The organism is Haloarcula salinisoli, from assembly GCF_019599405.1.
GTDB classification, from domain to species: Archaea; Halobacteriota; Halobacteria; order Halobacteriales; family Haloarculaceae; genus Haloarcula; species Haloarcula salinisoli.
In genome coordinates this window covers 1-57,671 of sequence record NZ_RKLQ01000004.1, presented here as the reverse complement: position 1 = coordinate 57,671, position 57,671 = coordinate 1, and the positions used below count along the sequence as shown (strand labels likewise).

Annotated in this window: 44 protein-coding genes and 1 pseudogene; 20 read left to right on the top strand and 25 right to left on the bottom strand. The window is 55.1% G+C overall.

Going from position 1 to position 57,671, the window contains the following annotated elements; translation table 11 throughout:
* Nucleotides 1-22 precede the first annotated feature (22 nt).
* From EGD98_RS17520 to EGD98_RS17480, 9 genes are all read right to left on the bottom strand, one after another.
* Nucleotides 23-451, bottom strand: coding sequence for a toxin-antitoxin system TumE family protein (locus tag EGD98_RS17520; protein WP_220589696.1), 429 nt, complete (start codon nt 449-451; stop codon nt 23-25).
* Complete coding sequence (locus EGD98_RS17515; protein ID WP_220589695.1) at nt 444-1,010, bottom strand: DUF7342 family protein; 567 nt, start codon at nt 1,008-1,010, stop codon at nt 444-446. The genes EGD98_RS17520 and EGD98_RS17515 overlap by 8 nt, the downstream gene beginning before the upstream one ends.
* A 444-nt stretch (nt 1,011-1,454) precedes the next feature.
* A complete protein-coding gene (locus EGD98_RS17510; RefSeq protein WP_220589694.1) occupies nt 1,455-3,554 on the bottom strand; it encodes a phage NrS-1 polymerase family protein in 2,100 nt (699 codons plus the stop codon).
* Between the two features lie 531 nt (nt 3,555-4,085).
* Complete coding sequence (locus EGD98_RS17505; RefSeq protein ID WP_220589693.1) at nt 4,086-8,297, bottom strand: ATP-binding protein; 4,212 nt, start codon at nt 8,295-8,297, stop codon at nt 4,086-4,088.
* A gap of 269 nt (nt 8,298-8,566) precedes the next feature.
* Nucleotides 8,567-8,947 (bottom strand): hypothetical protein, encoded by a 381-nt coding sequence (locus EGD98_RS17500; RefSeq protein WP_220589692.1) that lies wholly within the window; start codon nt 8,945-8,947, stop codon nt 8,567-8,569.
* Between the two features lie 672 nt (nt 8,948-9,619).
* Nucleotides 9,620-10,414 (bottom strand): CPBP family intramembrane glutamic endopeptidase, encoded by a 795-nt coding sequence (locus EGD98_RS17495; RefSeq protein WP_236039596.1) that lies wholly within the window; start codon nt 10,412-10,414, stop codon nt 9,620-9,622.
* A gap of 751 nt (nt 10,415-11,165) precedes the next feature.
* The gene (locus tag EGD98_RS17490) at nt 11,166-11,672 is read right to left on the bottom strand and encodes a hypothetical protein (RefSeq protein ID WP_220589690.1); all 507 of its coding nucleotides are present in this window, start codon (nt 11,670-11,672) and stop codon (nt 11,166-11,168) included.
* Between the two features lie 48 nt (nt 11,673-11,720).
* Nucleotides 11,721-14,018, bottom strand: a complete 2,298-nt coding sequence (locus tag EGD98_RS17485; RefSeq protein WP_220589689.1) for an Ig-like domain-containing protein — start codon at nt 14,016-14,018, stop codon at nt 11,721-11,723.
* Between the two features lie 58 nt (nt 14,019-14,076).
* Nucleotides 14,077-14,544, bottom strand: a complete 468-nt coding sequence (locus EGD98_RS17480) for a hypothetical protein (protein WP_220589688.1) — start codon at nt 14,542-14,544, stop codon at nt 14,077-14,079.
* A gap of 274 nt (nt 14,545-14,818) precedes the next feature.
* Between EGD98_RS17480 and EGD98_RS17475 the strand changes: the two genes are divergently transcribed.
* The 7 genes from EGD98_RS17475 to EGD98_RS21390 all read left to right on the top strand — a co-directional run bounded on the left by EGD98_RS17475 (nt 14,819) and on the right by EGD98_RS21390 (nt 23,959).
* Nucleotides 14,819-15,394, top strand: a complete 576-nt coding sequence (locus EGD98_RS17475; RefSeq protein ID WP_220589687.1) for a hypothetical protein — start codon at nt 14,819-14,821, stop codon at nt 15,392-15,394.
* Nucleotides 15,394-15,603 (top strand): hypothetical protein, encoded by a 210-nt coding sequence (locus tag EGD98_RS17470; protein WP_220589686.1) that lies wholly within the window; start codon nt 15,394-15,396, stop codon nt 15,601-15,603. The genes EGD98_RS17475 and EGD98_RS17470 overlap by 1 nt, the downstream gene beginning before the upstream one ends.
* Nucleotides 15,604-16,036: 433 nt before the next feature.
* Complete coding sequence (locus tag EGD98_RS17465; RefSeq protein ID WP_220589685.1) at nt 16,037-17,707, top strand: cell division protein CdpA domain-containing protein; 1,671 nt, start codon at nt 16,037-16,039, stop codon at nt 17,705-17,707.
* Nucleotides 17,704-19,989, top strand: coding sequence for a VirB4 family type IV secretion system protein (locus EGD98_RS17460; RefSeq protein WP_220589684.1), 2,286 nt, complete (start codon nt 17,704-17,706; stop codon nt 19,987-19,989). Before EGD98_RS17465 ends, EGD98_RS17460 begins: the two co-directional genes overlap by 4 nt.
* Nucleotides 19,990-19,991: 2 nt before the next feature.
* Nucleotides 19,992-21,845: a hypothetical protein gene (locus EGD98_RS17455; RefSeq protein WP_220589683.1), complete on the top strand. Its 1,854-nt coding sequence runs from the start codon at nt 19,992-19,994 to the stop codon at nt 21,843-21,845.
* A gap of 108 nt (nt 21,846-21,953) precedes the next feature.
* A complete protein-coding gene (locus tag EGD98_RS17450) occupies nt 21,954-23,495 on the top strand; it encodes an ATP-binding protein (RefSeq protein ID WP_220589682.1) in 1,542 nt (513 codons plus the stop codon).
* A 239-nt stretch (nt 23,496-23,734) separates the two neighbouring features.
* Entirely contained in the window at nt 23,735-23,959 is a 225-nt protein-coding gene (locus EGD98_RS21390) for a DUF8139 family protein (protein WP_483867032.1), read from the top strand.
* Here the strand turns inward: EGD98_RS21390 and EGD98_RS17445 are convergent.
* Nucleotides 23,881-24,651, bottom strand: a complete 771-nt coding sequence (locus EGD98_RS17445; RefSeq protein ID WP_220589681.1) for a hypothetical protein — start codon at nt 24,649-24,651, stop codon at nt 23,881-23,883. The genes EGD98_RS21390 and EGD98_RS17445 overlap by 79 nt on opposite strands.
* A 277-nt stretch (nt 24,652-24,928) precedes the next feature.
* Here EGD98_RS17445 and EGD98_RS17440 point away from each other — a divergent pair, with 277 nt between their 5' ends.
* On the top strand, nt 24,929-28,639 hold the full coding sequence (locus EGD98_RS17440) for an NACHT domain-containing protein (RefSeq protein WP_220589680.1): 3,711 nt from the start codon (nt 24,929-24,931) through the stop codon (nt 28,637-28,639).
* A 218-nt stretch (nt 28,640-28,857) separates the two neighbouring features.
* Complete coding sequence (locus EGD98_RS17435; RefSeq protein ID WP_220589679.1) at nt 28,858-29,391, top strand: type 1 glutamine amidotransferase domain-containing protein; 534 nt, start codon at nt 28,858-28,860, stop codon at nt 29,389-29,391.
* Between the two features lie 561 nt (nt 29,392-29,952).
* Here EGD98_RS17435 and EGD98_RS21325 read toward each other — a convergent pair.
* From EGD98_RS21325 to EGD98_RS17425, 3 genes are all read right to left on the bottom strand, one after another.
* Nucleotides 29,953-30,399: a toxin-antitoxin system TumE family protein gene (locus tag EGD98_RS21325; protein WP_425433355.1), complete on the bottom strand. Its 447-nt coding sequence runs from the start codon at nt 30,397-30,399 to the stop codon at nt 29,953-29,955.
* Complete coding sequence (locus EGD98_RS17430; RefSeq protein WP_220589678.1) at nt 30,400-30,927, bottom strand: winged helix-turn-helix domain-containing protein; 528 nt, start codon at nt 30,925-30,927, stop codon at nt 30,400-30,402.
* A 91-nt stretch (nt 30,928-31,018) separates the two neighbouring features.
* Nucleotides 31,019-31,738: a hypothetical protein gene (locus EGD98_RS17425; RefSeq protein ID WP_220589677.1), complete on the bottom strand. Its 720-nt coding sequence runs from the start codon at nt 31,736-31,738 to the stop codon at nt 31,019-31,021.
* Between the two features lie 204 nt (nt 31,739-31,942).
* Here EGD98_RS17425 and EGD98_RS17420 point away from each other — a divergent pair, with 204 nt between their 5' ends.
* Nucleotides 31,943-32,314 carry a hypothetical protein gene (locus EGD98_RS17420; protein WP_220589676.1) on the top strand — a complete coding sequence of 124 codons (372 nt, stop codon included), beginning with the start codon at nt 31,943-31,945 and terminating at the stop codon, nt 32,312-32,314.
* 694 nt (nt 32,315-33,008) lie between these two features.
* Here the strand turns inward: EGD98_RS17420 and EGD98_RS17415 are convergent.
* From EGD98_RS17415 to EGD98_RS17395, 5 genes are all read right to left on the bottom strand, one after another.
* A complete protein-coding gene (locus EGD98_RS17415) occupies nt 33,009-34,298 on the bottom strand; it encodes an orc1/cdc6 family replication initiation protein (protein WP_220589807.1) in 1,290 nt (429 codons plus the stop codon).
* 633 nt (nt 34,299-34,931) lie between these two features.
* Nucleotides 34,932-37,082, bottom strand: a complete 2,151-nt coding sequence (locus EGD98_RS17410; RefSeq protein ID WP_220589806.1) for a type B DNA-directed DNA polymerase — start codon at nt 37,080-37,082, stop codon at nt 34,932-34,934.
* Nucleotides 37,083-37,084: 2 nt separating this feature from the next.
* Nucleotides 37,085-37,390 (bottom strand): DUF8156 family protein, encoded by a 306-nt coding sequence (locus EGD98_RS17405; RefSeq protein WP_121578193.1) that lies wholly within the window; start codon nt 37,388-37,390, stop codon nt 37,085-37,087.
* A 2-nt stretch (nt 37,391-37,392) separates the two neighbouring features.
* Complete coding sequence (locus tag EGD98_RS17400) at nt 37,393-38,331, bottom strand: hypothetical protein (RefSeq protein WP_236039595.1); 939 nt, start codon at nt 38,329-38,331, stop codon at nt 37,393-37,395.
* Between the two features lie 230 nt (nt 38,332-38,561).
* Nucleotides 38,562-39,590: a Cdc6/Cdc18 family protein gene (locus tag EGD98_RS17395; RefSeq protein WP_220589675.1), complete on the bottom strand. Its 1,029-nt coding sequence runs from the start codon at nt 39,588-39,590 to the stop codon at nt 38,562-38,564.
* A 294-nt stretch (nt 39,591-39,884) separates the two neighbouring features.
* Between EGD98_RS17395 and EGD98_RS17390 the strand changes: the two genes are divergently transcribed.
* Entirely contained in the window at nt 39,885-40,460 is a 576-nt protein-coding gene (locus EGD98_RS17390; RefSeq protein WP_220589674.1) for a TBP family protein, read from the top strand.
* A gap of 69 nt (nt 40,461-40,529) precedes the next feature.
* Here EGD98_RS17390 and EGD98_RS17385 read toward each other — a convergent pair whose 3' ends face one another.
* On the bottom strand, nt 40,530-43,454 hold the full coding sequence (locus EGD98_RS17385; RefSeq protein WP_220589673.1) for an N-6 DNA methylase: 2,925 nt from the start codon (nt 43,452-43,454) through the stop codon (nt 40,530-40,532).
* Between the two features lie 123 nt (nt 43,455-43,577).
* On the opposite strand from EGD98_RS17385, the gene EGD98_RS17380 reads away from it, so the two are divergent.
* Nucleotides 43,578-44,162 carry a TATA-box-binding protein gene (locus EGD98_RS17380; protein WP_220589672.1) on the top strand — a complete coding sequence of 195 codons (585 nt, stop codon included), beginning with the start codon at nt 43,578-43,580 and terminating at the stop codon, nt 44,160-44,162.
* Between the two features lie 5 nt (nt 44,163-44,167).
* Here the strand turns inward: EGD98_RS17380 and EGD98_RS17375 are convergent, their stop codons facing one another.
* Nucleotides 44,168-44,569 carry a hypothetical protein gene (locus tag EGD98_RS17375; RefSeq protein ID WP_328763249.1) on the bottom strand — a complete coding sequence of 134 codons (402 nt, stop codon included), beginning with the start codon at nt 44,567-44,569 and terminating at the stop codon, nt 44,168-44,170.
* Nucleotides 44,570-44,991: 422 nt separating this feature from the next.
* Between EGD98_RS17375 and EGD98_RS17370 the strand changes: the two genes are divergently transcribed.
* The 4 genes and pseudogenes from EGD98_RS17370 to EGD98_RS17360 all read left to right on the top strand — a co-directional run bounded on the left by EGD98_RS17370 (nt 44,992) and on the right by EGD98_RS17360 (nt 46,593).
* Nucleotides 44,992-45,291 (top strand): toxin-antitoxin system TumE family protein, encoded by a 300-nt coding sequence (locus EGD98_RS17370; protein ID WP_220589670.1) that lies wholly within the window; start codon nt 44,992-44,994, stop codon nt 45,289-45,291.
* Nucleotides 45,292-45,320: 29 nt separating this feature from the next.
* The gene (locus EGD98_RS17365; RefSeq protein ID WP_220589669.1) at nt 45,321-45,725 is read left to right on the top strand and encodes an HVO_A0114 family putative DNA-binding protein; all 405 of its coding nucleotides are present in this window, start codon (nt 45,321-45,323) and stop codon (nt 45,723-45,725) included.
* 60 nt (nt 45,726-45,785) lie between these two features.
* A pseudogene (locus tag EGD98_RS21200) lies at nt 45,786-45,917 on the top strand (recombinase family protein); the annotation flags it as partial.
* Between the two features lie 49 nt (nt 45,918-45,966).
* Complete coding sequence (locus tag EGD98_RS17360; protein WP_328763298.1) at nt 45,967-46,593, top strand: recombinase family protein; 627 nt, start codon at nt 45,967-45,969, stop codon at nt 46,591-46,593.
* 197 nt (nt 46,594-46,790) lie between these two features.
* On the opposite strand, the gene EGD98_RS17355 is transcribed toward EGD98_RS17360, so the two are convergent.
* Together EGD98_RS17355 and EGD98_RS17350 are read right to left on the bottom strand one after the other, a co-directional pair.
* On the bottom strand, nt 46,791-47,648 hold the full coding sequence (locus EGD98_RS17355) for a CPBP family glutamic-type intramembrane protease (protein ID WP_220589668.1): 858 nt from the start codon (nt 47,646-47,648) through the stop codon (nt 46,791-46,793).
* 135 nt (nt 47,649-47,783) lie between these two features.
* Nucleotides 47,784-48,179: a CopG family ribbon-helix-helix protein gene (locus EGD98_RS17350; RefSeq protein ID WP_220589667.1), complete on the bottom strand. Its 396-nt coding sequence runs from the start codon at nt 48,177-48,179 to the stop codon at nt 47,784-47,786.
* Between the two features lie 106 nt (nt 48,180-48,285).
* Between EGD98_RS17350 and EGD98_RS17345 the strand changes: the two genes are divergently transcribed.
* Nucleotides 48,286-49,092 carry a HoxN/HupN/NixA family nickel/cobalt transporter gene (locus EGD98_RS17345; RefSeq protein WP_220589666.1) on the top strand — a complete coding sequence of 269 codons (807 nt, stop codon included), beginning with the start codon at nt 48,286-48,288 and terminating at the stop codon, nt 49,090-49,092.
* Nucleotides 49,093-49,129: 37 nt separating this feature from the next.
* Here the strand turns inward: EGD98_RS17345 and EGD98_RS17340 are convergent, their stop codons facing one another.
* From EGD98_RS17340 to EGD98_RS17330, 3 genes are all read right to left on the bottom strand, one after another.
* The gene (locus tag EGD98_RS17340) at nt 49,130-49,810 is read right to left on the bottom strand and encodes a class I SAM-dependent methyltransferase (protein ID WP_220589665.1); all 681 of its coding nucleotides are present in this window, start codon (nt 49,808-49,810) and stop codon (nt 49,130-49,132) included.
* Nucleotides 49,807-51,753, bottom strand: coding sequence for a copper-translocating P-type ATPase (locus EGD98_RS17335; RefSeq protein ID WP_413229590.1), 1,947 nt, complete (start codon nt 51,751-51,753; stop codon nt 49,807-49,809). Before EGD98_RS17335 ends, EGD98_RS17340 begins: the two co-directional genes overlap by 4 nt.
* 472 nt (nt 51,754-52,225) lie before the next feature.
* Nucleotides 52,226-52,423: a heavy-metal-associated domain-containing protein gene (locus EGD98_RS17330; RefSeq protein ID WP_220589664.1), complete on the bottom strand. Its 198-nt coding sequence runs from the start codon at nt 52,421-52,423 to the stop codon at nt 52,226-52,228.
* 131 nt (nt 52,424-52,554) lie between these two features.
* Between EGD98_RS17330 and EGD98_RS17325 the strand changes: the two genes are divergently transcribed.
* From EGD98_RS17325 to EGD98_RS17315, 3 genes are all read left to right on the top strand, one after another.
* A complete protein-coding gene (locus EGD98_RS17325) occupies nt 52,555-53,154 on the top strand; it encodes an AsnC family transcriptional regulator (RefSeq protein ID WP_220589663.1) in 600 nt (199 codons plus the stop codon).
* A 106-nt stretch (nt 53,155-53,260) separates the two neighbouring features.
* Nucleotides 53,261-55,864, top strand: a complete 2,604-nt coding sequence (locus tag EGD98_RS17320) for a heavy metal translocating P-type ATPase (protein WP_220589662.1) — start codon at nt 53,261-53,263, stop codon at nt 55,862-55,864.
* Between the two features lie 172 nt (nt 55,865-56,036).
* Nucleotides 56,037-57,437: a permease gene (locus EGD98_RS17315; RefSeq protein ID WP_220589661.1), complete on the top strand. Its 1,401-nt coding sequence runs from the start codon at nt 56,037-56,039 to the stop codon at nt 57,435-57,437.
* Nucleotides 57,438-57,671 lie beyond the last annotated feature (234 nt).

Below are 57,671 nucleotides of genomic sequence, written 5' to 3'. Positions count from 1 at the left end.
GTCGTATCAGAGGGTACTACGGTCACTCCCAGAACGACTGAATACGCTCATCCAACTCCGACAGAATCTCCGAAATCACTGCTCGCCAATCACTTTCGAACTCCATGTCCTGGCCAGGCGTAATTGCGTCGGGCGGTGGGTGAAAATGCTCCCGGTCGTTGTGGCTGTTCGGATGACAATCCCATCTGCACTCCCACGAGTTTCCGTCCCGATACTGCTCCGTGTAGTGAACGTTGAAATCATCCGTTTTGAACCACCGAATACGAAGATATGCACGCTCTATGGCGGCGGGGAAATATCCGAGATCGTACTCGGCGACGACTGCGTTCGGGGCATACTCAGGGCGGTACTCGACAGTTGCAAAACGAGCACTCCCACGAAGACGTCGTCCGATCCGTTCTAAGACATCGCTATCGAGGCCACCAACACCGTCTGTGGCCCCCTCAGGCATCGATTGTCTCAGTATGCCCGCCAGACGTATCCTCGCGGCGAGCAGCATCCAACAACGCTGCTCTCTCTTCGAGGGTCTTCCAGTTTGATACCGCTTCCCAGATGTCCTCTACTGACTCATCATAGCTCTCCTCAACAAGAGAGACATCGTCTGGAGAGTCAACTTCGAAGCGTTCTCGATACTCCGTGGCCGCATCAAGCGTCTCTTTCAGACGTGCCACAATCTCTGTTTCTGAGTACTGTTGGCGAATCTGCTCGATTCTGCGCCACTGCAGATAGGAGTTGTTCCGCTCATATCGTACAGGCCGTCCGGACAGCTCACGCACCATCCCCATCTCAGCAAACCACTGGAGATAGTCGCGAGCAGTCTCTGTATCACAGTTTGCTCGCGTCGCGATAGTCGACACCTTCGTTGGCTCTCGCAGCTGCATGATGACGTCCAGCATCCGCTCTCTGGTCGGTCCTTCCTTCAGTACATCGTCGGGAGACTCCCACGCATCGAAGTCAGGGGCTTCTTCATCGTCTCCCAGTATATCCTGAGGGGTATCGGTCAGATCCATATTCGAGGTCACTTACAAGGACTAACGCATTTCTCTGTGAAATAACTACTGTTAACTGGATTATTTCAGTTTAGGTCTCAAGGCTCTGTCCACACGCGACAAGACAAATCGCACGTTGCTGGATTCCTGACAATGACCTATTCGCGGTTTTCAATCTGTCAGTACAGTCCTTCTACTGTCTGATGGCGAGAAAATAGGGGAACTGCTATATTATATTATAGCTTAAGACTCGTATGAGCAACAACCCCATTAAAGAATGCGTTGCTTGCGGCCGAATTTATAATTCGAAAGTCACAGAGCAGCACTGCCCGTATTGCCGGACATCAAATTAAGATATTGAGCCTTTGAGGGATTTCTTGAGAGGCGCCTTCCTACGACTGACTCAACGACAATAAAGCGAGAACAGATTCTCGAGACATTGGTCACACGGCTGCTCAAGAAACGCTACCCGAACAGCCGAGACAACCGGTCACGGACACCTGTACTGGTCTTTCGGTCCGCCCCTCTGATTTGTTCGTTGGCCTCGGTGTATTGCTGAAGGACCGCGTCGATGCCGGTGAGCGTTTCCTTGGCCGTCGGCGTGTCTTCGCGTCGGATCATCGGCCGGATGATAGCCTTGAGATGCTTCGTTGGATGATCGGGAAGACGAGCATCTTCCTCTGACAGGAGGCCTTCCTTCCGAAGCAGTTCCCGGTAGCGATGACGTTCGCTCATCAGCTCGTCGATGGCTTGGAGGTATACCCGGTTACTGAGCTTTACACGCTCGTTCTCCTCCTCGAGTGCGTGATAGTCAGCATACTGCTGGCTTTCCCGACGAAGTTTCCGGGCCAATATCCGGTTATCCTCACGGGCCATGTCCAGGGCCTGCTGTGTCGGCGTCCGGCCTTCGCGAGGCACACTCCAGTCGTTCGCGTGCTTTTCGTCATCGGTCAGATGTGGGTCTGTACGCTCCCAGTCTTTACCGGCTGCCGCAGCCGTGAGTTCCATAGCCTCCTGTGTACTCTCACGGAGCGTATCGTCGGTGTCGAGACCACGGGGAGAAGCAGGAATGCGTCCGTGTTCGTCCTGTTCTGCGACGTACCCATTTTCGACGGAGTCGCCGGACGCTGAATCGGGAGTTCGGACAGGTGGGTCAGTGTCGACTGTCGGCGAGGGCGGCTCTGGTGCCGGCTTCGCATCGCCACCAAAGGCGCTGGATGGCTCCGTGTCGGCTTTACTGCCGGCGGTTGGGGAATCAGTCGCCACGCCATCTGAAGTATCGCCAGACCCGCCAGCGTTGCTCAGACCAGTTCCCGGGTCAGCCGCAGCGGCGTGGCCCGAAAATTTCGATGAATCGTCGAAAGAAGTCGATGCATCAGTTGCCTCGCGTGTCCCGTTCGAAGATGACCCGCCGAATTTCTTCCCATTGGCGGAGGGCAATTCGTAGTAGTCGTCCACGCGGAGTAGAGCCCGGGCAATAGTGACATCTCCGTACGTTGACCCCGAGCTGTAGTGACGCCGGTCCCATTTCTCTCGATACAGACCGGAATCGCGAAAGAGGGCGTCCATCTGAGCAGGGTCTTTACCCGTCCAGAAAGCCAGGTAGTGAGCCATCGCCATGTCGGCTTCAGATTGAGAGGGGTACTCGGCTTGTGGTGAGCCCCACATCGAGTTGTCGCCATCGTAGAGGCGACGTCGACGACTACCACCCTTGGCGTCGAACATCTTGGAGAGTAGCTCCTCGTCCGATAGCGCAACGCCCGGCCCGGCAAGGTCGTCGAACGTTTTCGGCATGACTTCCGGAAGATACCGAGCATCGACTCGCGCCAGTGCGTCTCTCACAGCCGAGGCTTCGATGGTGTCGAGGTCATCACCGTATCTATCTCGAAGCGATTCTGACTGGTGCTGCCCGCTAGACGAGGAGGTTGAATCGGCTTCGTTTCCACCGTTTTTTGATATATTCGACGCGGCTGCAGTATCTAGACTCGACTGTCCGTCAGAGTCGATACCGCCTCGGATGAAATCTCGGTGAATGGCTTCTATGTCATCTTGACAGGTCCGTATTTCTCGGGGCGTCCCATCGACATGCTCACCGGTCACAGTGAAGTAGCGGTCGGAGTCATACATTTCGACCCTGCCTTTCCGATTCCCACCATCGGGAAGCTCACCACCGACGAGGATATGCACACCAGTTCCGGAGGGAGAGACTTCGGTGTAGGAGTCCAATCGGTCGATGATATCTTCAGCCCATTCTTTGAGTTCGCCGGTGTCGGCATCACGGCATTTGTCGAGGTCGACGCCGGTGATGGAGACATCCTCGGTAAACACAAATCCGAGGCCGTCGGAGTTGACGCGACTGTCGCCGTGGGCTGCAACTGCTTGCTCGAAATCTCGACGCTGATTCGGGTCGGTGACATCCAGATTCGGGCTGCCACTGGTCCGATACGGTTTCGTCGGGATTTTGGTAGGTTTCCCGTCTCGCTCCCCCTCTCGCCAGCAGATCCAGTTCTCGATGGGGCGGATTTCTTCGGGAATTTCCTCGTCTCTAACGTCGATTATCGGCATGGTTTGAGTTGGTATTGTTCCGGCGCATACGCCTCCGTCACCGAGGCGTGACAAACCGGTTTCAGGGTGGATGGAACACTTCGAGACAAAACCGATAGACTGCACGCGATTTCACTGCTGTATCGACTCCGCCCCCACCCAACACTATGATAAATCAATTCGAGAATGGCTAATGGGGACAGGAGAGCGCTCGATAGCTCCTCTAGGTATGCTCTCGTCGACGGGCACCACCCTAACGCCCCCTCATTTCCAATATTGGCATCAGAGCGGATCAGACCCTGTATTTCTGCATCTGCCCACTTTTCAACCACCCTTACGCTTTGCGCGGATTTTGTCGCAAACCGATTTCCAGACGCAATCGATTTTGGAATCTGAGTGTTGAGAGAGGCCCAATTAGGCTCTAAGCCATTTTGCGCACTTTTTGTCTCCGTCAACAGTGGTCGGGTGTCTTCAGAGAGGTATTCCTGCGGTAGGAGCTCTCTATCTGCCGTGCGCGGAACGCGCACTTTCCGCGCGAATGTATCCACGCGGTTACTCGAGTTCACGGATCAATTCCCGTCCGCCGGCGAACTCCCAGTCACTGTTTTCGCCCCAGATTTCAGCGTTCAGATCTTCGTAGGTTAGCCCCTCTCGCTTGGCAGGGAGTTCACCAATTCGACCTGCATTCGATAGGGCTCGAACAATCTCCCAGGCGACCGAGATATTCGGCACTATCCAGACTTTGCGCTCGGCCGCAACCGCGTTGTAATCGTCGAAGTGTTTGACGATGAGATAGGGTGGACTGTTCGATATAGCCTCACCAATGAGAGCCAACCGTTCACCGTCATAGGCCGCGAGGTCAGGCTTGGCAGACCCATCGTCGATTAGCGAATATTTGCTGATGAAGTACTGGTTGGTTCGGTCGTTCGCGAGCGACCGTGCTAAGGCCTCTACCAGTACCTTGTGGACGGTCTTCTCATTCACATCTCCCTGGTTCTCTCCAGTAGCGACGGATGCACCACAGGCCATCTGCCCGTCACCAGTGACAGTGTAGTAAATCCGGCTCAGGTCTTCGTGCACCTCCAGATAGCCGAGGTCCTCCAGCTTCTCTAAATCTATATCAGAGAACTGATTTTTGATTGCTGCCATCGAATCGAGGATATCGAACGTAGGATGTCGACCGTTGACCGTGGTAACGACCTCGGTGAGGAACCTCCGTTCGTCAACTGACAGGGTCGTATCTATTTCTGAATCGGCATTGGGACCACCATCGGGAGATTCACCTTTGCCCCCCGAATCGGCCTTCTGCTGATTCGGAACCGGCTCTGAGTCTGGTTTGGTTCCTGCGGAATCGGCAGGTGGACGGGTGGCCCTGGTGGTGCTCGATTTGGTCGCGTCCAAGTCGTCGACGAGATCGTCTGTTGGTACCGGTCGAGGATGGGTGCCCCCATCGTCTTCGTCTCCGTCTTCTCGAGGTTTCGAGGCCGACCCCTTCTCGTCATGTTTAGCAGTAGGTGAGCGCCCACCGCCAAGTGAGGTGCCGAGATTGTTCGTCGCGCCGCTGTCGCCACTAGAACCGGAGGTGGCGGGGGACTGCGGAAGACCATCTGGCGTTACAGACGGACCGGATGGTTCTGCCTGCGCGTTCGAGACTTGCTGTGCCGATGGTTTCGTGTTGCTGCCCGGCAACAGACAGTAGTCATCACGAGTTCGTCGTGACATTTCATCGGCTGCATCGCTATACAGAATCCCATACGGCGAGACTGTCTCTTCCGTCACAGGGTCACCCGAAGCGGTGTGGCCGGCCGGAATGTCTACAGGGAGGAGCGTCACCAGCTCAGGAATATCGGTCATGAAGCCTGTATCGGGTAGTTGTGCGACCCACTCACCACGCGGAAGCGACGTGATTCGGTCCACGAGCTCTTCAGACTCAATCCCTTCGTGAAAGAGAGTCATGACAAGTTCGTCGTCGACAGCCAGTTTCCCGATGAGTTTGGTGTTGATATTGCGAAGAATCTCTTTGTAGCTCGCGACGTCCAGCGCGTCGGCTTTCACCTGCTCAGCGAAGTGGACGATAACCTCCAGTGCGAGTCCGAACTCTCGTCCGTCTGGAATCATATCGTCCCGGACCAGTTCCGACTGGAGGAGGGGTGCTGCCTCGTCGATGATCAGGTTGATTACGTAGTCGTCACGCACACTGGGCGTTTCACCGATTCGGTGGCGTAGCCGTGCCCCGCTCCAGATATAATCCAGCAGCATGAATGTGAAGAGGTTGCTCGAAGCTGGCCGCAGGTCACCAGTGTCGATGAGGACCACGCTCCGTGAGTCCAGCAGGTCCTGGATGTCGAACATTGGCGACTGGTCAGCGTAAGCCCCAGCCTCGTCGTCCCACTCGGGCACGAAATTCAGGATTCGCCAGATGAAACTCCTCTCAGCGAGCTTCGTAATCCGGTTCATTACGGCGTCGATAGACGTCTGGAAGCGCTGTTCATCGGCATGGAGATGACGGGACAGAGTGAGACGCAGTGTATCGTCGCTCACCTCCGGGATCTCTCCTTCCTGCATTTCGAACGCAGCCTTCAGAAGGTCCTCTATCGGCCAAGCATCGCGGCCGTATTCGGGGTCGAAGAGAGCTTTGATTAGGTTGTTGAGAATCTCTTGTGCCACGAACGCTTGCTGCGTCAGTTCGCTCCCGAGAACATACACCAGGAGCTCGTTGTAGCGGTCGATTTTCTCTTGGACTGCGACGGTTCGACTCACGCCTGCAGCCAGCTGGGGTCGAATATCGAAGTAGGGGAACGCGAGGACTTCTTCTTCAGGGCCGGGGACTGGGAGATGAATAACGTTGTCCAGCGAGCCGAATTTGTGGAAGTGGGCCCGTTTGTACTCCTCGCTCATTGAGCCACCTTTCTTGTCGAAGATGAACGTCGGCCCATCGAATGCTCCGTAGGCGCTGAGGGCATCGTTGATCATCGCGGTCGTCTTGCCGCCACCCGTCGTCGCTGCTCGGAGAATGTGATGGGTGAGTTGCTCTGCAGACAGTCGAATCGGGATGTCTGGCCGGTTTTCGACAGCCGTTTCTGCACTGCCGATGTGCATCCCAGTGTCGTATTTCGACAGCATATCCTCGTCAGTCGCTGTAAGCGGCGCTCGTGCATCCGGCGAGCCGCCAGATGACCCCCGACTCGCCCGAGGCAACGCATCCGTACTGGGAGCGACCACGAAGTTCGCTAACTCATCAGGAGAAACAACAATGATAGGGGACCGATTGCTCAAGAGCCCGCTCAGCGCGCTCTCTCTGTTCTGCCGTGCGTGGCACAGTTGCGAGAAGGGCTTGTCACTCTGATCGAGTATCTTGCCCTCAATCCCGTAATATGGGCCTGATAGGCTGGTGAACGCGTTCGAGATACTCTGGACGGTATCTGGGTCAGAGGCTGCCCGAAGCGTCAGGTCGAACGTCGTGGTCGGTTGCTTGTGGTCGATCTGTGCCATCCGAGAGCCCGTCGTTTTCTTGGAATCGCCATCGTTGAGCGTCCCACCGACTTGCTCAGGGATTTCTCCTCGGTGGAGATTCTGGCGTTCCTGGTCACTGCTTCCAAAGAGCTGGCGAGACATCTCGTTCGTCGCTGCAGAGAGTGCCCCATAGTTGCCCATCTTGAGGTCGCGTTTGTGTTCTTCGGCCTCGTCGGTCCAGTCCTTTCGTGGAGAGAAGACGGCCTGAAACACGAACGGGTCGTCAGTGTGAACTGCCTGCTCCAGCAAGACACTCAGAGGAGAGCGGTACTGGTCATTGACGTCCATGTCGATATCGCTGAACGGTTGAATGAGCGTCATCCAGTCGAGTCCCTTTCGGGGGACGCCCTCCCACTGTACGATAGCGGGGCGTTTCTCTGGTGGCACCTTTCGCGGTCGCAACGGGACGCCGTCCAAGTGCAGTGACTGCTCTGCCTCGTCAGGTGTTGGCTCGTTGCCCCCACCGATTTCGTGATGCTCGAAAACCGAAGGGTCAGCGAATCCATCGAGTCGTTCGAGATCTTCGATGTCGTCTAGGGCAGCGATTCGTCGACCGCCGACCTGGGCATTACCGTCGTTCGAAGCGAACGCCGCGACTTGGTTGAACGGGACAATCTCGAACTCGAAGCTTTCTGGGTACATCGCCCGCACGTTTGCGGCGAGATTCTTGAACGAGGTCGCATCGTACGGTGTCGCAGAAAGATAGAAGTCGAAACGCTTCGTCGCCCGGGGTTTGTGGATGATGAACTCGAACGTCTTATCGTAGTTCTTCAGTCCGAAGGTGGAGAGGAGATTGAAACGAGAGGTATTGGTGACACCAGCCCGGTACAATCCAAAGAGCCCACTCACCACGTTCCCGGGCGTCACTTGCTCACGGGCAGGGGAGATATGGATATACGGGCGTGCTTCGATTGGGTCCCCGAGGGCTTTTCCAGGGCCGATGTCATCCGTTGCTGGATCATACGGCTCGACTGTCTCCTCACTCTCCCTCTCCTCCTCAGAGAGGTCAACAGAGTCGTCACCATCTTCCTCATCAGCTGGCGCTGGTAGATTCCGTTCCTCGCTTCTATGTGCCTCAGTGAAACGCCCAGGAGACACGGATCCAGCGTTTGAGCTGTCCTGACCATCCGATACATGAGAGTCAAGCTTCTTCGCGCGGCGGACGTCAATGCCCTTGCCGCTGAATATGCCGTTGTACCCACTATTCGGATCGCCGCCGGCGCTCTCATCGTCGTCTGGCGAAGGCGTCACAGCACCCACCCTATTCTGTTGAGTGTGAACCAGCTTTCACTGGGCTGTGTAACGCTCGAATTCTTGCACCAGATGGTGTTCTGTCGGTGGATTTCGGTTTCAATCATTACTGTAGTATGTCAGTCACAGTGTGAGTGCTGAGACTGCTCGATAATGCCCACAGAAGTGCAAGGCCTCGGTGTCCGGACCTCGTGAGTGGGCTTCGTTGTGATTATACTCGGTACTGCACTCTGGATGATGGCTGAGTCCCAGCTCTCGGCTGGGGACGATTACGCCCCTCCAGCGATGTATTCGAGGAGGCCGATGACGGTGTTCATGCCGAAGTAGAACAGCGTGAGTGCAGCTCCACCGATACCGATTTTCATGCCGTTCTCAGCTCTGTCACTGTTCTTGCGGGCAGTGAAGTAGAGGACACCACCGGCAGCGAGCGCGATGAGACCCACATAGCGGAGGCCAGTCATCACGACATCGTACATGTTGTTCAGGATTCCTTCGAAGTTATCTGTGCCTGCATCGCCAGTGACGTCATCCGGGTCACCACCAACCTCCTGTGCGGCCACTGGGGCCACCATCAGGGGGACGAGTACTAGCAGTGCGATAAGCGCCGTGGAGATGCTCTTGACCGGTCGGGATGTTCGGAGGATGTTCATTTTCCCGTCCTTCTTTAGGAGAGTCGATATGATAAACAAAAGTAAGTTGCAACTATTGTAATATTACAAAATGGCACCCTTACCCCACTGATAGTGTTGATTTTGTGTGGAAATGTTTAATACATCATTGTGCCAAGGTAGTTGCCATACACTCGCACCCTCCTAAGCGCGATGTGTTACCCGGAGCGATAGATGTCAGCAAATACTCGAAAAGCAGACTCCAACGCTGAACAGAAGAAGACTCCACGCTATCAGAATATTCCACTGAAGCCGGACACGTACGCGAGAATGACGGCTTTCAAGCACCGGAACCCGCTCGTCAATCGGTCATACGACGAAGCGCTCAACGAAATTCTCGACTCGATGAAGTTCCCACAGAGTGAAGAGCTGCAAAGTCCTCATCTGCCGATTGGACTCTCGGAATTAGAGGAAGACAACGAATAGAGACAAATACTGTGGGATAGTGGCCCTTTTCGAATCCTCAGTCGTAGGCAACTCTCGACACTAGCGTGAATGTAGGGCGTGATTTCAGCGCGACAGATTCGCTTTCTTTCTGATGCAACCTGCAGAACCTACTAAGGGCGCGAACTAAGAGACCGAAGCTAACTGTGGATACCTTACCAACAACTGATTAAGAGCCCGAATGCATTCGAGTCCGAGCGGAGAAGGAAATCACTCAGGCCGGGAGACATTTCCCAATCGTCCTAATCGTTTCGGTCCCGTATATACCACTACGAGGATGGTCGCGGCGGCGAGGAATCCGACCATCGCGAGGCTCGCTGGATCCGACTCAAGAATGGGGAACATTCCCTGTGCCCAATTCCACGAGGTGTGCATGAGGAGTACCGGGAGAAGACTCCCGTTCGTGCTGTTGTACACCCACGTCATGAGCACTGAGAGTAAGGTGATGGAGACGGCGAACCCGAGGAACGGATTCTGGTAGTAGATAGTCGCGCTCTGGATGTAGAACAGTGGGAGATGCCAGATTGCCCAGATGAGTCCGACAGCGAGACCACCACCGAGTGGGGTGAGCCGCTCTTGGAGCGGGTCGAGGAGGTAGCCACGCCAGCCAAACTCTTCTTGAACCGGCCCACCCAGCAGAAGGATCCAGACGAAGGCGATGGCGAGAACTATCGGTTGGCCTGCCCAGGGAAACGTCGGAGTCGTGCCGGTGGCAACCGCGACCGCGAGCGCACCGCCGACTATCGCCGGTGGGAGCAGCAGGGCCACAAGCAGCCACCTCCGAGGGTAGTCGAACTGGATTGCTCGGGAAGCGAGCCGCCGTACTCCGTCGAATCCGTTTGCGTACGCAATGAGGAGAACGGCGGCGACGGTCGGACCGAATGCGCCCAGGTTCGGAAGGACCGGGACCCCCTCGACAACACCCATTTCGAGAAGGATTTTCGACCCCCAGAATCCCCACGACCAAGCGAACGTCAGAAAGAGGAAACTGACGATACCGACCATACTGACGCTTTTATCGCCCGATTTCGGAAAATCTGGAGTCATATCAGTATCACGGTTCTCTTATAGCTTTTAATGGTTAATACGCTGTCTCTTACTAATATCGACTTGCATGCAAGCAACAGTGCCGTTTTAAATTGCATAGTGCCGGTTAATATCCGTGTGCCCAATACAGAGCGTTAGTCGGCAATAAGCTTCTAAAACCGCCGAATAGTACCAGTATAGCCGATTAGACGGATTTTAGACTCTCTGTCTCATCCGTTTCACCAGCGTTTCCTCCCCGGGAAAATACGACACCCATCGCGGTTCCCATACTTGTTCCGAGCCCAATACCGAGACCCAACCAGAAGGGCATCTCGCCAGTGATAGCGCCGATAGCCACCCCGATACCGGCCCCGAGAGCGTTTCCAAGCCCAAGTCCGAGAGCAATGGTTCCGTGCGAGTTCGAATCCATGACTCCCTATCGTTTTCTATCAATATAGGTCTGTGTAGGGCGACCCGACGGGTAATTTATCTGGGGTAGCATCGACTATACAACGCAATATTCTATCTAAAGGGAGTTTCAGACCGTCAGTATCGAAGTCACTCACCTTGCTGACTACACCCTCTGGATCTCGCACGGTCTGACTGAAATGATCTCGATGGTTCGCATATTCCAGACATAGGTATGTCTCGTGTTTTCATCAGAAGACCGCTCACTAATTCTACAGAGAAAAATAAGATGAGTTCCTCGGGGCTCAACCTCCGAGGCGGTTCACAGCAGGATATAGGCAAATACACTGAACAGATTCCCGCCAATCGAGGTAGCAATCATCACCAGCCCAAGAGTCACCCCAGTGTTGCTCCTGAGCGATCCTTCGCGCCCGATATGTCCGAAGGCCCACGCAGTGATGCCAATGATGAATATCGCCAGGCCCAGGTGATACAGCAACCCACTGAGCGCTTCTGAAAGGAGTATCAGATCATTCTCTCCCGATGCAGAGAGAGATGCCCCATACGGCCAGCCATCGGGCAGGAACTCAGTCCCCATGATGAAGCGGATTGTCGCATAGAGCGCTTCAACGCCGATGATAACCAAGTGCCCCAGAGCACCAGCAATAGCCATCCCACGGAAGCGAACTTGTCTCTCGGGATCTCGGGTCGCACTCACCCATCCGACGAGACCGACGATGAGCGCGATAAGCGTCCCGTAGTACCCAAGCACATTAGCAATCGTCGCAAGCGCTTCAGCAGGTGCCACGAGGCCGTCGACGCTAGACATGGAGTTGCCTCACGACACTAGTCAAATCACAGCAACCGGATTCGCTCGTCATTGGGGGGCCTCTCTCCTGCTGATATATTTTCGCCACCAGAAGGCCAGGAGTCCGAGCGCAATCCATTCGACGAACATGAGCACGCTGCCGATAGCCGCCTCAAGATACCGTTCAACCGTCCCTGTTGCTCCCCAGCCATCGTACGAATAAGGCGCCATATAGGTCGTGAAATCGCCCTCGTAGTATCGCCCATCACTACCAGCCAGATCATCGCCAGAATACGAAGCGCGAAGATATGGCCCATCGAGCGTCGTCCACGCTTCACCGTCTCCATTCGTCGTAACGGTCTCGTCGACGGCACCGCTAAGTGAAATCTCGCGGTTCGGTACTGGATTTCCATCGGTATCAGTTAACCGGAGGAGAACACGCCCGTCGCTGGTATCGTCTCCCGGCACGGTATCGGCAACGACCAGTTCTGAAAGTTCAGACGTCACGATATGGGCGTCGATATTCGCATCCGGAACCTGGGTATCGAAGACCGTCGAGGCCCGAACATTCAGCGCTTCGTCGACTCTTGCATCTCGTGGCCTGAATTCCCCTTCGAGCCTCTCGAACAGATACGTCGGTGAACCGTTGGCTTCGTCGACGACACCCGCGGGTAGCTCTGTTCCCGGAATTTCCTCGTCAATCACGGTCTCCTCTTCAATCCATAAGCCACCGTACTCACCATCTGGCCCATAGGCCGCGGAGACGGACACGTTACCGACGCTCGTCACCGAATGGACGAGCGCAGGCCAGGCGTCACCCTGGGTGTGAGTAACGGGATATGTCTCGCTATCACTACCGCCCCGTTCCTCAACGTGCGTGGTCTGTGAGACCCCGTAGAATCGCCACGGTGAATCAACACTGAAAGTGGCGTCGCCAATTTCGAGTTCGATCGAGCTCCACGGAGCGCCAGTGAGGTCCTGGTCCCCATCCCATTGTACGATTGTCCGGTCCGATTCGACGCCGTCGAGGACGGTGACATCTATCTCAAGACCCGACGCGTCTGTGTCGACGATAGTCACCGGGACGGAGTGACTTCGAGTAAGCGTCCGGGTATAGCTCTGAGAGCGTTCATACTCACTACATCGGCTACTCCGTACACCCCACCGGGCTTCGACCTCGGACTCAACTTCTAGAGTCGCGGTGAGCGTGTATTCACCGGGGGCAAACTCAGCAGAGCGGTCTCTTTCTCCATCGGTCGCCATCCAGATGCCTTGCTCATGTTCGACGAGTGCGGAGTCAACATCGTAGGCGGGCCCGTCTAAGGAGACGGAAGTGACGGTCGCACTCGAATCCACGAGGTCGAACTCAGCCCATCGAGTCCGGGGATACCTGTGCGTATGCGTATCCGTGACAGTCTTTGTTTCGTTCCCAACTGTGACTGTTCGGGTGACGGTGTGAGTACGGGTACAGCTGGACCTTCTCGTGAAGTCATCGGGGGCATTGGCCCGATAGTCGTACAAAATGTACGCACCGAGGTCGGCGTTATCAGTGACGTAGGAGTCACGATACCACGCGCTCTCCCGAACATCGGAAATCCCAATCCAGGCATCCGATATTGTTTCAGAGCTACCGGGCCCGTGTGGGAGCGGAACGGACCCACCGCTTGCTGTGGGATATACCTCTTCCCCACCAAACATCGGGACGACTGCTCTGGAGGAATCAGCGCTGTATTGCAAATACTGGTCCCGAATGTGCAGATACCGCTCCTGAATGGTCGCACTGCGAGCGGTATAGACCAGTGCATCATCGGAGTTCAGTATCTCAAGCTCGTCGGTGAGAGGATTCCTGTAGACTTGCGCGTTGTAGACCGTCCGGGGCTCTAGGTTCCGGTTTCGAGTGACGACTTGCCACTGCCCAGAGGCGTCTGTTGGGACCGTCGAATCAGAGCTAACTGGGTAAAATCTGGCTGGTGTTCCACCCGAGCGTTTCCATTCGGTAAACGTGATCCACTCATCCTGATATGGGATAGGCACAGAATCAGAGAGATGCGTCCGGTAAACATCGCCAGTCGTCGTCGCGTAGAGTGCATCTGCGGACGGCATTACTTCATCACCAAGCGCACTGGGATACCCAAGATATGTCTCATCACTACCTGGATCTGAGTCAAAATACGATGGTGAGACGTCTTCGTCGTTATTCGCCAGAATCCGAAAAGTCTCGTCGTGGAACGTTTCTACACCGGGACTGGGTGTCGGGACTTCGTAGATAGGGTCAAGCGAAGTCGCGCTGACGGGCATCGTGACTGAACTGAAAACGATAGCTGGAAGCAGGACAGCGAGGATGAGCCTCTGTCGAAAGGCGGCCACCGAGTGCGACCAAGTCCTCGAGCAGGACAAGATACGAGCGAAGGGCGATTTCCCCTCCTCACCCGGTGAAGACATATTGAATCAACTCCTGAAATGTTTCGAATCCGTAACCGACAATCGCGAGGACGAATCCGGAGGATACGAGATAGAAGCCCCGTTCTCGCGTTCGAACACTTGGACTGACGGCCCACGCCATCGCTCCGACAATGAGTAGAATCAGTCCGAGTGTCTGCATCGATGTTCCGAACCAGGCGGGCATCTCAGCGGCGCCGGCGATCTCGTCAACAATTCCGCTGTGGCCACTGAAGAAAGTCACGACGGTGTCGAAACTGCCACCGAGTGGGTATGTGAGCAACATTCTCAGCGGCTGCTGGCTCACAGCTACCCACTCAGGTCCGAGATGGAGGAGCTGAGAAAGGATAGCAGATGTCGATACGTCGGCCGTTGCTCCAAACGCGGGGAACCACCCGATACTGGAAACTACGGCAATGAGATGCCCGAGCAGGTCTGTTGATTCGAATGTCATTGGAGGGATGGAGGAGCTGCCAGCGGCGGAACCCGCTGTCAACTGAGTACGCGCAGAGAGGGCGACCTACAGCAAGTAGACTCACAGATTCCAACGGTTGTAATGTTACAATCCTTGCAATCCTGTTACTACTATATCATTTACCGACAGAGACCATGCAACGGAAAAGCCCGCTAAAATCCACCTAATCACACGACAATGCGATGCCCGCCCTCCAGGCGGTTTGTGAGCGTGTAAGCGAGGCTAGTCCGCTCAATAGTAAGGACACCTGCCAATGCCCGAAGTACAAATTGACTGGCACTCTGCAGAAGAATACGAACGAATCCGCGACCTCCGTGAACGCCACGGTCTGTTGTGGCGCGGCGTACTCCTCGCAGGCGCGAAAGATGCAGCAAGCACCGACCTCGTCCAAGCGATTCTACGGGCCCATACCAACCAATCGTCCCCCACCGGCCCGGTGAGTACCCTCGACCGGACAGCAGAATGCTCCAATACTGAGCAGGGATTCTCTGCTAACGACGTGGCGGATGTCGACAAGGAAGGTGGTCCACACGATACAACCAGGTCGTCCAGTGATGTTTCATCGGTCGACGAAAATCGCGATGCTGGTCCAAGGTCCTTCCAGCCACACGAATCCCTAAGCAACAGTGACGAGCAGAGCAATGAATCCAGGGATGGCGAACATGAAACGTTTGAGTCTTTAGAGACCCACAGCCAGGCGTTTGAGGACGAGCCAATTTCCGAGCCATGGGTAGAGGGTGAGGAAACTCACGACGGTCAGTTCGACTCAGTCGACCCATACTACGGATATGACGAGTATCCTCTCGAGTTCGATGAGGGGCAATTCTGATGCCATCCGAGACACCTGCCAGCCACAGGACCCGAATCGAGATTTCCGATGCAGATGAGTATGAGTGGCTCGTCACCGTTCGAGAAGACCTGGGCCTGACGTGGCGTGGCCTAATGTTAAAAGCCGAACAGCAGCTCGTCGCGACCGAGCAACAACTCGGCCTCCCGTCGGGCAGAGACCACACGGATTGTACAGAGGATTCGCCGTGAGCCAAGATATCCCGATGGCCTCGAATCTACTGAAATCAAAGATCGGTGGCTACGAAGTCCGAAAGTTGGCGGAATCAATCGGCCCACCGATGCTGCCGTGTGTGATACTGTACACACTCGGGTTGCCGCTACAGATCACCCTTCCCCTCCTCTTGGTCGGAGTATGTACTGGGGTCTTCGTCTACAGGCGGACGCCAGCAGGGCAACGCCCATTGAATTTCATGAAGGCAATTCTCCGTGACTTGCGGGACCCTGAAGAGTTCATTTGGCAAGCGCCGACCCCCGAGCAGGGAAGCCTCGGCCATGGTGACACCTCAGACCAATGGCTCACCCACGACGCATACCCCGCCCAAGAAGCCGGGCGGGCGTCCCAGGAGAAAAGTAATGCCAGTGACTTCGACAGCCCGTCAGCTGTTGAATCAAAGGAGACTCGATGAGCTCCGTCGACGGATCGGGATCAACGCTCGATTTGATGGACTTCACCACGATTCGAGATGGTGGCATCATCGAGACGCCAACGAGCTATGCGATGATAGTACGGGTCGAGCCAACCGACTGGTTGGTCCTTTCGACCGACCGTCGAGAGAGTATCTACCGCTCGTTCCTCAGCTATCTCCGGAGCTTGTCGTTTCCGACACAAATCCTGACGATGTCTACGGCATACAATCCTGAGCCGTATCTCGAAGGAGTTGCTGTCGAGAACCAATTAGTCATCGGATCGAACAACGAAGATGATTCAGATGTCGCTCCTGACGAGTCCCCGCTGTTAGATTACGGTCGGAAGTATCACGCAGAGTGGGTCAGAGAAGTCATCGACGTCGCAGATATTCGAGATAGAGAGTTCTTTGTCGCAGTGGCTGTCCCCAAGGGCGAAGATCGATCCGAAGAGAGTCCCCTAAACTCGCTTCTGTCTAAAGTACAGGGCGAGAGCGAACCCGAAGAGAAAGATGAGGACGCGTACATCGAGGAAGTGAAAGCACGTGCCTCGCACGTTGCCTCGAAACTGCCTCAGGTACAGGTCGAAACAACTCTCATCGATACCAGGCCGGCGGTGCTGGAGATACTCTACGAGGTCTACAACAACGAGAAGCCAGCGTTCGGGTTCACACAGAGCAATTTCACCCGGCCCTCGGGAGTGGCCGAAGCCGCTGCAATTAGCTCCGCGGACACCGTTAGTGACACACCGGATTCTGAGCAAAGCAGCAAGAATGAGTCTGAGTACAGCCGGGTTTCTGATACAGACCCAGAACCTGAACCAGAATCCGATACGACTCATTTAGCCCCCATCCCCGACGGAGGCTTTGCCCACCCAGATTTGGCTGATCGGGTCTCGAAAGACCGCATACTGCGCTGGTATGCCAGAAACATTGGCCCCATCGGTCACGGTGAGCGGCCGATTATTCCCGCCTCAGTGTACGCTGGGCTCTCTCTGGCCATCCTGAGCGTGGGGTTAGCGCTCGGTGGTCTCGGCGGATTCGTCTGGAGTCTGGAAGCGGCACCGCGAGGCGCTGATATCTACTGGACCGCACGAACAGCATCCTTCGCTGGACTAGCGGTGAGTCTGCCGGCCTTCCTTCTGAGTCTCGTCATACTGCTACCGACCGGGAGGAGAGCCCAGCTGGTTGGAACAGCAGGCCTCTCTGTCACAGCCTACGCTACGGTGTTGTTCGTCAGGGCGTATCCCTTCCAATGGGACCTGTCCGCACCGGCACAGACTACGTTCACGATTCAGGTGTATGCAGCTGGTGTCTTTGCACTGGTCTTCGCTGTGGCCGTAGCGATTCGTTCACAGCGTCGACTCAATCTGCCGATTCATACTGATGGTGACGATGGTCGAGACGGAGGCATCGATGTAGAATCCGACGCCGATGACGACGGTCCAGTCGTGTCTGATGTTGCAGCTGATGGCGGCCAGTTTACCACTGCTGGCATCTCAGCAGCAGTGCCAGACACCACAGACCCGGACAGCGAGGAGCAGCGTACTGAAACGGAGTCAGGAACAGCCGACAGTGAAGAAGCGTCTGAGAAGGCTCTGAGAGATTCTAGCGAAGAGGTGTCGCCAGCAGAACAGCCAGGTGAAAAGCAAGCAGGAGAGGATGAATGAACCCATTACATGTCCTATTCGGAAAGGAATCCGACGACGACGAAGAAAGCATCCCTATCGACGATCTGACCGGGAACGAGACCGAAGTCGCGATAGAGTATCTACAACTGATAAACCGGGAGCCAAATCGCGAGAACATCGAGTGGGCGGCGTATCAACTCCAAGCTGATGAAGTCCCGCTCGTCTCTCCCGTTGAATCGCTCGCGGAGCGCGAAAATCTGGATAAGAAGCTGATCGCGCCCAAAACGATGGAGCGAACGCCGGAATATCAGGTTCGAAACGGCACCATCTCCACTACGTTAACCGTCACAGCCTTCCCATCGAAAGTTGGCCTCGGCTGGCTCGTGCCCCTCACGGTGGCTGACGCCAATCTCAGGCTATCGCTACACATCGAGCCTACGGACCAAAAGAAGGCTCGCAACAAGCTTCAGGCTCGATATACCCATACGCAGACATCGTTGATGCGGAAGGCGAAGAAGGGGCGTACCGATTTGCAGGAAGACGAAGCCGAACGGGACGACCTGCTTCGCATCCTCCAAGACGTCGTCCGCGGCAAGACGAAGATGTTCCAGATTGCGGTCTATATCGAACTGCTTGGAGAGTCCCAAGAGGAGCTGACAGAGACGCGCTCGCAGGTCGAGACCATTCTTGCCGAACAGGATGTTGAAACGGTCGTCCTGCGACGACAGCAGTTCGAAGCCAACGGCTCAGTCGCGCCCTTTGCGACCGATACTATCGACAACACCCACACGGTCCAATTGGAAGCACTCGGGACGTTATTCAATCTCGTCGAACCGCCAATCTACGACGAAGATGGGATACTGCTGGGATTCGACGATACATCCCGTCCGGTCGTGATCGACCGCTACGCTCATTCCGGCTTTGCAGCCGCAATCACCGGGAAGACGGGGTCGGGGAAGTCCTACTGCAGGAAGAGCGAGGTGTATCGCCGAATGCTCCGTGAGCCAGATGTTCAGTTCGTCCTCTTCGACCCTGCTGGAGACGACTACCCGTATTTCGCCGAAAAGCTCGGTGGAGAAGTGATCCGCTTCGGTGGGAATCAGAAAGTCAACCCGATGGATCTTGAACCACCGAACAGAGACATTGGCGAGACTGAAGATACCTATGCACTGACCGTCCGGGCCATCGTCGAGATGCTACACACCCTCTTCGAAGCCAGTGGCGGACTTCCACCGGCCGAAGAAGGGATGCTGACCCAGGCAGCGCACTACGCGTACCTCTCGAAAGGGATCGTGATGGGACAGTACGACACCTATGAGAATGAGTCACCGACTATCGGTGACCTCATCCGTGGGGTGAAAATCATCTCGGTGGGCGGCTTCGCGAAAGCGTTCGAGAAAGAGATTGTCCCAATGGAGGAGCTCCTCCAGTTACAGGAACTCAATATCCTAGAATCCGATGGACAGCTGGCAGAGACACCGCCATTCGCTGTTCCTGACGCGATATTCGAGCCATCGGAAGCACACCGTAGCTTTGCCGAAGCGCTTGAGCCGAAATTCGAGTCGTTCAAGCCCGGAGGCATCAACCAGAATTTGAACGGGCAGACGAACCTGGACCTCAACTCACGCCTCGTCGTGATGGATATGAGCTCCTTCGCTGACACCGGGGAGATGCCCCTCATTCTTCACGCGATGTTGAATTGGGCGTATCTCGAGGCCAAACGCTCACCCAGCCGGTTCGACGTCACCTTCGACGAGGCGCACTATCTGCTGGGCCGGGAGTCGACGCGTGATCTCATCAACCTCTTCATCAGACACGCCCGGCACTACGACGCCGGTCTGACGCTCATGAGCCAGACGGCTCACGAGTTCCTCCGGACACCAGAGGCCCACGAGGTCTACGATAACTGCGACATCAAGATGCTGTTCTACACGCAGTCAGTGGCCGAGGAGACGCGAGAGTACTTCGACCTCTCTCCGGAAGAGGTGAACTACCTACAGTCAGACGCGCCTCGAGGCCAAGCCTCGGGATTTTCTGGCTGTCTTCTCTCCTCCACGGAACACGGCCGTCGCCGTATCGAGGTTCACACCGGGGAATTCGAACACCACGTCCTCGATAACGACCTCGATCCATGGGCGTACATCGCCCAGCAAGAGGGTGGTGTAGCACCGAGCGAACCAGCGGTTAGTGCTGGAATGGGTGAAGACATCGATTCGCTTCAACCAGTCCAAGAAGACACGTCAGGTATTGATGACACATTGGACGCATCCGCGGCACTCAATCAGCCCAGTCAGAAGACATCGACCGTGGGAGACCAGTAATCATGGGCATTCGAGAGGACCTGAGGAACGTCATGACCGGCATTGTCGAATTCTTCCTCGACGAGGTCGAGGAGATATTCGAGGATGCCGCGACTGAGTTTTCATCCGCAATCACTGAGCGGATGATTCGACAGTTGATCGTCGTTCCGAATCCGTATGAATCAGCCACTGCAGGAAACGTGTTCAACGGCGTGTTCGATATCTCGCTGATACTGCTGCCGATTTTCTTCGCGGTTGCACTCGTCGCATGGCCGTTCGGGGAGAATAGGGAATTCAGCATCGTTGAGATGATAATCCGGCTGGTGATGGCGATTTTCTTCATCGGCATTTCACAGCCAGCGTGGGGGTTCGCTATCGATGTGACCAATGCCGTGACGATTGGGATGCTGGACTACGACCCGACTGTCGGTGGGGCCTTCGGTTCCTACGAGTCGGCTGGGGATTTGGCATCCACGCTGAGTATGGTCATCTCTCTATTCACGGCGTTCCTGACGATGCTAGCTGTGATATTCACGATATTCTTCCTGCTCCTTCGGTGGTTCATAGTGTATCTCGTGTTTATCGGAACCCCGTTCTTCGTGGCTCTCTGGTTCGTTGGACGAGGGCCGCTGGAAGCCGTTGGTAACGTCGGGGCGACCTATCTCAAGATGGGTGTCTACGCGATACTGTCGGGCCCTATTATCTCGCTGGTCATCCTCACGATGGCACTCATTGAAAACGGTGGGTTCGTCGAGAGTGCCGACGGAATAGCTGGAACAGCAGCATCCCTCGCTGCGGAGATAGCCCTAATTATGATCTTCCCGATAATACTGGTCGTAGTCGTCTGGAAACAGATATCATGGGCGGGCAAACCACTCGGCGTCGGGGAAGCCGCGACAACTGCAACCTTGGCTGCCGCTGCAGCAGTCGGGACCGTCGCCACGGGTGGTGTCGGCGGCGTTGTGGCGGGTGGTGGTGCAGCAGCCGGTGGCGCCGGCGCTGCTGGTGCCGGTGGTGCAGGAGGTGCCGCTGGGGCGTCCGGGGCTGGTGCTTCAGGCGCCAGCGCTGCCGGTACGTCTAGCTTAGGAAGTGGTGGTTCTGGATTGGCCAGTCGTATGGGGAGTGTAGCGCAGCGAGGAAGGAAATTCGCTACTGGTCAGAGCCAGACGCTATCGAAAGTTGACGACAGCGTCAGCTCCGGGGTGAACAAAGTGAGCGAGACGGCATCTGGTGTTGCCGATAAAGCGAATCCAGTGAGTCAGTTCAACAACTTTGTCGACAAGAAAAAAGACGCAGCTAAACACGCCTCAGAGACCAGTGAGTTCGTTTCTGACGCAATTACCTCCGGCGAGCTTGACCTCCAGAGAGCATCTGAGCTCGGAGTTATCTCCCAAAATCCAGCAGAAGAAGCTAGCGCAACTGTGTACACAGATGGTGACTCAGGTGCTACGATGGCCTCCTACCAGGATTCCAGTGGTAGGACACAAACAGTGAATCTCACCGAAGAGCAGCAGGCCGCTGGAGACCTTGCACAGAGAGGTTACGAGTCTGTCAACAACTGGGAAGCAGCACAGACTGCAGGCCAAAAGACATCAGAAGCGGGTAAAGCCGCAGGTGGAAGCACTAAAAAAGGTGCGAAGATGGCAGGATTCACCATTCCAAGAAATGTTGCTAAAGTAGGTAGCTCAGCGCTTGTGGGAGCGGCAGGTGGTAATCCCTATCTGGCGTATTCCGGGACCAGAAAATCCAGCTCTAATATGATTATTGGGCCAGATAAATCCGTAAGATCTGGCCGGCGTCCGCCCGAGGAATCAACGTTAGACGAATTTGGAAAGGCAGCGGCTGGAGAGCCTGCTGATAGTGGAGACATCAAATAATGGAAGCTCAGATCTTAGTGTCACCCCCTGCTACCGTTCTATTCATATATTATTGAAGTAATAGAAGGAGATAATAGCAATTTGAACTTGGCGCGTACATAGTATAAAATGTCATACATCCAGTGGTTGGAAGTCGCATTGCTGATCTGTCTAATTGATATGCTTGCATTTATTCCGATGTATCTTTCTCAAGGTTTGATACGTCGTTACTGGCTGAAAGCCGGGATAAGCACAGTGATTGTAACCGCAATAGCTGCGTACTTTGGATTACCACTCAGTCAAGGATGGGAAATCGTAGGTGAAAGTGTCGCATTAAATGGTGTTCTGATGTACGGTCTCATCTATGGACTCATGTTCATTCCTGCATCACTGTGGGATGGGAGAGTTCACGGACCTATTGGCACGGGCAGCGCACTGGCGTTATTGCTTGCCTTGGCGCTGACTTTCGTCGAAGATTTCGTTGGAGAGCAAGCTCTCAATCAAGGGGTCGTTGATGAATTCGTTCTCCCAATCACCTACCTTACTGTATTCTTCGTCGGAGCTCTTGGGGCTTGGTACCTAAACGACACACAGCCACTTGACGCCAATTCAAATCAGAAAGCGTCAATAGCGCACTCAGCGGCCTCAGAGATCGCAATCGAGAATAGCTCGGCAAAAACCGAGAGATCATCAGAATCGACTAACGACAACAGAAAAACAGCCGTTCAAAAGACAGCCGTCTCTCTGGAACAACTATCCTACGACTGGCGATACTCCCAAACTACGTTTGTGGATATCGGCGGGTACTACGAGGTGAAAGAAGCGCTAAATCAGCGTGTTCTAAAACCACTGAGGACCACATTCGAAGGCGATGATCGGTACGAGCGGTTCGGAATCCAGCCGTCTCGAGGGATCATGTTCTACGGGCCGCCAGGAACAGGGAAAACGATGTTCGCTCGGGCACTCGCCGGCGAACTCGGGATTCCCTTCGTGGAGCTGTCGCCGGGTGATGTCACCAGCAGATGGGTCAACGCCAGTGCTGAACAGATTCAGGTCCTGTTTCAGGAAGCGCAAGCGCTGGGCCCCTGCGTGATATTTATCGATGAAGCGGAGCATCTCTTCGGCGCTCGTACTCTCGGTGACGGGACGATTCATGCAGAGGATCGCAAAGTGACCTCGGAATTCCTCGTCCAACTCACGAAAGAGAATCGCGAAGCTATCGTTGTCTCAGCCACGAACCGTCCTGCTGATATCGACTCAGCAATACTCCGTCCGGGTCGACTATCGGCTCACTTCGAGGTCGGCCTCCCCGACGAAGAGGCACGTCATGCCATACTGAACGTCCATCTCGCTGCTGTGCCATCGGAACTCTCCGGTGAAGACCTGGCCGAACTCGCAAGCTACACTGCGGGACTCACCGGAGCGGAATTGAAAGACATCGTCGAAGATGCGCGGAGAAAGGCAGCTGAACGTGATGCGAAGTCTGTTGAGCGAGAGGACTTCCCACCGGCTAACGAATTAGAGGATCTCTCCGATACGATGAACCACGACATCGAGGAGCTACCCCGTGTTGACGAAAACAAGGCGACTGGGACTGGTACGCTAGACACCACGGATATCGATGCGGAAGACTTCGAGGACCTTGGACAAGGCACGCGCGGGTATCACTGATATAGATTCTCTCCGTGTTCGTAGTTGCATCTCATCAGAGATGTAACTCTTTACCCCCCGAAAGCAAATATATCAGGAATCTGCCGGTGGTGGAATGATTTGTGGACAATCTCCTCGTCAGGCCGAAATAAATGATTGTGGCTCTGTTAAAATCCTTAGAAACTGACAGGGATGCCGTACGAGATACCGAGGGTATGCATAACGAAGAGGTTTCTGCGCTCTGTCCGAAGTGAAGCAAGCTGGGCAAGGTTGTTGCTATATTGGAGGATGACACCGGGGAGGAAACCGGTGATGAGCGGGATACCGTGCTCTACAGAGTCGAAGTATCCAAGGGTAGAGAGCTTGTAAAAGCTCACTGGGACCTACTCCAGAATAGCCCCATTCATTATCCGTACAGTCTATCTTCAGACTCCTGCAACGCAGTCCGCGCCTCTTTCGGTGCCTCCAGTAATGCTACCTCGTAATACTGATCGATAGAGAACCGGACTATGTCGCTGCGACTGCGCTCAGAAATAACTTGGTCCACTTCCTCCCATGGCAGTTCCATCAGCTCGTCGACCGTCATCTCCTCAGCATCTTCCATTCGCCGGCCGGCTTCCTTCTCAAAAGCATTTAGAATTTCCTCTGCTTCCTTCGTGCTGATGTCTAACTCCTCTGGTTGGCTTATCTCCCCAATAATCTCCAATACATCGCCCATCTCGACGTCAGTCTCCACATCTAACTCTTGGAGGAGTTTGTACTGGTGGCGCATCACACCTTCAATCGAATCGGCGTCCTGGTCCGGTGCCGGGAGGTGAGCAAGATGATACGCAAGCCCGGCAGCGCGTCGCGTTTTCCTGAACGTATCGCGGTCGACCATAGTTCGCACACCGGATGGAGGCGTGTTTACACGCGCATCCATGGCGGTTGTAGCTGGAATTAGTTCCTCAATCTTGTTGAGATCTATTTTACGGTCATTTTGGATGCGACGGCCAACGGAGCGTACGTCCGAGAGGTGATTTTGCATTTCTCGGTGCCAATCGTGGACTCGTTCTCTACGACTAGAGCGGCGGTCTCTCCACCAGTCGATAAGTTTTGATCCGCCGATTTTGACGGCGGTGAGAGCCACGCCAGCCACGGTGATTTCTCCCAGAGTGATGCCGAACGGGAGCATCATCTATTCTGATAGTGGTCGATGAGGTATATAAACTACTGCACACCTTAGTTCATAATTGTGTGTATCATCAAACCGAAATTGGCAGTGCTGCTGAAAACTTTACTGTTGATAGAAACCATCTGCCACATACCGAGGATAGATTCAGCAATGAAGTTAGAATGACTTTCAGCGAATGAATACCCTTCACCGATATCTCAAAAGAAACTCTTCGAACAAGCGCCAGAAGGGTAAACATCTTGAGAGAGACTAATAAAACAAAGCTAGCCAGGTAGACTAAATGAAGCATTCAGATCTCAATGAAGTCAATAAGCAACAAATCAATCACGCTGGCGCTCGATATACTCCTCAGATTGATCCTGAAGCTCCAAACATACAGGTCTCAAAAGTACTACAGCCATTCGATTCGTTGGCTTATTCTAGTAGGCTAGGAGAGCGGCTAACCAGTTTAGCTGATGAATTGGAGGATAGCTGGAATAGAGCTCCGGATGAAGCAAAAGACGCGTTCAGGCGTCGGAAACAGTCACCAAATCGGGTGGTTGAACTTCTAAAGTCTATATCAAATAAATCGCCCAGTGATGATAAGACAGAACTCCGTCAGCTTACACGTGCAACAAGGTTTGCTAAAGGCAAAACCAGTGAAGTCAGCCAGAAGCTGCGCTCTCAGCATCGTGAGGCAGATGAGGAGAAACAGCGAGGAATAAACAACAAAATTTCGCTTAATCAGAATCTCTCCCAATCTTTGGAGAGTGTTTCTGCCTTTGTTGAGGGGCCAGGACCACCTCTTTTACGCGACAAGGCCCTGTTCCTCCGGGGAGAATGGGGAACTGGTAAGACACACTTCTTGTGTGACCTTACTGAAATAAGAATGGATTCAAATCTTCCAACGCTTCTTGTTTTAGCAGAAACCCTCCCAGATGATGATCCTCCGCTTGAAGGAATCTGCCAATTAATTGACTCGGTGTCGAGTCCAGAGCAACTACTTTCCGAACTACAATCACTTGGCGAAGACGCTGGGGAAAGAGCTCTATTGTTGATTGACGGGATAAATGAAGCTGATCGGGAACTGTGGAGGAATGAGTTAGCCTCCGTCGCTGAGCAGGTTGGGGATTGCTCTCATGTCGGTCTGGCCCTCAGTTGTCGTACTCCGTTTGACGAACAGATTTTATCGAGCAAGGCCGAAAATCATCTTGTTCAGGTTGAACACCGTGGGTTTGAGGAGAACGAGTTCGATGCCCAGATTGAGTTCTTTGATTACTACGATGTTCCAGCACCTCACGTGCCTCTACTGACACCAGAATTCTCACGTCCTCTCTTTCTAAAGATACTTTGTGAGGCGATAACTCGAAGAGATCAATCTGATCATCAGGGTTACCTGAGGAGTATTGCCTCCGGCCAGCGAAGTATGACCGATATTTTAGAACACTTCGCTCGGGAAATAGGACAAGATATTGAGGCAGACTTCGGGCTTAGCGGAAAGGCCTGTTGGAGAATATTGAAAGGGACCTCTACAGGTCCTACCCACAGGTCAGGGATTGCTGGCATCATGGCTGATGAGATGCAGGAGTTCGTTACGAAGGAAGATGCTGTCGATGCAATCAAAAACGAAACTTCTCTCTCAGAGTCAAAAGCTTGGGACTTACTTGACCGGATGATATCCGATGGTATACTGGCTGAAACACTCCACCGCAATCAAGGGACTACGGAGGTTGTTCGGTTTCCGTATCAGCGATTTGGAGACCACATCATTGCACGCCACCTCTTGGCAGAGTATCTGAATACTGATTCGGAAACAGCTGTGCGGCGAAGCTTCTACGTGAATAGGCCATTGGGACAGTTATTCGAGTTAGAGGGTAATAATCAGCGCTTTTCTGAACCGGGCTTAGCGGAGGCGGTCATGATTGAGTTCCCCCAACGAGTAAAGAGAGTAGATGATATTCCCGAGGATGAGCGGGAGCTCGCTTTCTACATTCCAAAGAAGCGGAGTTATGGCGCACCACTAAAAGATATATTTTTAGATGGGTTGTATTGGCGGAGCGCGAACTCATTCACTGAACAAACTGACGATTTGGTGGGTTTCTACTTGGAAGAGTTAGACGAGAGGGTTCAGAGAAAAACGTTCGATATTCTGGTTGGTCTTGCGTCCCGTCCCGGCCACCCGTATGATGCAGATCGGCTGTATGGATACTTGGTAGATATGAATATGGCTGAGCGTGATGAGCAGTGGTCTGAATATCTGCGGCGAACAACTGATTACTCAACTGTCCACAGGATTCTGAAATGGATAGAAACTGCGCCGATTGACGGGTTCTCCGAGAATACAGCACAAAATTCGATTACTCTACTGTCTACCTTCCTCACAACTACAGATAGATATCTACGGGATCGGGTTACGCATAAACTGTACTTAGTGGGACTTCACCATCCCGGACTCCTCTTTGAGGAGACTCTTCGGACCTTCTCTTTCAACGACCCCTATATCAGAGAACGAATGCTAGCGAGTTGCTATGGAGTTGCAATGTCGATTTGGGCAGATCCGGACGGAGATTCTCTACGGGGTGAAATAACAGGCTTCGCAGGAGAACTGGTTGAGAGAATGTTTCAGGAAGATTCGGATTATGGCACCAAACACATCTTGTCGCGGCAATACGCGGGAGGTGTCGTTGAGCTTGCTAGGAAAGTAGATGGGGGCTGTATTTCGCAGGGTGAAGTCGGGTTGACCGATCCTCCGTTAGATCAAATTGGTTCTCCGTTTCAAGACCCTGATACGATTGATGAGGATGAGCTTGAAGATGTTGAACCTGCGTTCCATATGGACTTTAGTAACTATACTGTGGGCAGGTTAGTGCCAGACAGGGGGAACTATGTCAATGATCATCCCGAGTACCAGGCTATTTTTAATCAGATCAAGAAACGGGTTCAGGATCTTGGGTATTCGTATGAGAACTTTGAGTCGATTGATGATGAAATTGATAGGCGGAATAACCGGAGAAGGGATGAGACGAAGGTAGATCGATACGGGAAAAAGTACTCTTGGATTGCCTACTTTGAGATGTATGGAAAACGTGTTGATGAGGGTGTGTTGCCAACTTATGAGGACGAGGTACGTCCGCCGGACTGCGATATTGACCCGAGCTTCCCAAATGAGGCTAAAGAGTGGAGGCCTGAGTTACCCAAGCTATTTGAAACGGAGTATTCGGAGTACAGAGAGTGGATTTCAAGCGGTCCCAACCCGAGTTATGAAGACTTGTTTGTGAAGAATACGGTTGATGGTGTGGATGGGCCTTGGGTATTGCTTGATGGGAAGATTGAGCAAGCTTCCTTTGATGCGCTCAGGCTATTTACCTTCTTGAGAGGTGTTTTAATTGCTGAAGACGACATTTCTGAGTTGAATCAGAAGTTGCAGGAAACTGAGTATCCAGGGAATAGAAACATCCCGGAGCCGCAAGAGGATATCTATACTTACGCCGGTGAAATCCCGTGGTCTGATCGGTACGGGCCGTATCTGCGCGAAGACGATGGGTCAGCAAAGAGGCATATCGATCGGGCCTTTGGCTCTCATATAGGCAGTAGCAGTGAATTAGAGGTAGAAATTCCGGTGCATGTCTTTGCATGGGAGTCGCATCACAGCAAGCTAAATCAAGTGAGCGGTATGAGGTTCCCCACACCTGCGCTATGTGAACATTTAGGTCTAGTTAATCACAATCAGACATCCGATCTATTCGACTCAGATGGAGAACAAGCTACGATTTACAGGGAGTTCCACTGCGATAACGCACGGTTCGATTCCTGGCTGCTGTACATTCGGAGGGACTTATTGGAGAGGTATCTTGACGAGATTAATCAGACAATTGCTTGGCTTCCTTGGGGTGAACGCACTTTGGATCATCAAGAGATTCAGGCAAGATCTGATGAATTATCTGACCTGCATAGTGACTACGAGCACATTAATAAGGGAGTTGTCTCATATGAAGAATATATCGCTGACTAGTGAGCGATGGCAAGCAGAGCCCTCGGCTGTCTATTTGATGACTATGCACTTTGGATTAGTACGGCATCAAAAAGCCATCAGCTGAGAAGGGTTTCAACAGGGCCAAGATTATCACGAAATCCTGTCTATTTCGATGTACGGTTGGGTACCGACCGAACGGACCGGTATGGACGGCACAGGCCGGAACGTATAGTTCGCAATCCCAACGGTGATCTTACATGAAACTGGAAAACACACGAATCGCGATGTTGGTCGGACCCGGATTCGAGGACCTGGAGTTCTGGGCCGTCTACATGCGTATGGAAGAGGAAGGAGCAGATATCGACGTCGTCGGCATGGAGGCCGACGTAGAGTACACGGGCAAGAGCGGCGGACTCACCGCCGAGACCGAGTTCGCGGCCGAGGAGGTCGACCCACCGGTGTTTGACGCGGTGCTCGTGCCCGGCGGCTGGACGCCCGACAAGATTCGCCGTGACGAATCGATACTCGACCTCGTCCGAGACATCTACGAGGACGGCAATATCGTCGGGTTGATCTGTCACGCCGGGCTGGTCGGCATTTCCGCCGGCATCGTCGAGGGCTCGGACGCGACTGGGTCACTCGGCATCAAGGACGACCTCGTAAACGCCGGCGCGAACTGGGTCGACGAACCGGCGTTCCGCGACGGCAACATCGTCTGGGGACGCGTCGTTGCGGACATCCCCGATTACAACCGCGTCCTGGTGAACACACTGGCAGAGCACCCTGCATAGGAACCAGTCTCAGTTCACGGTGAGCGTGGCTGCATCCGAGGTAGCGTACACGCACGAGTGCGGGTGTTCTACTTCCGATGGCTCGATACGGAGAGCCCCGGTTGGCTAATTTTTATAACACCGCCTAAGGTACGGTTTCAGTGGGACACGGATTTGTGGTCAATACCCCCTAGTAACTCCCGACCACACATCCGAATCCCGTGTGTGTAGGGCCGGACGTTGGTTGCGTCCGGCCGGTCGTCGACGTCGTCAGCCGTCGGTATGAGAGAAACTCACCACAAAGCGTATATCGTGAGTGGAGAACTTTCTGTGTGGGCGGTGGTCCCCGCGAGTTTCCCACCTCCAGTTTACAGTTGCCGGGACCTCGCCCAATTGCATCCCAGCCGGGTGTTGCCCACGCCCGGTTTTTGCAACTTGTTTCGGGAGGTAACGCTGGTGTTACGGGTGATTTTATGTCGTCCGCAAGTAATGTACAGATGCCGATTGGATAACGGCTGTCAGAGGCACCTGTGGCTGGTCTATACATCAGCCACCGTTTCGAAACCGAAGACTGCAAGCTGCTTAATTCTCCCAGAGTGATTGGATACGCCCCTCGATAGCATCAAGAATCGTAGAGTAGACATCCAGCGGATGGCGTGATGACAGTGACAAGTCGGTGGCTTCCACTGCGGTTGGTGGTTGGTGGAAGTGCACTCGTGCGTTGTGTGGGTTCGGATGACGGTCCCAGCGACACTCCCATCGGCTTTCATCCTCGTGTGTTTCGACGTAGTGGAACGAGAAATCTCCCGTCGTGAACCAGCGAATGTCGAGTCGAGCCGCTACGACACCCTCAGGATACTGTCCAGCGTCGACTAAGGCGTGAAGCAGGCGAGGCTCGTAGCTGTCGGGATCGAATTTCGTCTCGGCAATGAGTGCCTCAGTTCGAAGGTGCCGGGCCAGGAGTTGCAGCGTCTGTCGGTCGGGTGGACCGGGAGAACCTGAATTCGGTGTGGTTGGGTCTGGCCCCATCTATGCCGGGATGAGGTGCCCATCGTTCTCTGCGAGCTGGCGGGCGAGTTCGTACAGTCGAATATCCCGAATAACACCGTGCCACTCACTGACTGCAGCCATCCGGTCATGAATAGCCTCGTGACTGTCCTGGTCGTAAACGCTCACAGCAGTTGGATCGGTAGCGTCAAATTCGTCTTCATAGTCGGCCCGTTCTTCTTCGAGCTCACTGACCCGTTCGATAATCTCCTCGACGGTCAGTTCGTCAGCAATCCGGCTGGCATCTTGCCATTCGAGATACCCCTCGTTGCGTTCGTACTGCACGGGCCGACCGTCGCGGTTCACACTGACGATACCCATTTTCGCCAGTCGATCGAGATGCTTTTTCGCAGCGTTCGGAGAGCAATCTGCGACGTCTGCAATCTCGGCAGCGGGGGTGGGTGACGTAATCCCCATAGCGACATCGTAGACACGACTGAACGTATCCTCCCCCTGCTGCCACCGTCGTTCGGTGGCTGGTGACTCTGGCGCCGGGTCAAACTCCGTCATAAGCATAAGTAGGGTACGAAGCGCAATATATCTTTGTAAGATTCAGATATGTGCGTTTCATTGAGAGATACAGCTTCGACGGAGATGAGACTTAGTCGCTAGCAATAGGAGCGCGGTACGGGCCGGGCTCGTTCATCACAAGGTCGTCGTAGTGAGCAGTCCGGGCGACTAATCGGGGTACGTCGGGTTCCAAGTCAGTCGTCAGCGAACCAGCGAACCCAGGCTCTGTGAGATAGATGTAAAAAGCCAATTCGACGATCGCGTGGACAGCGTACAGCATCTCAAGAGAGTTGACGCCGGGAATCAGTCTATCCTCAGCGAACGCGTTCGTACTGGGAGAGTCTGCTGAAAGGCCACCAGGCATGCCACTGCCCGGCTCGGAGCTCCGAGTCGCGAACGGTTCCTCAGCGAGCGAGTGCTGCCATGCGGGGTCGACGACGCAGAGAAATTCATCGAGTATCGTCCGGACGAGACTGCCGCTCGCGAGCATGATTTCATCGAATCCAGGAGAGTGGTCCGTGAGAGCTTGGGTCGGCCCTTTCTTGGGTTCGGAATGAGTGTCGATGTGAAGATATTTCGAGGATTTCGCTTTGTTCGCGAGTTCTACAGAGAGGAAGGTGCCACCCTGTGCGGTCGACAGCGCGAGCTGGAGTTCATCGAGGGCTTGAGAGACCACAGGAATGTACTCTTTCGAGTAACCCAGTTCGCCAATAGCAGCGTGGATCGAACTGAGTGTGACTGGGCTGTACTTAGGCGTATTGCTGGGGGTATCGACGTCTGATGACCCGTCGTTTTGCGAGGGTGTAGTCATCTTCGGAGGGTAGTTACGCCGGCATGGAATATGAACTCGCGCAGTGTTCGGGTGCCACACTAGGAACCGTGGTGTGTGGTTTCTGTTTGAGCGGGTGAAAATAGCAAATCGGACACCCTCCGTGTGCGATATATATTATCGAATAGAACACGCTCTTCATAGTTACCCCACAAATTCAAAGTGTTTTCGCCTCGTGGGGTAACTATGGCAGAGAGGCCCCCGACTCCGGATCTTCCGAAGTATCTTCGCGAGCCACTCGAGAAACAGTCCCCGGAACGGCTGGAAACGGTAGCGGCCTACGCAAGTGACCTTGCTGAGTGGAAACGAGAACAACGAAAGGCAGAACTGGAACAACGTCGAGCCGAGGAAGAAGTTGACGAAGAGGAGCTTGAAGAACTTAGTGAACGAGATATCTCGACCGATCCCGAGGACTACAGCGATGTTCCGGGTGGAGCCTACATCACGGTGAAGACTACGAAGGAGACTGGCGATAAATCGTACCGATATTTCTACTGGCAGTGGCGAGAGGGCGATTCGTGGAAGAATGAATACATTGCCCCGGTTAACCCCAAGTGAAGATTGTCGATGAGTTTGAAAGCGATGACCCCCTCCCCCCGTCATCGATGTGTAAAACCGTGAGAAGGGGGGCGGGGGAGAAGACGAAATCGAGGAAAACGGAGGGAACAGCCGTAAACACGGGCGAGAGGTCCTCACACTCTATAAATAACTTCTCTAGAACTTATGACTCTAGTCTGACGAAGTTTTATGTAACCCCCGAGTTAACCTAATCCGCAGTGGACCTAGAGTGAGTGTCAACTGGAGTGTCTCTCCAGTTGATCGAACGAGGTCAATTGCTTTGGACAACTGTCTTTCTACACCCTTCTTCTCTTACTATCACTAGCGTTAGACGCTCTCTACCTGAATGAGACTACTTGTTCTGTCGCCTCTACCCATCCCTCACTGGTGATTTACACATCGATGACGGGGGGAGGGGGGGTTGGAGTATGAACTCGAGGTAATTCTTCAGGGACCTCCCCCTCTCTTTTGAATGAATGCATCCTCCAGAATCAGTAGAATATAGTGAGATTGCTTGCCACTATAGACGACCTGGACTCTGTATTCAATAATCTCGATCGCCCTTGTTCGGTTTCGTGGAATCAGTCACTGCATCGAAATCAGTTACACTTCGATGACGGGGGGTGGGGTCAGGAACTTACACATCGACGGCGGGGGGTGTGTCCCTACTCGAACTTGATGAAAATACCGTCCCTCAGTCTTGGTGGAACTCTTTGAGCTGTGCGTTAACCACCGTTCGGAGTAGTTCTCCTTGTCCAACGATGCCCTCTAAACGAGTATCGTCGGTGACTCGATCCATAATCCCCGTAGGGTCACCCGTGAAGGTGAACTCCATGTACATCCCCCCGCCGCGGCCTCGACTCTTCCTCGACGTCGAGATGAGCCCGTACGTAGAAAGTTCTTTGACGTACTTGACATACGTCTCTCGAGTCATTTGATCCGCGTCGAGCTCATCAGTAACCCACTGATACACTTTGAATCCAACTGGGCTCGGAACGGAACTGCCTGAACGCTTCGAATAATGTGCGACGGCGGCAGTGGCGTACAGCGAGATCTTCTTCTGCGTCGTGAGCCCCTCCACGAGTTTCAACGAGCGGTCCTTATCGATTTCTTCCTGGGATTCTCGGACGTGGTGTTCGTCGACGCTGTCCTCACCACGCTCGTCGGCGAGGTCGCCGGCGCCACGGAACAGGTCAATTGCCTTCCGAGCGTCCCCGTGACTCTGCGCTGCAAAAGCAGCGACGAGTGGAATCACGTCATCAGAGAGGGCGTCTGGTCGGAAGGCATCGCGACGATTCTGGAGTATCTCGCGCAGTTGATTAGCGTCGTAATCTGGGAAGTAGACGTCCCGTGGGTTGAACGAACTCTCGGCTCGGCCGTCGATGTCCTCCATGAATTTCGGGTCGTTCGTCAGCGCTGCGACGGATACTCTGCCCTCTATTTCGTTCGTATTGCTGGCTCGTGAGAGCTGGTAGAGCAACTTCGAGTAGGCGGGTTCGTCGTTAGCGCGGCGTCCGACCAGGAGGTCGATCTCGTCGAGGATGAAGATGACCGAATCGTAGTGTTCGTTGATGAGTTCGTAGAGACGTCGGTACTTGCGTTTCGTCGACACGCCAGTTTCGGGGACGCCCACTTCTGCGCCGACGTCTTTGGCGACTGTCTGGACAAGTTCGTAGACCGCTTGATCGAGCGTATTGATCGGCTGGCAGTTGATGTCGACAACACCGAAGCTCTCGCCCTTCGATTTGCAGAGCTCGACAATTTGCTGGGTCACAGCACCGATAATGAGTGACTTTCCAGTACCGGCGGGGCCGTAGAGGAGCATATTCGGCGGTCGGTTTGCTTGCAGTGTCGGCTTCAGGAATGACACGACCGATTCGAGCTGATCGTCGCGACCGACGATTCGCTCTTCGTCGATGATGGTGTCGGGCTCGACGAGATCCCGATTGACGAATACTGACCCGTTACCCTCCTCGTTGAGCATATCCCGAATCGACTGCTGTGTACTCTCGCTAGAATCCTCTTCAGAAAGAGTGAGGGATGCGTCGTCGGCAGCGTGATTATCTTCAGTGGCGTTGGGCTTCTCCTCTACCTCTGATTGCGTTGATTCCCCTTCCAACGTAGATTGGTCGCTCCCACCCTGATTGCTGCCGGCCATACTCCTGCTGTGTGACGCAGGTACTAAAAAGATTAACCTCCGTCGATGTATATATCTCCGCCTCATTTGGGCTATCCCTCATATTTGCCAATCTGGAATATATGGGCTCTGTACCGGTAACGAAGTACATTACTGTGGTTCACCCCCCGTGCTCGAAGTGTAACAGCGAGCGGATTGGCCGGATTTGGATAACGCTCTGATATTGTCGTTCAAATCATTTGTCAGCCACACCCCCCGTCATCGATGTGTAACTTGCACATCTCCGGCAGACCTCGACTGGAATCTCTCCCAGACATATTGCACCCCCCGTCATCGATGTGTAAATGTTGACTCTTGCGTTTAGCTGAACGTAGGCGCTAAGGCTCCTTCCTCAACGAGCGAGTAGGGTCGGGTAGTTCACCAGCTGTGCTTCTCTATTGGAGTATTTCCCCGGAAATCCGGTGTCCCCCCTATCACGTTTCAACAATAGTCTCTCAGTCTCCTCGTAGTTGTTTCAGCGAGCTCCCGTCGAATATCTGTCCGGTCCCACCCTTTTGGAGAGAGGATACTCTCGACCGCTCGAACGAGCTGTGTCTCGTAGTACTCGGGATCGTATTCCTCAATCTCTTCATGAGCTAGGGCGACACGGTCCCGAGATAATTTCTGATCGTCGACTACCACGTACTCGATGTCCTGTCCCGGATGGACGCCCAATTCTTGATCTCGTGCCCGTTTGAGCGCGGCCACGTTCTGCGTGTTCTGGGTATACCCTTCCAGTGGTTTTGAGACTCGATTCCGTTCGACAAGTTGGTCGGCAACAACCTCCCCGGAATGCAGTCTCGCAATCGCCGCTTTGAGCCGGCGGATGACTGCGTCTGCTGACCGTGTCTCATCAAGCACCTCTATAAACTCCCGTTGTACCGCTTCGATGAACGGCGGTGTCGACCGCTGGCGGGCTTCGATGCCACGGAGCTTGAACTCCTCTTGGCCACTGACCTTCCCGAAGTATTTCGTCAACGCGCCGGCGTCGCTCTCTCGCTGCGGGACGAACGCCACCCAATCGTAGTGAGCTTCGTACTCGAGGCGAATCTCGACTTCATCGGTAATGTCCATCGCGAGCGTTTCGAGGTCCTCACGAGCATCGTCGTCGACGTCGGGGTCTGGGGTCACCCAGATGGAGTCAACGATGCCATGGACGACGCGCCAGCCGCCCGCCTCTAGGCGCTGTTTCGCCACGAGCAATATCTCACGAGCGTAGGCGTTGATCGCTTCGTGGCACTCGATACGACCGAATTTCGCGTTACTGAACCCTTGGTAGCCGAAGCACGCGACGAGGATCCACTTCAGCGCTCCCGAGCGACCCTCGAGTTCGTCGAGGCGCTTTTCGTTGGGCTCGTCACGTTGGCGTTCTCGACGGATGGCCGCCTTGATCTCGTCTCGGGCGTCGATGATCGGCTGGAGGACGTCGACGAGGTAGCCACGCTCGTCACAAATCGAGTACCCCAATTCGGGCACATCGCCACGGTCGCTATGGCAGTCACACCTGATGACGTCCGGTGAGACGTTTCGCGTACAGATGATGTTCGGATACAAACTCGAAAAGTCGAGTTCGTGAACGTTCTCGTGGAAACCGACCTCCGGTGCGAAGATGAACCCGCCACGGTCGGCGTCGTGCAGCGTGCCCATTGGCTTGAAGAATTCGTGACGCCAGGAGTTCCACGGGACGAGCACGCCGCGGTCGTGGGCTTCACAGATCTGAATTGCCGTCAGGACGTTCCCGATAGATGCCCAGGCGAGTTCTTGGACGGGCTTTTTCGAGCGCGACACGAGGTCGAGGACACCATCGAGGTTCGTCTCTCCGTAGAAGAACGTGTTCGACTCGTCGATGATGGCCCGGCCGGGCACGTTGTATCGCGCTGGCGAGTGGCCCACTTGGCCGTAGCTGGCGTAGGTCGACGCACCCGCGAGCTGCTGATAGTCCACGTCCGGCCACCGACTCAGCGAGAAGTCGTCGACGCCGGCGGCCGTCGCCATCTCGTACAGCGTCGGGACAATCTCGCTGGTTGAGCAGACCAGGATGTCCGGATCATGTCCTTCGAGCGCCCCCTGGACGGCGGTCAAGAGCTCCGTCGGCGAGCCGGTGACGGTGTCGCCGGCGACGGACAGTTCTCCATAGATATCGTTGCTCGTTTCGGTCACCGGGACGCTGAGGCGGAGCGTCGACAGCTCGCTCGCCGGCGTTGGATCGACGCTGTTCTCCAAGCAGTACCGGAACTCTCGCGAGAAATCGACGTTGAAGCATGCGATACCACCGATCGGATAGTCGGACAACTGGCGTGCCTGCCGAGCGAGCGGAGTGACGCGGTCGATGTGGGCGGCGTCGACGGCGAGGACTGTCTCCTCGCCTCGCCGAAAGCCCGGCCGTCGCGCAACCATCTCGGTCGTGACGACATCCGGGTGCTGGTCGTACACCGACTGGAGTGTCGTGAGGTCGAGGTCAGTCTCTGGGTCGCGAGGGGCGACGTAGAAGCGAGGGGTGTAGTCATTGCGCTCGGTCGCGACGGCGCTGTCGTCGGTTGCTTCCCACTCCAGGACGCGGCCGTCGTCCAGAAAGTCGATGGTGAACGGCATCGTCACGAGTTCGAGTCCGGTGGAGCTGTCTCCTGGTCCTCGCTTACTGCGACCGCGGCTTCGAGTTCCTCGAGACGCTCTTCGTGGTCGTCGAGGCGGGCCTCTTGTTCGAGATTGATGCTAAGCAGCGCCGGCAGCAGCGGGTTCTGGTGGTTCAACAGCCCGCTCGCGTCAGCATGCTCGCGGGCGTATTCGAACAGTCGGTCGAACCGGGGCTGGTCGCGACGCCGCAGTGCCCGGCGGAACTCCGCCCAACGTTCTTCGATGGCCCGGAGAGCGTCTCGGTACGTTGGGTTGGTGCGCCCCATCGCTATCGGCCTCCTGTCCCGGTCGCGGTCCACGCATCGAGTAAGGGGTCCGCGGTGGCCGAAACCGTCTCACCGTCGGCTGTGACGCCTGTCCCGACGCCTTCCTGGGTCGGCGTTGACGGCGTCGCCGGTTCCACGCCGACCTGCGTGGCGCGTGCCGCGAGCAACTGTCGCCAGTAGGCAAACGTCGTCTGGTAGTAAGCGCTGTCGTCGACGGGGTAGAGGAGTGTCTCGAAGTCATCGCCACTAATTTTCGGTCCCATCCGGGTCTGCTCGCACTCCAGATAGTGATCAGCGGCCGTCTCGACCGGTGCCGCGAACTCGTCGCGCTTGCTTCGGGTGACCAGAACGGGGATGTCGTACCCCTCAGCATAGGTCGCTAGCTTGGCGAGCGCTCGGGCTTGGAGCGTCTCGGCGTGTGCCTCTCCAAGGGTATCGTCGGCACGGTACTGTGCATCGATGGCTGGGGCGACGATGAGTGAGGGTGTGTGAGGAGACGTCTCCCCATCGCAATCCGTGGACCGTCGCTCTCCCAAGCTGTCCCCTGTTGTCGATTCCTGAATACAGTGGTTCACTGCCGTCGGGAGATCACAGACAGCGCCGTAATGTTGGTAGGCGGTGAATCCGCGTGCAACGTGGATCCGGTCGAGCAACCGTTGGCTGGGAGCGATTCGTGAGAGCGTGGTGGTCGTGGCGTGCCCGTTGGCGTCAACCCAGAAAGCGGGCCCGTCGCGCATGAGGAGATGATCGAGGACTATCGACTGCAGGATTGGCACGCCCCGACTGCCGTCGACGTCCAACAGCGTGATGCCGTCCTCAAGTGAGGGAAGTAGGATGTCGTCGCTCGCTGTATCAGGTTGGCTGGAAATGGACCGATTCCGGTCAGCTCCTCGCGTTGGTTGCTCAATTTCCAATCGATTCGAGGGTGGGTGGTCTGACATACGTGAGTAGAGGTCCACGGATCCGATAACCTGCGGCGTGTAGCTTCCGTGTTTCAGGAAACCGACCGTAGCAATCTGGAATAGACCGTTGTGCCCGGGATTTTGAGTGTCTAGCCCGCTTCCGCGAAACTCTCCGGAATCGTCTGCAACAGTTTAACCAACAAAACGAGCCAACGCAGTCCGAATGTTGGTTAACAGAGCAACTGTAGTGTCGAATCGCTGCGTGGGACTCAGTTAACCGGCGAACTGACTGGCTCGGTGACTACGGAATACTGCCGGTCTCGGCTTGTCCCTTCGGCTTCTAGAAGGTTGTACTGGACCATCTTCGAGAGGTATGTCCGAATCGTTCGTTTCGTTCGCGGGTCGTCGACGGCGTCGCAATAGCGTTCGTGAATAGCTCCTGGTCCGAGCGGACCATCCTCGTGAACGATTTCGTAGACGGATTGTTGGTGTGGTGTGAGCGAATCGAGGCTCGTCTGCCTGATTTGTGCCCGGGCGTCATCCGCAGCGTCCAACAGCATTTCGTCTGTGATTCGCTCTTCATCTTCTCTGTCAGCCTTGCTAGCGGCGGTACGGAGAATCCCTATCGCGAGACGGGCGTCGCCGGCGGCCGCATCGGCGATGCGATAGAGTTGGTCGTCGGTGATGACGTCCTCGTCGAGACCCCATTTCGCACGGGCACTCAGGATGTCGTACAGCTGCTCGTCGTGGTACTTGTCCATCCGGACGTGTTCGCTGGAGCGGAGTCGGCTTACGAGCCGGTCGTCGACACGGCTGAACAGCTCCTCCTCTTTGTTAGCGATACAGACCAGCGCGAACTGCTCCAAACTGTGAAGATCGTAGAGGATGCCCGGATCTTCCAGCTGGTCGACCTCGTCGAGGATGATAACCGTTCGCGGCCCGTCGTACTGCTGAATCCGGTCGACAAGTTCATCATGCGGTGTCGACTGCCGGTGGATATCGATGGTCTGGCCGAGGTCGTCAAGAATCTGATACAGCGTGCGGAATCGGGTGTAGTTGCGCCAGCAGTTGACGTAGGTTGTCTCGATGTCCAGTACCTCTTCACGGAGTCTCTCAGTAACAAACTTCGAGATGCACGTCTTCCCGGCGCCGCTGGGGCCTGTGACAATGGCGGTGTCGGCGGGTTCCCCGTTCGTAATCGGCTCCAGAACGCTGGAGAGGTGGTTCAACTCAGCGTCGCGATGCTCAATTTCCTTCGGTATGAACCCCGCCCGAAGCACACGAGCATCACGAATCATGTTTGATCAGTAGACTGGTTTTCTAGCGCGGTATATAATGGTGGCTGGGTAGTTTCCGGAATCTGAGATGCTACAGTTCGTTCTTGACGCCAACTCCGCCGTTGTCACTCGATTCTGCTTGCGGTAAACCGTCGTTTCCAGGATTTCCGGAAAGGCTTCGAAATGTCAAGAATGCAGTCCCGATTACGGCGATAATCACGACCAATATTTTCACATAGGGACTATTGATTTTCATCATATTGCTCATAGCGATTCGCAAGACTCAGGTGACTATGCGCAGAATGAGATATTATTGTGACAAGTTCTGAGAGTGAGGCCAAGACCCATTTCACCGAAGATGGCGTTGAGTATACGCCCCACTCGATGATGCACAAAGCCATCGTCCGTATGGACCCGACGAAGTTGGAGATGCTCGATGGGTTTGAGCGCAACGAATCAGGATTCAAATTTGTCCCAGAAGGCTCGAATGTGCGAGTGATGGTGAACGGCCGCGACTGGAGCGAAAAGCGGATTCTGGTGTACGGTTGTACATCAACAAAAGAAGCTGAGGGATACGTTGAGACCATTATCGACCGCGTGACAGATATCGATCATGAAATAACGCTGGTCAGCGGACCGGATATTGCCAACATCGCTGTCAGTGGCGATCTCGGCACGCAACTTGACTTAGAGCGCCTCAGCGTCGAGATTAGCCAACAAGGGCTTGATGTTGAGTACGAACCGGAACAGTTCGCAGCAGTGATTGTACGGATTGAGGAGTTATCAGTCACCGTTTTGTTGTTCTCAACGGGGAAGTTTTCGATCCAAGGCCTGCGCAGTCTCGACGATATTGAACCTGTGATCACACGCATCCAATCACTCATTGAGTGAAGGCTACAGAACCGCACCCGTCGCGTGAACCATGCGTGTGCGTGAGAACGTACACTGGAGAGAGAAGGGTTACGAGAAGTCGTCTAACGTGCTTTCTCCAGCTATATTTTCGTCACCGAAGTAATCAGCCGACCATTCTGTCGCAGCGTCAAGATTCTGCAGCATCACCTCCGACTCGAACTCCCCTTCAAGTCGTTGATTCGTCATAACCTGCCGTATGTCTTCCAACTTTTCGACTGACATATCCTCAACACCGACCGCATCAAGTACCGCTTGATTCAGCCGTTGTTTCGCATCAGATTCTCCCTCCAGCAAGGCATCAGTTGCCTCTCGAATCGCATCACACGATTCCTCAGAGAACTCTCGAATATCAGGCACAGGAATGCCTGCTACCTCATACGTGTTTAGTTGCAGCACACCGTTTCCTTCAATCCTCCCCCAACACTCAACTGCTGCAGCGTAGAGACTCGAATTCATCACTCCAGTCAGCACCTTTGAGTCGTACTTTGGCTTGACCTGAACACACTGTACGGCGTCTGTTGTCACCGCTCCAGCACGGTTCACGACAGTAAATAGTCGCCATTTGAAAAACCGTGGATGGAACAACTCCGGCGTCATAATGTCTCCAGCGTTGAACCACACCTTCCGTGAACCGGTCGTCCCACCTTCATGCACACCTGCGTTTTCTCCTTCAGTGATGTACTGTAGGAGATTGGTGTAACCATCACGCTTCAATGCATTCTTTACATCGTCTTCCAGTTCTGTGTCCTCACCGAACTCCCTCGTCTGTGTTTTCACTCGCTCAACGTAGTCATTCACGTCAAGCATGTACTTGGTAATTTGATCCGCCGTGAGTACTTCCGACTCCATGTCCTTGATGCTCTTCACGACTGGGCTCAAAAATCGCTCGTCGATCCCACGTCGGTGCGCTTCTTCTTTATCCAGGATGAAGAAGTTCACAGCTCCCGTGCTGGGGCCACGAGACACATTGGCGAACGTGCTGAGAGGGACAAAATCATCTCGCTCAATGAGGTTGATTAACTGTAGTGGCGCGTTCAAGTAGTAATCCATCTTTTTCGGCCCTGTCTCTTCAAGATACGCTTGCCGGACCCCAACAATACGGTAGTTCGGGCGTTTTAACACATCTATCGGCTCTTGCTCAAGAGTCATACCGTACGTGACGGTGTCGTACAAGTCTACTGGCTCCATCTCATCCTGGACGCGAATGAAGTGGGTGGTTGTCTCTCGTCGTATCTCTTCATTTTCACACCGTTCTACGAGCAGCAGGCACGTGTCAACAAACGCGTCTTCGAATGCTCGTTCTGCGAACGCGACTACGGCATGAATGCGGTAATGATCGAAGAGGAACTGTTGGAAGTCCAAGCCATACTGTACAGTCATCCACTTCGGTGGGATCACGTACCCCAGCCGCCCACCATCTCGTAGGAACTGTGTCGCATGCGTGACGAAGTAGACATACGCGTCGCTGCGTTTACTGAGTTTCTTCGCCCCGTCCAAGTACGGTGATGCGTTCTCCGGTCCGAACCGTGAGAGGTGTGCTCTGAACGCGTCTTTGTCTGGGATGTCACGGTTTCGAATGTACGGGGGATTCCCGACGACTCCATCGAAATACCCGACTTCTCCGGTGTTTTGATCGTCTAACCGCGCAGATGTCAGCATCGTTCTATCCGGCTCGATATCGAAGAACGATGCGTGGTACGCGTGCAGGGTGTCGATTTCTTCTTCGATGTTTTGACTGGCCAGGTTGAGCGCGGTGAGGTGCAGGGGGAATTTGTTGATATCGATTGCGGTGATCGAGTCGAGGATCTCTTGATGTGACGCGGCTGGGTAGTTGTTCTTAAGCTCGGTGTACACTTCGACAGGGAACGTCCCACTGCCAGACGCTGGATCGAGGATGTCTGGGAGATCGTGTTCAGCTGGGGCGTCAAGCACCCATTTTGATACCGCTTCAGCGATCGTTGGCGGTGTGTAGTACTGCCCGAGTTTCTTCCGTTCGCTCTCGGGGATAAGCTCTTCAAACACGTCACCGAGGAGATCTTCGTCGATGCCGGAGATTTCCCGTTGCTCAATGTTTTCTGCGAGCGACTGGATGTTCTGAAGGGTCTTTTTATTGTTCGGGAATTGCTCGAAGAGGTCGCTGTTCCGAAAGATTGGTTTGTAATCGATCTTCTCGATTATCTCTTCGAACCGACGGCGGATGTGCTCATCGAGGAAATCGATACTCGACTCACCGACAAGTGATTGGAGTTTGTTTCCATCCGTCGGTTCGATTGGTTCAGGCGTTTGCTCTCGAACGACCTCGTAGAAGAGGATCTTATTGGTCAGCAGGTACGCGTACTGCTTCGCCGCTGTTTCCAACTGCTCATCTGTTGAGAGACCGGTAAAATCGTTTTCCCGAACCCATTTGTCGAACAGATTGATGAATTTCTCATTGGATTTGTACTTTTGCTGTGCGAGTTCTTTGTATGCGGGCCATATCGTGGAGTGGAACGTACGGAGAAGCCCGACAACTTGTTCTTTCTTTTCCTGTTCGGGAAGTGTCCCACTTTGATAAAGGTTGTCTACCCCAGCTAGCAACTGTGGGACGAACCCATCGAGATCCGGGTCAGAGAGATTGATTGGGCGGAGATTTGCGTAGTTGTACGGAACGTCATTGAGTTCGATTTCTCCATTATAATTGAACAGGTAGAAGTCGTTGCTGTTACATGTGGCGAAGAAGTCGGCTCCGATGTCGCGGGTGTAATCGCGGGCTTGCTTAATTACGTCTTTGTCGTATGGCGAAATATCATCTCGTTTAACTTCTATAACAAGACTGCCAGTGAGATTACTATCAAGGTGGATATCTGCTCGTCTGCCCTCAACGTCCTTCTCAATACTCACCTCTGAAAACTTCGTGTCGTTATTTTCTACATACCGATAAAGAGCCGAGTAGAGAAGACTGTGGAATTTCTGTTCCTTCGGAGTCCCTGACATAGTCCGAATCTATAGTGCATTGTAAAAAAATAGGTGGTTTGTCCCTACCGAAGCTCCGCCCTGCAACGTGAATTACTGAGACTCAGCGTGGCTTTTGTATATTGGGTCATTCTCTCTGAATACATGCCAACGCCAGTCGGTACAGAAGGAAGCGAATACCGAGACCTGCAGATTGTCAACATCGTGGCCTCTGGAACACTCGGTGCTGGTGAGATTGATGTTAAGATGTTGGCGGCCGACCTTGAGGTTGTAAAGACCGTTCAGCCGGGACGCCTGTACTTGTCGAAGAGTCCCGGAACACCGGTCGCAATGGTGTTTCGTTCGGGGTCTTACACGATTGCCGGGGCAGAATCGTGGCAGGAGGTGCTAGATACCGTCGAGTGGCTGTCAAAAGTGCTTAACGGCGTTGGGGTCGATATTGACCAAAAAATCATTTCGGAATCGATTGTAGTGAAGTATCTCGTCGCTACAGCAGAGCTGGGGTCGGATGTGAACCTTGCTGCGGCGGCGGTAGCGCTCGGGTTGGAGTGTACGGAATATGAGCCAGAACAGTTCCCCGCGCTAATTTACCGCCCAGATGATGTGAACTGTACCATAATGTTGTTTTCCAACGGGAAGGTGACGATTACAGGGGGGCAGGATGTCGAGACGACACATTATGTTTTTCGCGACATTCAAGCAATCCTGACCGAGGAAATCGGTACATGAATTGCTTAGGGTAGTCCTGTTCGCATCGACATTCCGGACACTACTGACCGCGACCGGACAGACAGGTCAGCGAGCGCCACAGAGCCACAGTCGAACGGACCCGGGAGTTCGTCAACGAAGGCCCGAACGAATCCCGTACTTCCCGATTCAACCATCACCTCGTCATCCGCGTGAACCGTTTCACCGTCTTTGTTCTCGTAGGTCGTAGGCACGAGCACGGGAATGCCCTCCTCAAGATACTCCTGCGCCACGTTTCTGAGCGCTTCGCTCTCCGTGTCGAGATTTCCGTCCGTGTCTATCGTCCACACAATCTCATCCCGCTGGTGATGGAGTATCTCTACCTCTACTATCTCGTGCTCGTCGTCGGACTCGTCCTTGTCGTCAGCGTTTGCTATCCCCTCGGCCACTGCTCGCCCAAAATCGTTCTCCATCCACTCCGCTATTTCGGCGGCATTGGGACCGGCCTGTTCGGGTCCATCCAAGGGCTGTAGTATTTTATCCCAACGCTCTTGCGTAGGAGATTGTTGATTGAGTTCTCTATCAATAAGAGAAGATAGGGACTAACGGGTAGACTATTCAGTAAACTGGTTTCCAGTTGGCAGAGTCTGCGACAAAATGACATGATAGCTCTACATCAACAATGTGCTACGCATGAGTGTTATCCCAATATGGATGCTGCAAAGGTAGTGCTTTGTACGGGTCAGTCAAAACCCGGCCAGCTTATCAATTCAGCTGTCACCGCAGAAACTCTCGATCAGGACCTTCGGACTCTTCTATGTGGTCTCCTCCATAGGTTTATGTCTATGGAGGTAATAACATAGGCTAGCGGATGGCGTCCTATACGACAATCGAAGACTGGCGCGATGTCGAAGACGGCTACGTTGTTGCAGTGACCATCCGACAGACTGACGATGAGAAGTACCCCTGTGGTTGGGACTACAGCCTGCACCTCGGCGAAGTTGGTGGCGAGACCATCATTCGATACGACAACGCTCACGAACGACAGAAAGGACACGAGCGCCACACCCAGACCGATACCGAATATATCGAGTTCCCCGGGATGCTCACGCTGTACGACCGGTTCAAGCAAGAAGCCGAAGAACTGTCGCCGGTCTCATGGAATTGGTAACCGTAGGACGCCTCCAGGAGGAACACAACATGCCAACGCTCAAAGTCACCGTCGGTGAACGCGACCGTCTCGATCGTCGTACCCGCAGCCGCATCAAGGCTGCACAGGAAGGTCAGGATCTTGAGGACGCCCAACCGGTATTAAACTTCGAATCGTACTCCGCACTTAGTCGACTCCTCAGTCCAAAGAATCTGGAACTGTTAGAGTCAATTTCAGATCACGGCCCCGAAAGTATTCGCGAGGCCGCTGAACTTGTCGACCGAGACTACAAACAGGTCCATCGGAATCTCACTGAACTCGAATCAATCGGTGTGATTGAGTTCGAAGGAGGGGGCTCCGGGCAGGCAAAAAAACCATTGTTGACCTACGATGGGCTCGAAATCGATATCCCGTTTGCTGATTCGAGTGATAATATCGGTGCTGCTGCCCCGTGACGGTTACTGAGGTCGACAAATGGTGGATAACTTACACGCTCGGTTGAGGCCACAAAAAGTATGCCCGATATCGGCATCTACGCCCGTGTCTCAACGACAGATCAGGACCCACAACGACAGCTTGACGAACTTCGAGAATTTGTTAAAAACACGTACGACGAGCCAGAGATCCACACCTACGCAGATATCATCAGCGGGACTGAAACTGAGCGTGGTGAAGAGTACCAGCGACTCCGTGTAGATATCGAAGACGGGGGCCCTAGACGTCGTCGTTGTCCACGAACTCTCACGTCTTTCTCGACTCGGCGCCGGCGAAATCCACGACTTCCTCGAATTCTGTCTCAGCCACGAAACGGGTATCCAAGATTTAGAAGTCGGACTCGAAATCAGCCTTGAGGATGACCTCGTCGACAGAGCGGTGAGTCAGCTTATCGCCGGTGTGATGGGTGACCTCGCCCGGGTTGAGCACAAACAGAAGCTCCGCCGGATTCAATCAGGTATTGACGCTGCGAAAGAGGCCGGCCGATGGACGGGGCGGCCGCCAGCTGGGTTCGATGTCGAAGACGGCTATCTCCAGGTCAACGCTGACGAGTTCCTGACTATTCGACGTGCGCTTGAACGCGTTGGGCAAGGCTACACCTACACTGAAGCAGCTGACGGAACACCTGTTGCCGAGTCAACGTTGCGGGCGCTCTACGACAACCGTCGCAGCCTCTATTTCTACGCCGAAGCTAAAGATGAGCGGCTCCAAGCCGCCGCACAAGATCTTGAACCACTTGAAGAGCCAGACATCTCCACTGAAACAAGTATTCCAGAACGCCAAATTCGAAAAATCGTTCGTGATGAGATATGTCGCCATCAGCAGTAGCTAAAATATCAGAGCTGCTTTATCGCAATTTTCAGAGATGCTTCTCATTCTCTGGCCGGTGAATCAGTCGCTTTAACGGGTATCTGGATCGACCACCAGATGTTCTACGAAAATACGCAGACTGAGATAGCTGCGGAATCGTGGGTGTGTTTAGCACATCCAGGAACACTTGACCCGTGAAGAGACACAAAACGCGCTCATCCTCTCGAATTCCCCGAGTCGCTTGACAGCGGCGGCCTGACAAACAGGCGTTCGACGGCGACTAGAAGGACAAATGAGACTATCGCCGTCGCTATGAGAGCCACGCGTGGCTCCTGGTATGTGTTGAGCTGTCCGCTCACTGCGAGAGAGGAAATAATACCGAACAGCGCCATGCAGTTGTGGAACACGAGCGCGCCGTAGAACGCTCCGCCAACGAAGTAGATGAGCCCCGTTCCAATCCCTACGACTGTGAGACTTCCGACCATCTCGGCCGTGTTGAACGGTGGGCTGTGTGCGAAGTGGTACACACCGAAGAGCACCGCAGAGATAACGAGTGCAATTCCGTCTGCGAGTGTTGGATTCAGACGACGATGACGTAACAGGGCGGCTACGCTGCCACCGACGAGGGCCCAGCACACGACAAGCTCGGCAATCGAAACCGGTAGTACCTGCGCGAAAACGTTTAGCACCACGATTGGATCGGCGGTCGGCGGCTGTTGAAACATGTAGAGACCGATGCCGAGAAGTCCGCCAAAAATAACTGCGCTAACCGTCCGACGGAGTGACCGCAATCCGAGTTGCTCGCGGGTAGTGAACCCGGCTGCGACGAACTCCCGGACCAGAACCAATGAGAGGACGGTGCCGACAAGAACGTTAGCCACGCTCGTGTACAGGAGCCTATCCGCCACTGCGTCTGGACGGAGTAACGTTTGGATTCGCCCTTCTAACAGCCACGTGATTGCCGTCCATGCCCCGTAGGCACCTATTGCGACGACCGTCTTCAATTCGGGAGATAGCGTCCGAAGAGCCGAAATACGTAATGCGTCGTTCGTTGAGCGAACAATAGACATCATACCACATGATTTGCACGCTCACCCGATAACTGATATCCATGATATGACCGCGGGGGCGCTGACTCACATTCCCCTGTCATTCGATTGATTTCAAGCGTATATTTCGGCGAACCATTCACTCGACTCCTGACGGAGTCAGGTTTCCTCGTCTCGGATGACCATTATCTTCACTCGCTGGACACCATCGAAATCCCGGAGTCGGTACGTCAGCTCACGGACACGGTCGACATCCCCGCGACAGAACAGCGATTCCAGACACCACTCTCCCTGATGGGTGTGACCGGTGTTGAGAATCACGTCTTGATACTCATGTTGGATCCCATGCAACTCCTGTATCACGTCGTGGTGGCGATAATCGAACCCGATGAGTGCAACGACTTCGCCGGTTACCGCTTCGAGCTGAGAATGTGCCTCGATGTACTCCTGCATGGCTTCTCTCACTGCCCGCGAACGATTGTCGAGACCCTCTTCCTGCCAGACTTGGTCGAACTCCGCGACGATCTCGTCCGGGATATTGAAACTGGTCCGCATAGTCGTCCTCACGGCGTCCCCGTTGAAGAGTTCTCAGTATGATGGATCCCCGATTTCGGTATTAACAACCGTTATCCGCGGTCTCAGCCAAGCCTGCGACAGAGGGATGTTACACAACGAGGCGGCCGGGCTACTGGTCGGCGCTATTGTACTCGGTGCGATTCATGGAATTGAACCGGGGCACGGCTGGCCGGTCGCAGCATCGTACGCACTTGACCAGACGAACAAGTGGATCTATGGCTTTGCTGCGAGTTTCATCCTCGGTATCGGACATCTCATCAGCAGCATCGCGATGGTCGCGGTGTTCTTCTACGCGAAAGATTACTTCAATCTCACACAGGTAAACGAGCCGCTGACGATACTGGCTGGTGTACAAATTGGTGGTCCAGTCAGTCTCGTCGCCGGTATCTTGCTTATCGCCCTCGGGATTCGTGAGTACCGACACGGCCATTCACACGGCCAATCTGGTCCCGAGCACGAGCATAGGCACGACAACGACCATCATCACGACCACGGCGATCCCCACACCCATGAGCACAATGACGAGGGATTACTCACACGTCTAAAAGCCGTCATTCCATTCGTCGGTGGCCACTCCCACGAGCACGATGACCTTGACAGCGCCACAGACCGGGGACTGTTCGGCATCGCTTGGTTCGCGTTTGTCCTCGGCTTTGCTCACGAAGAGGAGTTCGAGATAATCGCACTCTGTGCCGGCTCGAACCACTGCTTGGAACTCATGAGTGTCTATGCGATTACCGTCATCGTCGGTATCGTCGGATTGACGATGCTGTTGATTGCTGGCTATCAGAATTACGAGGAGAAGGTCGACCGATTCACGCCGTATCTACCGGCATTTTCCGCTGTCGTTCTCAGTGTCATGGGAATCGGATTCATTCTAGGAGTGTTCTGACGGGACAACTGACGAGTATTTCAGCAGGCAGTCCGTGTCATCCACCCTTCTTCGCTGTCACTACATAGACCGTCTCCCCGTGAAATGTCTCGATGGAGACCTCCGCGAACATATCTTCGACTGACTGGACGATTGGGGCCTCTGGATACCAGTTAGTAATATATGCAGAGATGCCTTCGATGAGCGGGTTGAGCCAGCGAAGCGGTGCAGTCTGGAACGACCGAGCGTCGAGAACTGCGATGCGTCCCCCGGGCAGCAAAACGTCGGATATTCCCGCTACGACTGCCTCGATATCGCCCATCGCGCTCAAGGAGAGTGTCGCGCACACCCCATCGAAGCGGTCATTCGCCAGTGGCAGTCTCCTAGCGTCGGCTCGAAGTACTTCGACTTCACAGTCCAACTGTTCACCGCGTTCCTTCGCCCGCTTGACCATGCCGGGGCTGGCGTCGACGCCCACGATAGTTCCAGTTGGCCCAACGACGTCGGCAAGACGCTCAAAGTTTGGACCGGGCCCACATCCAACATCGAGGACGGTATCACCGGGGTCCAGCGAGAGGGCGGCGACCGTCCGGTCGCGAAATTCGCCCGTGCGGCCAAGAAGAAAGGCCGCGACGAAGGCGGCGTACACCCGGTCGTGTCGGCTCCACCAGTCGTAGACGCGCTGGCTGTGCGTGTGGTCGCGACGGTCGAAGGCCCACTGGCGAAACGCGTCAATCACGAGAGATCGACTCCGCGGAGTCTGCGGGCATTGATAGCGACGATGACCGTCGACAGCGACATGAACACCGCGCCGATGGCTGGCGACAGGAGAATACCTATCGGTGCGAGGACGCCGGCTGCGAGAGGTAATGCGAATACGTTGTAACCGGTCGCCCACACGAGGTTCTCCTGCATCTTCCGGTAGCTGGCCTTCGAGAGTTTGATGAGTCGAACGACGTCGCGGGGGTTGTTCTCGACGAGGATGATGTCACCCGACTCGATTGCTACGTCGGTACCGGACCCGATGGCGATCCCGACGTCTGCCCTGGTCAGCGCCGGCGCATCGTTGACGCCATCGCCGACCATTGCCACCAGTTTTCCCTCGGATTGGAGTTGTTCGACTTTCGTGTCTTTCTCCTCGGGGAGCACTTCAGCGAAGTACTGGTCGATACCGAGTTCTTCGGAGACGGCCTTCGCGACGTCTTCGGAGTCACCGGTCAACATCGCCACCTCGATGTCCATCGTGTGCAGCGCGTCGATAGTCTGTCTGCTTTCCTCCCGGATGACGTCCGCCAGCGCGAACGCAGCGACGACCTCGGATTCGTCTTGGATGAGGTAGATAACTGTCTGGGCGTTTGAGCCGGCCTCATCGGCAAAGGAAGCCATCGACGATGGTCTGTCGATGCCGAGCTTCTCGATTAGGTTGGGACCGCCAAGATGGACTAGCTTGCCTTCTACGGTTGCTTTGACCCCGAGACCACGGAGATTCTCGAAGTTCGAGACGCTCGCTCGCTTGACGCCACGTTCTTCGGCGGCAGTCCGAATGGCACGGGCAATCATGTGCTCAGAGTCGCCTTCCACGCCAGCAGCGACCTCGAACGCTTCTTCTTCGGTCCAGCTATCAGCTGTTTCGACCCCGACGACACCTTGCTCACCCTTGGTGAGCGTCCCGGTCTTATCGAACATCACCGTGTCCAGGTTCCGGGCTTCCTCCATGGCGATGCGGTCGCGGATGAGTATCCCGTTTCGGGCGGCCGTTGACGTGTTGATTGCGACGACGAGCGGGACGGCCAGACCGAGTGCATGTGGACAGGCGATGACGAGCACCGTGACGACGCGTTCCAGTACGGCGATGTTCAGCCCCACCGCAATGACCCATGCCACACCCGTGATAGCCGCCACACCCAAAGCGGCGTAGAACAGCCAACCGGACGCCCGGTCGGCGAGCAGCTGTGTCTTTGACTTCGACTGCTGGGCATCCTCGACGAGCCGCATGATGCCGGCGAGTGTGGTATCGTCGCCCGTTTTCGTCACGCGGACACGGAGGCTCCCGTCTTGGTTGACCGTCCCAGCGACGACATCAGAACCTTCCTCTTTGTCCACGGGTCGCGATTCCCCCGTAATCATCGACTCGTCGACCGAAGAGGCCCCCTCGACGACTTCGCCGTCGGCTGGCACACTCGCTCCAGGTCGGACGAGTAGTACGTCTCCGTCCTGAAGTTCCGAGACGTGTACCTCCTCGGTCTCGCCACTCTCGGTGACTCGCTCGGCAGTATCGGGCATGAGTTTGGCCAGTTCGTCGAGCGCACCGGAGGCGGCTCGCACCGACCGCATTTCGATCCAGTGACCGAGCAGCATGATGTCTATCAGCGTGACCAATTCCCAGAAGAACGGCGTCGTACCGGGAATGAATAGGCTGGCGACGGAATAGAGAAATGCGACGACGATCGCCATCGAGATGAGCGTCATCATCCCCGGTGATCGGTCTTTCAGCTCGGGAACCGCCATCTTGAGGAACGGAACGCCACCGTAAGCGAATACGACCACCGCGAAGACAGGCGTTATCCAGGTGCTCCCGGGAAAAGTCGGCGAAGAGAATCCGAGCGCCCCCTGAATGAACGGGCTGTAGAGGAGGACGGGTATCGACAGCAATGTCGAGACGAAGAACCGACGGCGGAACATCTGTTCGTGACCGGCGTGCATCCCACCGTGACCGTCGTGATCCGCGTGGTCACCGTCTTCGTCGTGACCTGCGTGCTCGCCGTGTTCTGCTCGGTCGTGTAACTCCCGTTCGGCTTCGTCGGCCCGTTCGGCTTCGTGTTCGAGCAGTTCCTGTTCGACGCTGGAATCGGTACGGGTTCCGGGACCGCCTTGTTGTGGATGGTTGTGTTGGTGCTCGTTACCGGGTTTATCAGTTCCATCGCTGGCAGATTCGAGTTCACAGATGCGGCAACAGGCGCAAGCGTCGTCTGATTGCGGAGTAGCGGGGCGGTCTGGCGGCTGTTCGTCCGGCGGGTCGTGGTCTGAGTGGTTGGTCATGTGTTGTTTATTGGTAATGTTACCCATTGTACTAGCTACACGCCGACACTATCGCGTACGGCCGGCGGGAGGACTCGAATGAGAACGACAGGATGATTGTCAGTACGTTGCCGGTTCAGACCTGCGCGGTGTATCCCGCATCTTCGACGGCCTCCACGAGACTCGATACGTCAGTGTCCCCCTCGACAGTGACCTGTTCGGCGTCTCGATCGGCGGCGGCACCTGTGACTCCGGAGACTTCCTCTACCGCTTCTTCGACTGTCTGTTCACAGTGTCCGCAGGTCATCCCTTCGACGGTGATAGTGGTGGCCATACACTACTCTCTACGCACCCATCTTTTATTCTGGTTTCCCCTTCGATATGAGGGATAAGAAACCCACCTGACTTTGGAATCAAATCCAATATTGTCGGAGAGCTTTAGTCACTCATTGCCGTACTCGGCGTATGCGCGAACTTGACGAAACTGACCTCGAAATCCTTCAGTTGCTGCAATCGAACGCACGTCGGGCCTACAGTGACATCGCAGATGTCGTCGGACTCTCAGCACCCGCCGTTTCGGACCGGGTAGCAAAGATGCAGGACATGGGCGTAATCAATCGTTTTACGCTCGATATCGACCGCTCACAGCTTCAGAAGGGCATCCCAGTGTTACTCACTCTCGATGTAGCTCGGGAGGGTCCAGACGTTTCCGCGCTTCGGAGTACCTTGCTTGATGATGGGGCAGTGGAACACGTGTTCACCTCGGCCGACGGTGAACTGATAGTGTACGCTCGGGTACCTGACAACGACGTTTCGAGCTGGCTCGCTGATACCGTGGCCCAAGATGCAATCGCTGATGTCGAGGTGACGCTTCTTGCGGCGGCTGATTGGTCCCCAGACCTTGGCGGGGCAGAGTTCGCGCTCACCTGCGCCCAGTGTGAGAATACGGTCGACAGCGAGGGGACTGCCGTTCGAATCGACGGGGAGTTGTATCAGTTCTGTTGTCAGTCGTGTGAAGCCCGGTTTACCGAGAAGTACGAACAGCTTCAGCAGGGAGCTGATTGAGACGACGCTGCTCGACGGGTAGATTTACAATCAAAAGTCCAGGTGGCGATTTGCTGAATAGACAAAGGCAAAAACCGATTGAATATAGAGGGTGTATGTATGAGTGATGAGTAAGCGAAAAAGCCACGTCGACATCCAGGGGATGAGTTGTGCGAACTGCGCACAGACAATCACCGATGCAGTCACCTCGGTTGACGGCGTCTCGGACGCGAACATCAACTTCGCGACCGACGAGGGGAGCGTCGAATACGATCCCGACGAGGTATCGCTCGACCAAGTCTTCGATGCTATAGAAGAGGCCGGGTACACGCCAATTACGGATTCGGTGACGATCGGTATCACCGATATGACGTGTGCCAACTGTTCGGAGACAGTAGAAGATGCACTTGGGCAGACGCCGGGTGTCGTTGCGGCCGATGTCAACTTCGCGACTGACGAGGCACAGGTCACGTATAACCCGGCCGAAGCGAGCCGCTCGGATCTATACGATGCTATCCAGGAGGCTGGCTACTCACCCGTACGTGAAGGTGGTGACACTAATGACGGTTCTGACGGTGATGCACGAGAGGCTGCTCGACAAGAAGAAATCCGTCGGCAACTCCGACTGACGCTGTTCGGCGCTGGACTATCCCTTCCCTTGCTGGTGTTCATGGCAGACCATCTGCTGGGGCTCGGACTCGTGGGCGACGAGCTCTTTGGCGTTCCATCCGGTTGGATAGCGTTTGTCCTGGCGACGCCCGTCCAACTAGTGCTCGGCAAGCCGTTCTACGAGAACTCCTACAAAGCGCTCGTCAAGAACGGCCGTGCCAATATGGACGTCCTGATTGCGCTGGGCTCGACGACCGCGTACGTCTACTCCGTGGCGGTTCTGCTTGAGGTAATCGCCGGCGGACTGTACTTCGACACCGCGGCGTTCATTCTCGTCTTCATCACGCTTGGAAACTACCTCGAAGCCCGCTCGAAGGGACAGGCCGGCGAGGCACTCCGCAAGTTGCTGGAAATGGAGGCTGACACCGCCACTGTCGTTGATGAGGACGGAAACGAGGAGGAAATTCCGCTCGAAGATGTCGAGGTTGGTGATCGGATGAAGGTCCGCCCCGGCGAGCAGATTCCGACTGACGGAGTCGTTGTCGATGGGCAAAGTGCCGTCGACGAGTCGATGGTGACTGGTGAGTCCGTCCCCGTCGAGAAAGGCGAAGGAGACGAGGTGGTCGGCTCGACGATCAACGAAAACGGCGTGCTCGTCGTGGAAGCGACGAAGGTCGGAAAGGACACCGCCCTCCAGCAGATCGTCCAGACTGTCAAGGAGGCGCAGTCGCGCCAGCCGGACATTCAGAATCTTGCCGACCGCATCTCTGCGTACTTCGTGCCTGCAGTCATCGCGAACGCAGTTCTCTGGGGAATCGTCTGGTACCTGTTCCCCGAGGTCCTTGCGGGCTTCGTTGATGCGCTGCCGCTATGGGGTCTCGTCGCGGGTGGTCCCGTCGCCGCTGGCGGTGTCTCAATCTTCGAGTTTGCGATAATCGTGTTCGCCTCGTCCGTACTGATCGCCTGTCCATGTGCGCTGGGGCTGGCGACGCCCGCGGCCACCATGGTCGGGACGACCATCGGTGCACAGCACGGCGTCCTGTTCAAAGGTGGCGACATCCTTGAACGCGCGAAGGACGTCGACACCGTCGTCTTCGACAAGACTGGAACGCTCACCGAAGGCCAGATGGAACTGACCGATGTGGTGGTCTTTGATGGCGAGGGCCAGCCCGTCGCCGATGGTGGCGATCCTGCCGTAGACGGTGGCCAGCTAACCACGCACGATCAACTCAGCGAGGATGACGTGTTGCGACTCGCAGCCACGGCTGAGAGCGGGAGCGAACACCCGCTCGCCCGTGCGATTGTCGATGGGGCCGAAGATCGCGGTATCGATGTGACTGACCCCGACGACTTCGAGAACGTCCCTGGACACGGTATCATAGCGACCGTGAGCAACAGCGAGGTGCTGGTCGGTAATCGAAAACTCCTCCGTGACAACGGAATCGACCCTTCGCCGGCCGAGGACACGATGGAGCGCCTCGAAAACGAGGGCAAAACGGCGATGCTAGTCGCATACGAGGGCAAACTCGTCGGCGTGGTCGCCGATGCCGACACGGTCAAAGAGAGTGCGAAGGACGCCGTGAGCCAACTGCAGGAGCGTAGAGTCGACGTGATGATGATCACCGGCGACAACGAGCGCACCGCCCGTGCTGTCGCCGAACAGGTCGGCATCGACCCCGAGAACGTCCGTGCCGAAGTCCTCCCCGAAGACAAGTCCAATGCTGTCGAGGCGATTCAAAACGATGGACGCAAAGCAATGATGGTCGGTGACGGCGTCAACGACGCTCCGGCACTCGCGGTCGCGTACGTTGGCACGGCTATCGGCAGCGGGACGGACGTCGCCATCGAAGCGGCGGACGTTACGCTGATGCGTGACGATCCGTTGGATGTCGTGAAGGCAATCCGCATCTCGGATGCGACGCTCGTGAAGATCAAGCAGAACCTCGTGTGGGCGCTGGGCTACAACACGGCGATGATTCCGCTGGCCTCGCTCGGCCTGCTCCAGCCCGTCCTCGCCGCCGGCGCGATGGCCTTCTCCAGCGTGTCGGTGCTCTCGAACAGCCTGCTGTTCCGCCGGTACACCCCCGACCACGACTACGAACTGCTGGGCTGGTTCCGATAGACCGAATGCATCCGGAGTTTTCGGTTCTATCTTCGCTGCTGTGACTAAACCGTAGTGTCGACTGGACTGACGACTAAAATTCAGTCTCGGTTTCGGATATTCGGAATCGCCCCGCTCCGAGCTTGGTTTGTTAAGAACAACGGCAAAAAATCAGCCCCGCGATGTATTAGATATGCAAACTGCCATCGTCGACGGGATTTTCGAATCCTTACGGATCGGGTTCGGCTTCCTTTGGACAGCGGCGTGGGCCATCATCATGGGCCTCGTCATCACGAGTCTCGTGCAGGTCTACGTCTCGAAGGAACGGATGGCTCGAGTACTGGGCGAGGAGACTGTGGGTGGCGTCACGAAAGCGACGTTGTTTGGCGCTGCAAGCAGCGGGTGTAGCTTCGGTGCGATTGCTATCGGGAAAGGGCTGTTCAAGAAGGGGGCACACGTGGTGAACGTCCTCGCCTTCATGTTCGCCTCGACGAATCTCATCGTCGAGCTGGGGCTGATGATTCTCATCCTGCTTGGCTGGGAGTTCCTCGTCGCGGAACTGCTCGGTGGTGTCATTCTCATCGCGGTGATGGCGGTCCTTGTCCATTTGACCCTCCCGGAGAATCTCTTCGACGAAGTCAGACAGACGCTCAACGACCGTGACCACGACCACGGTATTACCGAGGACCCGACCTGCGGGATGGAAGGCAAAGACGAGTACTCGCTGGTGACCGATGGGGGCGAGACGCTGAAGTTCTGCTCGGAAGGCTGTATGGAGACCTACGAGCAGGAAGCCGCCAGCAGCGGCGGGTGGCGCGATGAACTCTTGTCGTGGGGCGGCTGGTACAAGATCGGCAATCAGTACCGCAAGGAGTGGTCGATGATATGGAAGGACGTCGTAGCCGGCTTTCTCGTCTCAGGGTTCGTCATCGTGTTCGTTCCACAATCAGTGTGGAACACGCTGTTCCTCCAGGGCGAGGGTGTACTCGTTAGCGCCGAGAACGCAATCATGGGCGTCGCTATCGCCGTCATCAGCTTCGTCGGAAGCATGGGTAACGTCCCATTCGCCGTCGCCCTATGGGGCGGGGGTATCAGCTTTGCCGGCGTCATTGCGTTCGTCTACGCGGACCTCATCACGATTCCCGTCCTGAACGTCTACCGAAAGTACTACGGCTGGAAGGTGATGCTGTACATCCTCGGCGTCTTCTTCGTGACGATGGCTTTCACGGGCTTTCTCATGGAAGAACTGTTCGACGTGCTCGGTATCGTCCCAGACCTCGCGGGCGGACAGACTGCGACAGAACAGACATACTTTGAGTTCAACTACACGTTCTACCTCAACGTCATCGCGTTTGCCCTCTCGGGGTTCCTGCTCTACGTCTACCGTCGAGGACTCGGTGCCCCCGGTCAGTATCGTGACCCCGTCTGTGGGATGCGAACCGACAATAGCGGGCCGAGTATTACCCACGACGGGGAGACGTACTACTTCTGTTCGGAGCGCTGCAAGCAGTCCTTCGACGAGCACCCGACAGAGTTCTCAGACCAACACCCACACGTTTCTGAAGGGGGTGGGGCCGACAGCCATGACCATTGACCGAATCCCGTCACACCGCGTCGACGAGAGGCGACAGCCCGTATCGGTACACCTGTCAGACTACTGTATCTCGGCAGTAGCGACAGCCACACTATGTCCCAGCAAACCCACTTCGGAGGTGACTAACAGTGTCCGTTGACCTGGTCATCCACGATGCACTCGTCTTGACTGTCGACGAACGCAACCGGCTCTACGAGCGTGGGACGGTCGTCGTCGACGACGGACGTATCACAG

What these genes read in the sequence shown, in the direction of transcription:
- EGD98_RS17520 (WP_220589696.1), bottom strand. Translation starts at nt 451, where the DNA reads ATGCCTGAGGGGGCCACAGACGGTGTTGGTGGCCTCGATAGCGATGTC.
- EGD98_RS17515 (WP_220589695.1), bottom strand. Translation starts at nt 1,010, where the DNA reads ATGGATCTGACCGATACCCCTCAGGATATACTGGGAGACGATGAAGAA.
- EGD98_RS17510 (WP_220589694.1), bottom strand. Translation starts at nt 3,554, where the DNA reads ATGCCGATAATCGACGTTAGAGACGAGGAAATTCCCGAAGAAATCCGC.
- EGD98_RS17500 (WP_220589692.1), bottom strand. Translation starts at nt 8,947, where the DNA reads ATGAACATCCTCCGAACATCCCGACCGGTCAAGAGCATCTCCACGGCG.
- EGD98_RS17495 (WP_236039596.1), bottom strand. Translation starts at nt 10,414, where the DNA reads ATGGTCGGTATCGTCAGTTTCCTCTTTCTGACGTTCGCTTGGTCGTGG.
- EGD98_RS17490 (WP_220589690.1), bottom strand. Translation starts at nt 11,672, where the DNA reads ATGTCTAGCGTCGACGGCCTCGTGGCACCTGCTGAAGCGCTTGCGACG.
- EGD98_RS17480 (WP_220589688.1), bottom strand. Translation starts at nt 14,544, where the DNA reads ATGACATTCGAATCAACAGACCTGCTCGGGCATCTCATTGCCGTAGTT.
- EGD98_RS17475 (WP_220589687.1), top strand. Translation starts at nt 14,819, where the DNA reads ATGCCCGAAGTACAAATTGACTGGCACTCTGCAGAAGAATACGAACGA.
- EGD98_RS17470 (WP_220589686.1), top strand. Translation starts at nt 15,394, where the DNA reads ATGCCATCCGAGACACCTGCCAGCCACAGGACCCGAATCGAGATTTCC.
- EGD98_RS17465 (WP_220589685.1), top strand. Translation starts at nt 16,037, where the DNA reads ATGAGCTCCGTCGACGGATCGGGATCAACGCTCGATTTGATGGACTTC.
- EGD98_RS17460 (WP_220589684.1), top strand. Translation starts at nt 17,704, where the DNA reads ATGAACCCATTACATGTCCTATTCGGAAAGGAATCCGACGACGACGAA.
- EGD98_RS17455 (WP_220589683.1), top strand. Translation starts at nt 19,992, where the DNA reads ATGGGCATTCGAGAGGACCTGAGGAACGTCATGACCGGCATTGTCGAA.
- EGD98_RS17450 (WP_220589682.1), top strand. Translation starts at nt 21,954, where the DNA reads ATGTCATACATCCAGTGGTTGGAAGTCGCATTGCTGATCTGTCTAATT.
- EGD98_RS17445 (WP_220589681.1), bottom strand. Translation starts at nt 24,651, where the DNA reads ATGATGCTCCCGTTCGGCATCACTCTGGGAGAAATCACCGTGGCTGGC.
- EGD98_RS17440 (WP_220589680.1), top strand. Translation starts at nt 24,929, where the DNA reads ATGAAGCATTCAGATCTCAATGAAGTCAATAAGCAACAAATCAATCAC.
- EGD98_RS17435 (WP_220589679.1), top strand. Translation starts at nt 28,858, where the DNA reads ATGAAACTGGAAAACACACGAATCGCGATGTTGGTCGGACCCGGATTC.
- EGD98_RS21325 (WP_425433355.1), bottom strand. Translation starts at nt 30,399, where the DNA reads ATGGGGCCAGACCCAACCACACCGAATTCAGGTTCTCCCGGTCCACCC.
- EGD98_RS17430 (WP_220589678.1), bottom strand. Translation starts at nt 30,927, where the DNA reads ATGACGGAGTTTGACCCGGCGCCAGAGTCACCAGCCACCGAACGACGG.
- EGD98_RS17425 (WP_220589677.1), bottom strand. Translation starts at nt 31,738, where the DNA reads ATGACTACACCCTCGCAAAACGACGGGTCATCAGACGTCGATACCCCC.
- EGD98_RS17420 (WP_220589676.1), top strand. Translation starts at nt 31,943, where the DNA reads ATGGCAGAGAGGCCCCCGACTCCGGATCTTCCGAAGTATCTTCGCGAG.
- EGD98_RS17415 (WP_220589807.1), bottom strand. Translation starts at nt 34,298, where the DNA reads ATGCTCAACGAGGAGGGTAACGGGTCAGTATTCGTCAATCGGGATCTC.
- EGD98_RS17410 (WP_220589806.1), bottom strand. Translation starts at nt 37,082, where the DNA reads ATGCCGTTCACCATCGACTTTCTGGACGACGGCCGCGTCCTGGAGTGG.
- EGD98_RS17405 (WP_121578193.1), bottom strand. Translation starts at nt 37,390, where the DNA reads ATGGGGCGCACCAACCCAACGTACCGAGACGCTCTCCGGGCCATCGAA.
- EGD98_RS17400 (WP_236039595.1), bottom strand. Translation starts at nt 38,331, where the DNA reads ATGTCAGACCACCCACCCTCGAATCGATTGGAAATTGAGCAACCAACG.
- EGD98_RS17395 (WP_220589675.1), bottom strand. Translation starts at nt 39,590, where the DNA reads ATGATTCGTGATGCTCGTGTGCTTCGGGCGGGGTTCATACCGAAGGAA.
- EGD98_RS17385 (WP_220589673.1), bottom strand. Translation starts at nt 43,454, where the DNA reads ATGTCAGGGACTCCGAAGGAACAGAAATTCCACAGTCTTCTCTACTCG.
- EGD98_RS17380 (WP_220589672.1), top strand. Translation starts at nt 43,578, where the DNA reads ATGCCAACGCCAGTCGGTACAGAAGGAAGCGAATACCGAGACCTGCAG.
- EGD98_RS17370 (WP_220589670.1), top strand. Translation starts at nt 44,992, where the DNA reads ATGGCGTCCTATACGACAATCGAAGACTGGCGCGATGTCGAAGACGGC.
- EGD98_RS17365 (WP_220589669.1), top strand. Translation starts at nt 45,321, where the DNA reads ATGCCAACGCTCAAAGTCACCGTCGGTGAACGCGACCGTCTCGATCGT.
- EGD98_RS17355 (WP_220589668.1), bottom strand. Translation starts at nt 47,648, where the DNA reads ATGATGTCTATTGTTCGCTCAACGAACGACGCATTACGTATTTCGGCT.
- EGD98_RS17350 (WP_220589667.1), bottom strand. Translation starts at nt 48,179, where the DNA reads ATGCGGACCAGTTTCAATATCCCGGACGAGATCGTCGCGGAGTTCGAC.
- EGD98_RS17345 (WP_220589666.1), top strand. Translation starts at nt 48,286, where the DNA reads ATGTTACACAACGAGGCGGCCGGGCTACTGGTCGGCGCTATTGTACTC.
- EGD98_RS17335 (WP_413229590.1), bottom strand. Translation starts at nt 51,753, where the DNA reads ATGTTCCGCCGTCGGTTCTTCGTCTCGACATTGCTGTCGATACCCGTC.
- EGD98_RS17330 (WP_220589664.1), bottom strand. Translation starts at nt 52,423, where the DNA reads ATGGCCACCACTATCACCGTCGAAGGGATGACCTGCGGACACTGTGAA.
- EGD98_RS17325 (WP_220589663.1), top strand. Translation starts at nt 52,555, where the DNA reads ATGCGCGAACTTGACGAAACTGACCTCGAAATCCTTCAGTTGCTGCAA.
- EGD98_RS17320 (WP_220589662.1), top strand. Translation starts at nt 53,261, where the DNA reads ATGAGTAAGCGAAAAAGCCACGTCGACATCCAGGGGATGAGTTGTGCG.
- EGD98_RS17315 (WP_220589661.1), top strand. Translation starts at nt 56,037, where the DNA reads ATGCAAACTGCCATCGTCGACGGGATTTTCGAATCCTTACGGATCGGG.